At 46.7% G+C, this 57,671-nt stretch carries 36 protein-coding genes (2 of these 36 running past the window's edge); 24 read left to right on the forward strand and 12 right to left on the reverse strand.

All coding sequences use genetic code 11. The features are described from left to right. Positions 1–18,980, reverse strand: the 5' end (the start) of a protein-coding gene (locus K2Y22_04510; protein MBX9877699.1) for a hypothetical protein. 56,044 nt of this gene lie to the left of the window's left edge; only the first 18,980 of its 75,024 coding nucleotides appear in the window; its start codon is at positions 18,978–18,980; its stop codon lies off the left edge, out of view. A 463-nt stretch (positions 18,981–19,443) separates the two neighbouring features. Here K2Y22_04510 and K2Y22_04515 point away from each other — a divergent pair, with 463 nt between their 5' ends. From K2Y22_04515 to K2Y22_04525, 3 genes are all read left to right on the forward strand, one after another. Next, entirely contained in the window at positions 19,444–19,740 is a 297-nt protein-coding gene (locus tag K2Y22_04515) for a hypothetical protein (protein MBX9877700.1), read from the forward strand. 30 nt (positions 19,741–19,770) lie between these two features. Beyond that, a complete protein-coding gene (locus K2Y22_04520; protein ID MBX9877701.1) occupies positions 19,771–20,025 on the forward strand; it encodes a hypothetical protein in 255 nt (84 codons plus the stop codon). 95 nt (positions 20,026–20,120) lie between these two features. Further along, positions 20,121–20,546 (forward strand): OsmC family protein, encoded by a 426-nt coding sequence (locus K2Y22_04525; GenBank protein MBX9877702.1) that lies wholly within the window; start codon positions 20,121–20,123, stop codon positions 20,544–20,546. Positions 20,547–20,558: 12 nt separating this feature from the next. On the opposite strand, the gene K2Y22_04530 is transcribed toward K2Y22_04525, so the two are convergent. Then, positions 20,559–21,797: a tetratricopeptide repeat protein gene (locus K2Y22_04530; GenBank protein ID MBX9877703.1), complete on the reverse strand. Its 1,239-nt coding sequence runs from the start codon at positions 21,795–21,797 to the stop codon at positions 20,559–20,561. 71 nt (positions 21,798–21,868) lie between these two features. Here K2Y22_04530 and K2Y22_04535 point away from each other — a divergent pair, with 71 nt between their 5' ends. Then, complete coding sequence (locus tag K2Y22_04535) at positions 21,869–22,684, forward strand: biotin--[acetyl-CoA-carboxylase] ligase (GenBank protein ID MBX9877704.1); 816 nt, start codon at positions 21,869–21,871, stop codon at positions 22,682–22,684. A 20-nt stretch (positions 22,685–22,704) separates the two neighbouring features. Here the strand turns inward: K2Y22_04535 and K2Y22_04540 are convergent, their stop codons facing one another. Beyond that, positions 22,705–23,256: an adenine phosphoribosyltransferase gene (locus K2Y22_04540; GenBank protein ID MBX9877705.1), complete on the reverse strand. Its 552-nt coding sequence runs from the start codon at positions 23,254–23,256 to the stop codon at positions 22,705–22,707. Further along, positions 23,195–25,765 carry a single-stranded-DNA-specific exonuclease RecJ gene (recJ, locus tag K2Y22_04545; protein ID MBX9877706.1) on the reverse strand — a complete coding sequence of 857 codons (2,571 nt, stop codon included), beginning with the start codon at positions 25,763–25,765 and terminating at the stop codon, positions 23,195–23,197. The genes K2Y22_04540 and recJ overlap by 62 nt, the downstream gene beginning before the upstream one ends. Before the next feature lie 317 nt (positions 25,766–26,082). Between recJ and K2Y22_04550 the strand changes: the two genes are divergently transcribed. Next, on the forward strand, positions 26,083–27,522 hold the full coding sequence (locus tag K2Y22_04550; GenBank protein ID MBX9877707.1) for a M20/M25/M40 family metallo-hydrolase: 1,440 nt from the start codon (positions 26,083–26,085) through the stop codon (positions 27,520–27,522). 70 nt (positions 27,523–27,592) lie between these two features. Then, positions 27,593–28,678, forward strand: a complete 1,086-nt coding sequence (locus K2Y22_04555; protein ID MBX9877708.1) for a tetratricopeptide repeat protein — start codon at positions 27,593–27,595, stop codon at positions 28,676–28,678. Positions 28,679–28,680: 2 nt separating this feature from the next. Here K2Y22_04555 and K2Y22_04560 read toward each other — a convergent pair whose 3' ends face one another. From K2Y22_04560 to K2Y22_04570, 3 genes are all read right to left on the reverse strand, one after another. Then, entirely contained in the window at positions 28,681–29,088 is a 408-nt protein-coding gene (locus tag K2Y22_04560) for a hypothetical protein (GenBank protein ID MBX9877709.1), read from the reverse strand. 8 nt (positions 29,089–29,096) lie between these two features. Next, on the reverse strand, positions 29,097–29,384 hold the full coding sequence (locus tag K2Y22_04565; GenBank protein ID MBX9877710.1) for a type II toxin-antitoxin system HigB family toxin: 288 nt from the start codon (positions 29,382–29,384) through the stop codon (positions 29,097–29,099). Positions 29,385–29,708: 324 nt separating this feature from the next. Further along, positions 29,709–29,996 carry a hypothetical protein gene (locus K2Y22_04570; protein ID MBX9877711.1) on the reverse strand — a complete coding sequence of 96 codons (288 nt, stop codon included), beginning with the start codon at positions 29,994–29,996 and terminating at the stop codon, positions 29,709–29,711. Between the two features lie 64 nt (positions 29,997–30,060). On the opposite strand from K2Y22_04570, the gene K2Y22_04575 reads away from it, so the two are divergent. Beyond that, positions 30,061–30,837, forward strand: coding sequence for a hypothetical protein (locus K2Y22_04575; GenBank protein ID MBX9877712.1), 777 nt, complete (start codon positions 30,061–30,063; stop codon positions 30,835–30,837). 10 nt (positions 30,838–30,847) lie between these two features. Then, on the forward strand, positions 30,848–32,299 hold the full coding sequence (locus tag K2Y22_04580) for a DUF4127 family protein (GenBank protein MBX9877713.1): 1,452 nt from the start codon (positions 30,848–30,850) through the stop codon (positions 32,297–32,299). A gap of 78 nt (positions 32,300–32,377) precedes the next feature. On the opposite strand, the gene K2Y22_04585 is transcribed toward K2Y22_04580, so the two are convergent. Further along, positions 32,378–34,102, reverse strand: a complete 1,725-nt coding sequence (locus K2Y22_04585) for a YgdI/YgdR family lipoprotein (GenBank protein ID MBX9877714.1) — start codon at positions 34,100–34,102, stop codon at positions 32,378–32,380. A gap of 175 nt (positions 34,103–34,277) precedes the next feature. Between K2Y22_04585 and K2Y22_04590 the strand changes: the two genes are divergently transcribed. The 7 genes from K2Y22_04590 (at position 34,278) to K2Y22_04620 (ending at position 41,286) form a co-directional block, all read left to right on the forward strand. Continuing rightward, positions 34,278–36,167 (forward strand): ABC transporter substrate-binding protein, encoded by a 1,890-nt coding sequence (locus K2Y22_04590; protein MBX9877715.1) that lies wholly within the window; start codon positions 34,278–34,280, stop codon positions 36,165–36,167. Continuing rightward, positions 36,164–38,065, forward strand: coding sequence for an ABC transporter substrate-binding protein (locus K2Y22_04595; GenBank protein MBX9877716.1), 1,902 nt, complete (start codon positions 36,164–36,166; stop codon positions 38,063–38,065). The genes K2Y22_04590 and K2Y22_04595 overlap by 4 nt, the downstream gene beginning before the upstream one ends. A gap of 2 nt (positions 38,066–38,067) precedes the next feature. Beyond that, positions 38,068–39,036 carry an ABC transporter permease gene (locus K2Y22_04600; protein ID MBX9877717.1) on the forward strand — a complete coding sequence of 323 codons (969 nt, stop codon included), beginning with the start codon at positions 38,068–38,070 and terminating at the stop codon, positions 39,034–39,036. A 9-nt stretch (positions 39,037–39,045) separates the two neighbouring features. Beyond that, positions 39,046–40,164 carry an ABC transporter permease gene (locus K2Y22_04605; GenBank protein ID MBX9877718.1) on the forward strand — a complete coding sequence of 373 codons (1,119 nt, stop codon included), beginning with the start codon at positions 39,046–39,048 and terminating at the stop codon, positions 40,162–40,164. 54 nt (positions 40,165–40,218) lie between these two features. Next, positions 40,219–40,410: a hypothetical protein gene (locus K2Y22_04610; protein ID MBX9877719.1), complete on the forward strand. Its 192-nt coding sequence runs from the start codon at positions 40,219–40,221 to the stop codon at positions 40,408–40,410. Between the two features lie 332 nt (positions 40,411–40,742). Continuing rightward, a complete protein-coding gene (locus tag K2Y22_04615) occupies positions 40,743–40,967 on the forward strand; it encodes an AbrB/MazE/SpoVT family DNA-binding domain-containing protein (GenBank protein ID MBX9877720.1) in 225 nt (74 codons plus the stop codon). Next, complete coding sequence (locus tag K2Y22_04620) at positions 40,942–41,286, forward strand: type II toxin-antitoxin system PemK/MazF family toxin (protein MBX9877721.1); 345 nt, start codon at positions 40,942–40,944, stop codon at positions 41,284–41,286. The genes K2Y22_04615 and K2Y22_04620 overlap by 26 nt, the downstream gene beginning before the upstream one ends. Positions 41,287–41,312: 26 nt before the next feature. On the opposite strand, the gene K2Y22_04625 is transcribed toward K2Y22_04620, so the two are convergent. Beyond that, positions 41,313–44,921, reverse strand: a complete 3,609-nt coding sequence (locus tag K2Y22_04625) for a diguanylate cyclase (protein ID MBX9877722.1) — start codon at positions 44,919–44,921, stop codon at positions 41,313–41,315. 77 nt (positions 44,922–44,998) lie between these two features. On the opposite strand from K2Y22_04625, the gene K2Y22_04630 reads away from it, so the two are divergent. The 3 genes from K2Y22_04630 to K2Y22_04640 all read left to right on the forward strand — a co-directional run bounded on the left by K2Y22_04630 (position 44,999) and on the right by K2Y22_04640 (position 48,248). Further along, positions 44,999–45,679: a methyltransferase domain-containing protein gene (locus K2Y22_04630; protein ID MBX9877723.1), complete on the forward strand. Its 681-nt coding sequence runs from the start codon at positions 44,999–45,001 to the stop codon at positions 45,677–45,679. Between the two features lie 127 nt (positions 45,680–45,806). After that, positions 45,807–46,955 carry a hypothetical protein gene (locus K2Y22_04635; GenBank protein MBX9877724.1) on the forward strand — a complete coding sequence of 383 codons (1,149 nt, stop codon included), beginning with the start codon at positions 45,807–45,809 and terminating at the stop codon, positions 46,953–46,955. Positions 46,956–46,964: 9 nt separating this feature from the next. After that, entirely contained in the window at positions 46,965–48,248 is a 1,284-nt protein-coding gene (locus K2Y22_04640) for a hypothetical protein (GenBank protein ID MBX9877725.1), read from the forward strand. On the opposite strand, the gene K2Y22_04645 is transcribed toward K2Y22_04640, so the two are convergent. Genes K2Y22_04645 through K2Y22_04655 form a run of 3 tightly spaced genes read right to left on the reverse strand, consistent with a single transcriptional unit; the run spans position 48,249 to position 52,111 of the window. After that, complete coding sequence (locus K2Y22_04645; GenBank protein MBX9877726.1) at positions 48,249–49,331, reverse strand: spermidine/putrescine ABC transporter substrate-binding protein; 1,083 nt, start codon at positions 49,329–49,331, stop codon at positions 48,249–48,251. Beyond that, positions 49,332–50,471, reverse strand: coding sequence for an ABC transporter ATP-binding protein (locus K2Y22_04650; GenBank protein MBX9877727.1), 1,140 nt, complete (start codon positions 50,469–50,471; stop codon positions 49,332–49,334). After that, positions 50,468–52,111, reverse strand: a complete 1,644-nt coding sequence (locus K2Y22_04655; GenBank protein MBX9877728.1) for a helix-turn-helix domain-containing protein — start codon at positions 52,109–52,111, stop codon at positions 50,468–50,470. Before K2Y22_04655 ends, K2Y22_04650 begins: the two co-directional genes overlap by 4 nt. Positions 52,112–52,336: 225 nt before the next feature. Between K2Y22_04655 and K2Y22_04660 the strand changes: the two genes are divergently transcribed. From K2Y22_04660 to K2Y22_04685, 6 genes are all read left to right on the forward strand, one after another. Further along, positions 52,337–52,498, forward strand: a complete 162-nt coding sequence (locus K2Y22_04660; GenBank protein MBX9877729.1) for a hypothetical protein — start codon at positions 52,337–52,339, stop codon at positions 52,496–52,498. A gap of 177 nt (positions 52,499–52,675) precedes the next feature. Further along, on the forward strand, positions 52,676–52,936 hold the full coding sequence (locus K2Y22_04665; protein MBX9877730.1) for a hypothetical protein: 261 nt from the start codon (positions 52,676–52,678) through the stop codon (positions 52,934–52,936). A 40-nt stretch (positions 52,937–52,976) separates the two neighbouring features. Further along, the gene (locus tag K2Y22_04670; protein MBX9877731.1) at positions 52,977–53,519 is read left to right on the forward strand and encodes a hypothetical protein; all 543 of its coding nucleotides are present in this window, start codon (positions 52,977–52,979) and stop codon (positions 53,517–53,519) included. Positions 53,520–53,734: 215 nt separating this feature from the next. Then, the gene (locus K2Y22_04675) at positions 53,735–55,192 is read left to right on the forward strand and encodes a TolC family protein (protein MBX9877732.1); all 1,458 of its coding nucleotides are present in this window, start codon (positions 53,735–53,737) and stop codon (positions 55,190–55,192) included. After that, positions 55,189–57,183, forward strand: coding sequence for a TolC family protein (locus K2Y22_04680; GenBank protein ID MBX9877733.1), 1,995 nt, complete (start codon positions 55,189–55,191; stop codon positions 57,181–57,183). Before K2Y22_04675 ends, K2Y22_04680 begins: the two co-directional genes overlap by 4 nt. Before the next feature lie 19 nt (positions 57,184–57,202). Continuing rightward, a protein-coding gene (locus tag K2Y22_04685) for a hypothetical protein (protein MBX9877734.1) crosses the window boundary here: on the forward strand, positions 57,203–57,671 show its 5' portion. The gene runs 290 nt beyond the window's last position; the window shows 469 of its 759 coding nt (coding positions 1–469); it begins with the start codon at positions 57,203–57,205; the stop codon falls past the right edge of the window.

The raw sequence follows: 57,671 nt of genomic DNA on the forward strand, positions 1-57,671 counted from the left end.
ACCGTTGCCCAACCGCCCGAGCTTGAGATTGTTCCTGTGTTAGCAGTGCCTGCCGCATTCACATAGAGACTGCGTGTGCCGAGAGTCAATGTCTGACCACTGGCTGAATAATTACCGGTATTATTAAGGACTAAATTGTAGTATTGTCCAGCAGCAGCACCTGACACATTCAAACTGCCTAAAACTGTCAATCCACCTGCTTGGCTTGCGCTGCCGATAACCACCGTATCGGCACTAATTCTTGATAGTGCCGTGGACGACAATGTCAATGTGCCCGTTGCACCATTAACACCAATAGATTTTGCACCGTTAGGTTCAATGGTTACAGTGCCGCTACCAGCCATCACCGGACCATTGATGGTCAGGCTATTCACCGTCATTGTTATGGGCGCATTGAAAGCAGCCACCATTGATGCGCTGGTAGTTAAAACACCGGTACCGTTGGTAACTAACGAAACTCCATTAATACCAATAGCTGCTTGATTGAGAGTAAGGGCACCGTTGCCGACTGTTGTAGACAAGCCCACAATTCCACCGGCTACCATGGAGTTTGCTGTTAAAGCTCCAGCTGAAGTCACTTGCAGCACTCCGAGATCCGGACTTGCTACTGCATTCTGTAAAGTAGCGGCACCTGTAGTGTTTACATACACTGTGCCATTATTGAAGCTGGCTAAATTGAGAGACGATGCACTTGTCTGAATCTGATTGATAAATGTGCCGACATTTCCGGCTGAAAGTGCAGTCAGTGATGTTCCACTAATGGATCCTGCAGACTGACCGATACCGCCGCCGAATGTAACCAGTGAAATACTGCCTTGTGTGCCGCCGGATTGAGCAGCAGAAGTTACATTACCGGAGAGTGCAATTCCATTTGAACCGGCTGAAGTCAGATAAACGCCATAACCGTTCTTTTGATATTGCAGTGATCCGCCCACTGTATTGTCAGCGGTGAAGCCGGACAAGAACATATCGCCCAATGAAATTACAGGTACGATAGTACGGCTATCACCACCAAGATCAAGAGTTATAGTAACCGGCGTTCCGCTTGAACCGATGTCAGTTGTATAGACGCCGGGATAGATATTGACGCTTGTCGACTTGACGCTAAGAGTTGTGTTACTGCTAATTGAGGATGGACTACCATTGTAAAAAAGGAACGGATTAGGCGTTGTGCTCTGGCTGAAAGCGCTAGCTGTGGTGAAGTCGATATTGGCATTACCAAATGGCGAAGTGCCATTGGTTCCGGACACATTGGCGCCTAAATATGTTCTTCCTGCAGATCCGGCCGTAGACGATCCGGAACTTGTATCTAACGTTCCGACAATCACAGCTCCTACGCCATTGTATCCGGAGGACACAAAGATATTTCCTGCGGTGCTGCTGGAACTTGTGGTGCTAATTCCGTTACTTACATAAATAGCTCCGCTTGCAGCGAGAGCAACTGAACCTGCTGCATAGTGGAAACTGCCTGTATTGATAGAGCTGGTTATAGATGTCGAGCCAAGTACATTTGTATTTACGCCATTAACAGCAATATTGCCATTGGCTGAAACCACAACGACATTGCCACCTTGAGCATTGCTGGCGACATTAGTACTTACATTGGAACCGCTTGTATCTATATAGCCTACAGATGTATGAATATTTGAATAGATGCTGACGTTACCACCATTGCCAAATGTGCTTGCACTACTGTTTAGCATCAAGCTGGATGTATTTATGTAACCCAAGTTCGTATTGCTTCCGGAATAAACTGTAAGACCGCCACCACTCGAATTAAAGAAATTACTGGCATTTGATCCACGCAAGTCAACATAACCGCCGACCAGACTACCACCGCTTACAAGAGAAACGCTGCCGCCTGTCGCTGTCGTACCGTTGTAGCCTGTCGATCTAATATTACCGACAAAAGAGTCACCGCCGGAGTAGATGCTTACATTGCCGCCTGAAGAATTAGAGGAAAAATTGGAAATATTACGACCGGACGCATCGATATCGCCTACAAGTGAGAATGATCCGGAATAAATATTTATTCCGCCACCCATATTTGCAGTCGTAGAACCAGAGTTGACAGCAGTGGAACTTAGCGTACCAGCAATGGTGGAGCCAAGCGACATGATACTAATATTGCCACCGTTTTGAGTGGTACCACCATTGGAAAATGCTGCAGCATTGATATTGCCGGTCAGTGTATTTCCGCCTGAGACGATATTGACGGAACCGCCCGTTGTGCCCGTGGTACTTATACTGTTGATTACGGTATTACTACCGGCATACGTAGTAAAAGCTGTTCCCGACGTAGTGATGTCACCTGCGGACAAATTGCCCACGGACGTTATTCTCAAAGTTCCTGCTCCAGCATTTATATTACCCAGAAAAGCACTATCACCGGAGAATATATTGACCGTACTTGCCCAGGCAGAAGTATCCAATCCTTGCATAATTAGTTTATTGCCGGACTGGATTCCGAAAATGCCACCATTTGCCGGGCAGCAAGTTGTGCGCGGGCTCGTAATACTGCTCATCATAGTCAAATTTCGTCCAGCCAATATTGAGAAATTAGGCGTAACAGCATTGCCGTTTCCAAAAATCATGCTGGTGAACACAGACAAATTAACGTCGTTAGCAGCAATCGTTGCGCCATTTTGAGCATTCACGTTGAATACTCCCGGCGTTACCACCATGAAATAACGAGTGTTGCTATTTATTGAGAAGACGGTATTTGAATCTGTGTACTGGAATCCGCCGGCGCCGACAAAGACAATGTTATCCAGACCGTTTGAAGAACCTTGTACCAATCCGTCTTGCATCATAAGAGAAAGTGCATTTACACCGGAACCAAAGTTGAGAGGTGCAACTAATTGAGTATCGCCACCTGTATTGATGCTAAGGCTGCTGGAACTGTCATCAAATGTTTGGTAACCACCCGGTCGAATATTTATAGAAGCTGTTGGCGTCACATTTAGTGATGTGGGTAATGTAGCCGATGCTCCTGACAGACCATAAATGAGATTCGTGCCGGACGTACCGCCTGTTTGTGTGAAGTTGGAACTGGAGGCGGAAATATTGCTGGGATTGCTGCCGGACGAAGCAGTTTTGGACAAGAGAATTATGTTGCCAGCCTTATCTGCGGTGCCATTAATAGTAGCACTGGTATTAATCGTGCCAACAGAAACAGCCGCTGAATTTATAGAGCCGCTCGAGATAAAGACAGAGCCTCCGAGCGCTGAGGTGCTTGAACCATTAGCGTCAGCTCTTGCAGAAATTGCACCGGTTACAGAGATAGAACCAGTTGAAACCAGAGAAACAGGCCCGGCTATGCCATTCAATCCACTAGCATCCGTCGTCACTTGTCCCACGGTTAAACTCGAAGAGACAACATTTCCGCCGGAATTCACCAGCATTACCAGACCACCTGAAAGCGAGCCAGTTGTAACCACATTGCCGATAGACATGGTAGCGACATTAGTTGAATTACCTGTTGCTGCAACAAAGTAGCCGCCGGCTCCTGAACCGGTAGCGGCAAGGTTGATGTTACCTGTACTCATTCCATTTGCGGACAACAGAGTCACGTTGCCACCGGATGTACCTGTTGCCGAGACATTCAATGTCGAAATCGCACCAAGTGTTGCATGCAGAGTAATCGCACCCCCTTGCCCACTTGATCCATTGCTGAACAAATTATTGGTAAAGCTGATTGAAGGAGCCTGTACAAATAAGTTTGCTCCTGTTGTACTGTTACCACTCAAGGTGCCGGTTACATTAACTTGCGTAGCGCTACGCAAGCTGTAACTCGAAGTTATTTGATTAACACTAATGACGTTTAGTGGATTACTGGAAACACTTGTTATGTCGACTATATTGCCGGAAGTCGTCAAATTACTTGCAAGTACAGTCGCCTTTATTGTCGATGTGCCAATCAAATTGACTGTATTGGCCACAATTGGAGCTGTTGTCGTTAGAGTACCGCCATTGGCATTCAGCAAGTAAGTACCACCGGTAACCGCCGTTGATGTCGTCACACCAGCAAGGTAACTATTGCTTATATACGTATTGCCGTTTGGCGCAAATGAGGAAATACGAGCAACGGCAGAATCTAGAGTATTGGCTACTGTGCCTAAACTACCGCCGGCAGAAAACAGAGACAGAGAACTACCGGAAATGCAACCTGTGCAAAATGCGCTCTGACCAACTCCGGCAACTCCAAAGCCGATGAATGTCAGACTGCCGGCCGTAGCAGCACTACCAGTAGCAGCGTCCGCTCTAACAGGTCCGGAGAATGTTATTCCAGTTGAACCACTGGAACCAAGTATCGTTGTATAACCATTGCCTTGATATGGTTGGAATCCACCAACAAAATTAGTCGCCAAGAAACTGCTTAAGTACATATTGCCCGTTGTCAAAACTGGGACTATCGTTCTGCTGTCGCCGCCAAGCTCCAGCAAAATATCTACAGGTGTACCGCTTGATCCAATATCACTTGTGTAAATGCCAGGCGAAATATTTACATTGCCGTTGACCACGCTCAAGGTTGTGTTGCCTGTAATGGACGATGGGTTTGAGGATGGGTTGTTGTAGAAAAGATATGCAGACGGCGTCGTATTGGCATAAGCACTCTGCCTAGAGAAGGATATGAAGCTATTTCCTGAAGAAGCTGAGCCGTTTGTTCCTGAAGGATTATTGGCGGCACCAAGGAATATGTTGCCGGTATAGCCGCTGCCTGTTATTCCGGAGCTGGTATCGATTGTGCCTAGAGTAATAGCAGGCGTTAAAGCTGAACCTGAAGAAACGAAAATATTGCCGGCAACATCATTGATGCTTGATGTGGAAATACCGTTGACGTTAATAAGACCACTTGCAATAAGAGAAACAGATCCTGATTGCGAGCTGCGACCTGTTGTATTAATTGAACCGTTTACTAAAGTATTACCCGCATAAGAAACAATAACGGTATTACCGCCGCTGCCCCAATTGTTTGAACTTATCATTCCATTATCAACGGCATTATTGAAGCCGGACGTATTTACTGCTCCTAAAGATGTGGACGTGCCCGAATAAACATTCAAATTACCACCACTACCAAAAGTCGCGGTCATGAGACTGTTACCACAGCATGACGTGTAATTGTTACTACCGGAAGTATTGATAAAGGCTAGATCCGTTGATGTGCCGGCATAGACATTTACCGCACCACCGTTGCCGTATGAATATTGCCAACCGGCAGTCCGTCCGGATGTATTGATATAACTTCCTTGCACACTGGTTCCGGAATAAATATTCACACTTCCGCCGGAGCCGCTTGTAAAAGTCTGCGAGTTAGGATCGTAGCCGGAAGTGTTTATGTATCCAAAAGTAGAAGACGTGCCGGAATAAATATTGACATTGCCGCCGTTGCTTGATGTATTGCCGACAATTGAGTAACCATAACTATTGATATTACCCAAGTTAGAGAATGTCCCTGAAGAAACATTCACGCTGCCACCATTGTTTGATGTTCCTTGAGTGTTGAAAGCATACGAACGCAAGGAGCCGGTTATAGTAGAAGCACCAGAGTAAATGCTTATATTGCCTCCATTAGTATTGGAACCATTTTCTTGAAAGCCGCTGGTGTCAATGTTTCCGGTCAATGTGTAAGAACCTGAATAGATGCTTACATCACCACCAAAGGAATTACTGTCTGTCATCTTCACACTGCCTATAGAAGTGTAGGTACCTGAGTAAACAGAAAGAGCGCCACCTGAGGACGTTACGTTACCTATGGCCGAGTAAGACCCGGATTTTATTGTGGCGGCATTATCAAGTATGGTGATGTTTCCGATTGAACTGTAGCTATCGGCACTAGCATTGAACGCACCACTAAACCCTGTTGTATCAACAGAGCGCATAACAATCGAGCTACCGGCTTGCAAATTCAGGCTGCCACCATTTGCAGGACAGCAACTTACTCGACCCATGACTAGATTGCCGTCTATACGCATGCTATCGGAAGCGTTGAGAGTAAAGTTCGGTGTCTGAGCAGCAGCATTGGAGAAGGTCACGCCACCGAAAGCAGCCAAATCAATGTTCCGGGCACCTATCGCTGCATAGTAAGAAGATCTGCCTTCAAAGGTTGATGGCGTTACAACAATGAAGTGTGATGTTCCGCCTGAAGTCGTAAGAGGATCATTGCTGTCATTGTACTGAATAGCACCGGCTCCGATAAGGGCAATGCTATCTAAGCCGTTTGCCGAGCCTTGTCTTAATCCATTGTCTATAAACAATGAGTAAGTATTTACACCTGAACCGACGTTCAGTGGAGCGACAAGCTGGGTATCACCGTTAGTGTTAATCGTAATATCATCGAATGTTGTGTCAAGTGCCTGGTAGCCGCCCGGTCTTATGTTTATGGAAGCTGTCGGTGTTATGTTAACGGTTGTCGGTATTGTTGTTGATGCGCCACTTAAGCCATAAATAAGGAAGCTACCTGCGGTCCCTCCTGTTTGTGTGAAGTTGCCTGACGAAGCAGAGATATTAGATGGATTATTGCCGCTCGAGCCGGTTGCACTGAGGAGTATGATATTGCCGGCCTTGTTTCCAACGCCGTTATTTGTCGCTGACGTATTTATCGAACCAACAGATATAGAAGTGCTGTTCGATGAGCCGCTTGATATGAATACAGATCCGCCCAAAGCCGATGTGCTTGAGACGTTAGCAGTTGCCTGAGCTGAAATTGCACCACCAACTGTGATGGAAGCCGTTGCTACCAATGAAACTGGTCCGGCAATGCCATTCAGTCCGCTTGCGTCAGTTGTTATTGCACCAGTTGTGACGCTGGATCCGGCCATGCTACCGCCCGAACTTACAAGCATCACCAGTCCACCTGAGCGAGTACCGCTTGTGTTAACCGTACCAACAGAGACGCGTCCAAGCGTCAGAGTGTTACCGGCAGCAGCGACAACATAGCCACCGGCACCGGAACTTGCAGAAGTGTTCACATTCCCAAGAGTGATACTATCGGCAGCTACTGCATTAATGCTACCTCCGGATGCGCCCGTGGCAGTAATTCCGTTTGCGGTAATGCTGCCCATTGAAGCCAGCAAAGAAATGGCGCCTCCCAGTCCGGTGCCCATTCCATTGGATGTAAGAGCGTTGGTGAAGCTTAGAGTCGGTGCCGTCAGATAGATGTTACCGCCGCTTGTATTATTTACAGAGGCGTTGCCGGACAAAGTTCCCGTAACATTGACACTTGTGTTACTCGCCAGCGAGAAGCTGGTGACGCTGCCCGAGGTGCCGACAAGAGTCAATGGTCCCCCTGATGTATTGGTGATACTGACTTGATTGTTGGCGTTAGCAGTAAGGCTACTGGCGGCTATGGAGGCGTTTATGCTGCCGACATTGCTTTGCAGATTAACAGAATTGGCACTAACTACCGCTGAAAGACTGCGACTGCCATAGGGTGAAAGTATGCCCTGCCCATTATAGAAACCATAAGTGTTGATGGTGAATGATGTGTTAATGCTACCGTAGGACGACAATTGGAAAGTACCAGCGGCAAAAGCATCCTTAATGAGCACCGACGAATAGGAATTGGATAGATACGAACTTCCTTGAGGTGCGACTGCCGATATCATTGGCACACTTGTCGAAAGAGGATTAGACAACGATCCAATATTTCCACCAGCGACAAACACTGTCAGTGAGTTCCCGGAAATTGAACAAGTTGAACAAGAACCGACTTGACCCACCCCGGCTGCGCCTAGACCAAACATCGTAACACTACCTTGCGATAGTCCGCTGCCTTGCGTTGCACTTGCCGAAACCGGTCCCGATAAAGTAATCCCTGTTGAACCAGCCGAACCAGCGATTAATTGATAACCTGTTGATTGATAGTTTAAAGAACCACCAATGGTGTTATTTCCACTCAATGAGCTTAAGTACATATTTCCCTGAGTGACAAGTGGAACAATTGTGCGACTGTCACCGCCCAGATCAAATGTTATTGCAACCGGTGTGCCACTTGAACCGATATCGCCACTATAGATACCAGGCATTATATTGACGCTGCCGCTCTTAATAGATAGAGTGGTATTGCTTGTAATGCTTGCCGGATTCGAGGATGGATTGTTGTAGAAAAGGTAAGCTGAAGGAGTTGGATTTGTGGCGTTGCTGCTCTGTAGGCTGAAGGAAATGAAGCTATTGCCGGCAGCGGCAGTACCATTTGTTCCTGCTGGATTATTGGCGGCGCCAAGGAATAGATTTCCTGCATAGCCCGCTCCGGATACACCGGAACTGGTATCAAGAGCACCCAGACTTACTGCCGGTGTCAAGGCCGAACCGGAGGAGACAAAAATATTGCCGGCGACATTATTTGCGCTGCTGGTATTAACACCGAGCGCTGTTATTGTGCCGGCTGCAGTCAACGATACCGAACCGGATTGAGCATCTCGTCCAGCAGAAGCAATCGAGCCATTAACTAAAACATTGCCCGTCTGACCAAGAATAACAACATTGCCGCCGGCGCCAAAATTCGCAGTTGTGGCATTAGCATTGTTGTAACCCGTGGAATTAATCGCACCCATTGTCACCGACGAGCCCAGAATAGTGACATTTCCTCCATTGCCGTACGTGTTGGTCATGATGTTGAAGTTACAGCAAGACGTGTAGTTGTTCGCTCCGGAGGAGTTTATGTAAGCCATATCAACGGCCGCACCCGAATAAATACTCACATTACCGCCGTTACCGATGCCGTCAACCCAGGTCATGTTGAGGCCGCTTGTATTGATGTAGCCGGCTGACATCGCACCACCGGCGAAGATACTTACATTGCCGCCTTCTCCATGTGCCGCTGCCGTTGAGCGGATATTTCGGCCGTACGCACTGATATAACCAATTGACGCAGCCGTGCCTGAGTAGAGATTGACATTTCCTCCTCTGACAGTATCGGCGCCATAGGTACTGTAACCGTAGGACGTTATGTTGCCGGCCGTTGTGCTTGTGCCTGAATAGACATTCACATTGCCACCAAGTGAGTTAGTGCCGTTTGTGTTGTAACCGTAAGTAGAAAGATTTCCAACCAAGGTTGAAGTACCGGAGAAAATATTTATATTGCCACCATTACTGTTGGTCGAGTTTTCTCCGTAGCCGCTAGTATCAATGTTACCGGCGACAGTATAACTACCGGAATAAATACTGGCGTCAGCGCCAGAGCCACCATTATCAGTGGGTTTCAGATTTCCAAGGCTGGAATAAGTGCCTGAGTGAATGGTGAATGGCAGAGTTCCGTTGCCATTTAAATTACCCAAGGCACTGTAGCCTCCCGATTTGACAGTAATGCCGCCGTCACCGACAGTGAAGTTACCGGCGTTGGTGTCACCACCGGCATAGATGTTGACGGAGCCGGAAAAACCAGTGGTGTCAATTGAGCGCATGCGTACATTGTTTCCAGCCTGGAGGAAAACACCGCCGCCGTTGGCAGGACAACATGAACCACGCTGCATGAAGAGATTCGATTCAATATTCAGGTCGCGTCCGGCATTGAAGTTAAAGCTCGGCGTTGACGCAGCATTGTTCAAAAGATATGTGCCGCCAAAGGCTGCGATATCAATATTAGTTGCGGACACAGCAGTATAGTACGATGATCTAGCCGTAAATGTAGATGGTGTGACGACCATAAAATGCGATGTGCCGCCGCTTGTCTTAAGCGGAGTACTGGTGTCGTAGTAAATCGCACCGGCTCCAAGAATGGCTATATTATCCAATCCGTTAGCCGAGCCTTGAGTAAGTCCGGACAGCTGCACAGAATTTTCATTGACACCACTTCCAAAGTTAATCGGAGCAACTAGTTGAGTGTCACCATTTGTATTAATTGTCGTGCTGTAAGTAGTGTTTTGCACATACGTTTGATAGCCGCCTGGTCGAATATTGATGGATGCCGTTGGGGTGACATTTAAGGTCGAAGGCAGAGTGGTTGATGCTCCAGCTAAACCGTAGATAAGGAAGCTACCGGCTGTTCCACCAGTCTGAGTAAAGTTCGACGAGGATGCGGAGATATTCGCAGGATTATTGCCCGATGCTGCCGCTGTAGATAGAAGAATTATATTGCCGGCTTTGTCTCCTGTACCGTTATTGGTGACTGACGTGTTTATCGTTCCAACAGAGATTGCTGTTGAGTTGGACGAACCGCTGGATATAAATACCGATCCGCCAAGCGCCTGAGTGCTTGCCGCATTGCCCACCGCCTTCGCGGAAATTGCTCCACTTGCGGTGATACTGCCTGTTGCCACCAATGAAACAGGTCCGGCAACACTGTTCAAGCCGCTTGCATCGGTTGTTATGGCTCCCACACTAAGGCTTGACCCGGCTTTGCTGCCTCCGCTATTCACAAGCATGGTTAAACCACCAGCCTGCACGCCGCTTGTATTCACGGTTCCTACAGAAAGTCTGGCAGCATTCATTGAGTTACCGGTGAATCCAACAATATAACCACCTGCTCCAGAATTAGCAGATGTATCGACATTGCCAGTAGTCACGCCGTTGATGGAAACTAGATTGATATTCCCTCCGGAAGCACCAGTGGCAGACAAATCGCTTGTGACAATTGCTCCTCGCGTGGCATTCAGAGAAATGGATCCGCCACTACCCGTCCCGTTACCATTAGCCGTCAGTGCACCAGTCACTGTCACTGATGGAGCAGAAACATATAAATGCCCGGCATCGCTATTGGGCGCAACAGCATTACCGGTAAGAGTTCCTGTTACATTGACGTTCGATGTACTGGTAAGTGAAAACGATGTTGTACTGCCCGATGTGCCGATTACATTAAGAGTTGCGCCACCAGCATTAGTGACATTAACCTGATTCGCAGCATATGCTCTTAAATTTGTAGCAGCGGTGCTGGCTGTTATGCTGCCATTGCTGCTTTCCAAATCAACTGTGTTGGCAACGATAGAGGAAGAGGTGACAATGCTGCCAAATGCATTCAATCCGTAAGTGCCACCGAAACTAACAGCGGAATTGATGTTTGCCATGCTCGCAGTGCTACGCAGATAAGTATTGCCACCACTTGAATAACTTGTAATTGAACTGCTGGAAGTTTTCAACGGATCAGCTAATGTGCCCAGGCTTCCGGTTGCGGACATAAGCAACAAAGAAGTTCCAGCAATTGAGCATGTTGCGCATCCTACCGACTGACTAACTCCTGCTGCGCCAAAGCCGAGCATGGTGACATTGCCTATGGAAGCACCGCTACCTTGATAAGCAAGGTTAGTTACAGGACCGGAAAGTCTAATTCCCGTTGCACCACCAGCTGCCAACATTTGCGCATAGCCGGCTGTCTGATAGCCGAGGCTACCGCCATAGGTATTGTTGCCGGAGAAGTTATTCAAATAAATGTTGCCGGTAGAAGCAATTGGCACAAGGGTCCGGCTATCACCGCCGAAATCCAATGTAATACCAACAGGTGTGCCGCTCGAGCCTATATCACTTGTGTAAACACCTGGATAAATGTTAACAGAACCTGGTTTGACCGAAATTGTGGTGTTGCTGCTTATTGACGAAGGATTAGATGCGGGATTGTTGTAGAACAAATACGCCGAAGGCGTTGGACTATTGGCGTATGCACTTTGCAAGGAGAAGGAGATGAAACCGTTACCAGAGGCAGCAGAGCCATTTGTTCCCGTTGGATTATTTGCAGCGCCCAAGAAAATGTTACCGGCATATCCGGCAGTTGCAACACCCGAGCTTGTATCAAGCGTACCCAACGTAACAGCCGGCGTTGACGCCGAGCCTGATGAAACGAAAATATTGCCGGCAATATTATTAGTATTGCTTGTTGATATTCCAGATGCAGTTATTTGACCCTGAGCAACAAGCGATACCGAACCGGAGGGCGAAGTGCGACCGCTTGCATTGACGGCGCCAGTCAAATTGATATTGCCCGCCATGCTCAAGATCTTCACGTTGCCGCCACTACCATAATTGGTTTGTACATCGGTATTGTTATAACCGGAAGAATTCACGGCACCCAGTACTACACTATTTCCCGAGAAGATACTGACATTGCCACCACTGCCGTTGGTGTTATTCATGAAATTGATGTTGCAACAATAGGTGTAATCAAGACGACTAGACGAATTTATATACCCTAAATCTGTTGTGGTGCCCGAATAAACTGTTACGCTTCCACCGGTTCCCACACTACTGTCCCAGGATCTTACCTGTCCTGATGTATCGATATAACCACCACTAGTTGAAGATCCCGATGAAACGGACACATTTCCGCCATGCCCTGAGACAGCAACTGCATTTAAATTGGCAAGACCATAGGCATCTATATTGCCAAATGTGGAAGATGTGCCTGAGGCAATGCTGATGTTGCCGCCATTGGCTGCTGATCCGGACCAAGAGCGACCATAACTCTCTATATTGCCAACATTTGTAAATGTGCCTGATGAAATAGTAACAGTGCCACCGTTGGCAGTCGAACTACTCATGTTTCTTCCGTAAGCTGCGATAGCACCCGTGATAGTGGACGTACCAGACAAGATCGTGACATTTCCTCCATTAGCCGTGCCGCCGTCCCTGAATCCACGCGAATCGAGATTGCCGGCGACAGTATAGGTTCCAGAATAAATGCTGATATCAGCTCCGGAATCTATTGCATCGGTAGAAGCGAGATTACCAATTGAAGAATAGGTTCCTGATTGAACAGATAAGGCGAAGCCGAAATTATTCAAGTTGCCTATTGCCGATGAGCCGCCTGAAATTATATTGGCCGCGCCGCCGCTAAAGTTGCCTATAGACGTATTGCCTCCGGCGGTAGAACCCAACGTACTCCACCAGGTGAGAGCTTCGATATCACGAGTTACGATATTGCCACCAGCAGTTAAATAAATACCACCGCCGGTTCCCGGACAGCATGCAGTCTGCAACTGTGATATATTGCCCAGAACAGTCAAACTGTTGCCCGCGCTGAAGTTATATACCGGTGTAAGCCCTATATTGTTCCGCAACGACACGCCACCAAAGGCTGCCAGATCGATATTCTCTGCACCCATAGCAAGATAATTGCTTGAGCGCAGTACCAAATAGCTTGGTGTCTGGAAAATGACGTGACGCGTGCCACCATTTGTAGTAAATGGCGTGCTACTCTCATAATAGACACCGCCATTAGTCAGAAAAGCAATATTGTCGGCAGCGTTGCTCGATGCCTGGGTCAAACCATTCAATAAAATAGCGTGTGGTCCAACGCCTATATTTATTGGTGCCACCAATTGCGTATCATTGTTGGTGTTTATAGACAGACTGACAAAGCTATTGCTGGCTGCCTGGTAACCGCCCGGTCTTATGTTTATTGACGTAGTCGGTGTGACATTCAAAGAAGTCGGTACTGTAGTTGCCGCACCTGCCAATCCATAAATGAAATTCGTGCCAGCCGTTCCGCCAGTTTGTGTAAAGTTACCGGCAGATGCAGATATGTTGGCTGGATTAGTTGCCGACACCGCAGCAGCAGACAGCAGTATGATATTGCCCGCTTTGTCACCCAATCCATTGTTGGTAGCGCTTGTATTTATTGTGCCAACCGAAATGGCTGTACTGTTGGTCGAGCCACTGGATATGAATACTGAGCCACCCAAAGCGCTCGTGCTGGCTCCATTTGCAATTGCCTTGGCTGAGATTGCACTGGTTGCACTTATCGAACCGGAAGCCACTAACGACACGGGTCCGGCAATGCCGTTTAGTCCGCCGGCATCAGTTGTTATTGTGCCTGAAACCGTTATGCCGGCATTTGTTGTGTTACCGCCGGAATTGCCCAAAAGCACAAGTCCACCAGCAGTTGATCCCGATGTGTTCAAAGAACTAATAGTAATTGCATTTGACGTTGTGAGATTACCTGTGGAGGCGACAAAGTAACCACCGGCACCCGTTGTGGCCGAGGTATTTACATTACCCACCGTCATGCCGTCAATTGAAACGATATTGATATTGCCACCTGTTGATCCTGTGGCCGAAATATCGGCAGTAGTGACAGACCCATGAGAACCAAAAACACTAATTGAGCCACCTCGCCCCGTACCTAGACCGTTCGCACTTAGCGTGTTTGCAACAGTTATAGTCGGAGCACTTAAGTAAATATGTCCAGCGTCGCTATTGTTAACTGCAGTTGAACCGCTTAACGTGCCAGTCACCGTAACTGCTGAACTAGACGTCAGACTAAAAGAAGTTGTGCTACCGGAAGTGCCAATAAGAGCGAGTGGAGCTCCGCCTTGATTAGTAATATTTACTTGGTTATTGGCATACGCCATAAGATTGCTTGTCGACACACTGGCATTTACATATCCGTTTGTGCTTTGAAGACTGATGGAATTCGCCCGCAGTGTTGTCGCACTGTTGATATTGGCAAAAGCACTCAACTGATAAGTTCCAGCAGTGAAAGCACTGAGCATTGAGGTGGTTGCTGACGTTGCCAGATAAGTGCTGCCGCCGGCACTAAAAGTATTAAGCGAGCCGATACTTGTTTGCAATGGATTAGCCAGAGAGCCAAGACTGCCGGCAGCCGACAAAAGCGTTAGAGAACTTCCTGATATCAAACAGGAGCCACACGATCCTGCTTGGCTTACTCCGGCATTACCAAACCCAAACAACGTGACACTTCCTTTGGCACTGGCACTTCCCAGCATTGCATTAGCCGACACCGGTCCGGAAAGAGTAATTCCTGTGCCGCCCGATGAGCCCAACAAAACAGAATATCCTGGAGACTGATAAGCCAGGCTGCCACCGACATTGTTGTTGCCGCTGAAGCTGCTTAAATACATATTGCCCGTTGTAAGCACAGGCACAATTGTCCGGCTGTCTCCACCAAGATCAAGAGTAAGACTTACAGGACTTCCACTTGAACCAATGTCGCTTCCGTAGAGTCCCGGCAAAATATTTACGCTTCCTGATTTTACTGATAGCGTTGTGTTGGAACTAATGCCCGATGGGTTACTCGCCGGATTGTTGTAGAAAAGATAAGCTGCTGGAGTGGCTGTGCCGGTTTGACTGCTTGCTTGAGAAAACGATATGAAACTATTGCCTGTTGTAGCAGTGCCGTTGGTACCTGTCGGGTTATTGGCGGCACCCAAGAATATCTGACCGGCATAAGAAGCACCAGCCACCCCTGAGCTAGTATCAAGAGATCCCAGGGTAACTGCAGGCGTTGTTGCCGAACCGGAAGAAACAAAGATGTTGCCGGCATAACTGTTGGCGTTAAATGTGGAAATTCCGTTAGCTGTAATTGTTCCTGATGATAAGAGCGAAACTGAGCCTGAACCGGTAAAGCGACCTCCTGTATTAATAAGTCCAGTGACTGCAAGATTGCCACCGGCGCCCACAAGAACAACATTGCCCCCATTGCCATAATTAGTAGTATTTGTTCCGTTATTAAATCCTGTGGCAGTTATGGCGCCCACTGTGACTGATGTGCCGGACAAGACGGAGACATTACCGCCATTGCCGAAAGTGTTGCCCATAAGACCGCCGTTGCAACAGGCTGTGTAGTTGTTACTGCCGGCTGTGTTTATGGTATCGATAACGGTCGATGTACCGGAGTAGATGCTCACGTTACCGCCGCTGCCGTTGCTGCTGTCGTAACTCTTTGTAGAACCGGAAGTATTTATAGTGTTACCAGTTGTCGAAGTACCTGAGTAAATACTTACAGTGCCTCCCATACCATTGACGTTGATTGCATTGGCCTGATTAAAGCCGGAAGTATTGATTGTGCCAAACGTAGATGATGTCGCCGAATAAATACTGACATTGCCACCGCTTGCCGAGAGGAATGAGTTCGTGCCATTGGTAGTAAATCCGGAAGCATTTATATTACCCAAGAGTGAAAAGGTGCCGGATTGCACATTAATATTGCCACCGTCTGACTGCGCACCTTGGTTGTTTGTCGCATAAGAACTCAAGTTGCCTGTCGTCGTAGACGTACCGGAAATGACATTGATGTTGCCGCCTAGAGCAGTACCGTTGACGTTGGTTCCCGAAGCATCAATATTGCCTGCTGTTGTGTATGTGCCGGAATAGATGTTTATGTCACCGCCTGTCGTGCTGGCGGTGCTTATATTGCCTAAATATGAGTAGGTTCCGGAACTGATTGTCACGGCAGTGCCTGTCGTTGTTATATTGCCAACATTGGAATGCGCAACTGAACTAATTGAAACGGCACCGGCATTGGCGGTAATTTTACCCAGCGAAACCGAACCACCGGAATAAATATCCATTGGGGAGTTGAAGGTAACTGCGTCGATGTTTTTGGTGATAATCGAATTACCGGCGTTCATATACAAATAGCCGGTTGACGGACAGCAAGAATTTCTTGAAATGGACATGTTGCCCAAAACAGTCAAGTTGTCCGCGGCATTTAGGACCAACGCCGCGTCAAGATTGAGAGTGTTGGAATACGTAAAGCCGCCAAAAGAGGCGATGTCTATATTTCGTGCCCCGATATAGCTATAGAAGTACGAGTTGTCCGTAAAAGTCGATGGAGTAGCTGCTACAAAGTATTGCGTGCCACCGTTAACCACTAGAGGCGTATTGCTGGAATAGGAAATGGCACCAGCCGTAATAAGTGCAATGTTGTCCAGCTTGTTGGAAGAACCCTGGTTCAATGCTGTGAGTGTTAGTGAGGTACCACCGGCACCTGCACCAATGTTAATAGGCACAACCAATTGCGTATCGTTGTTTGTGTTGACGGTTATCGATCCACTAGTCGTTGCTTGATAGCCGCCCGGTCTTATGTTAATCGATGCCGTCGGAGTGACATTGAGATTTGTCGGCACTGTCGTTGAAGCACCGGCTAATCCATAGATGAGGAAGCTGCCGGCAGTGCCTCCTGTTTGCGTGAAGTTAGAACTGGATGCGGAAATATTGCTTGGATTGTTGCCTGACGAGCCCGTAGCAGACAAAAGAATGATATTGCCTGCGACATCGCCTGAACCGTTATTAGTTGCACTCGTGTCAATTGTGCCGGCCGTAATTGCCGTTGAGCCAGTGCCGCCGCTGGAAATAAAGACAGAACCGCCACGCGCCGAGGTGCTTGAACCGTTAGCCGTGGCTTTTGCTGAAATTGAAGAAGCGATATTGACCGCCCCCGAACCGACAATTGAAACAGGTCCCGCTCGTCCGTTAAATCCTGTTGCGTCAGTCGTAATTGCACCGGTTACAGAGACATTTGTACCGGAAGTGGTGGCAGCAGAATTAGCGAGAAGAACTAATCCACCATCACTGCCTGATGTGTTTATCGAGCCGACTGTCAGAGTGGCCGAATTAGTTGTGTTGCCTGTGGCCGCAACTAAATAACCTCCTTTGCCAGTAGTGCCCGACAAATTGATATTGCCTAAGCTAAGTCCATTTGTCGAGACAGCATTGACATTGCCACCTGTAACACCAGTAGCAGTGATACCAGTTGTTGTTATAGAACCATTGGTAGCAAGTAATGCAATTGAGCCGCCTTGTCCTGTGGCACCTCCGGTTGAACTAAGAGCGCCTAGAGAGACAGCGCCTCCTGTGGCACGGACATCGATGACTGCACTAGCAGCAGAAGAATTGGCACCACTTACTGTGATATCTGCCAAGGTGACGTTTCCAAATGATCCCGAGCCATTGGCAGTCACTGAAACTTGATTGTTGTTTGTCAGAAGGCTGACGGTAGACATGTTCACATTACCACCCGAGCCGCTCGTGCCTGTGATGTTGTAGTTGGCAGCACAATTCGTACAAGCTATTGGACTGGTACCGCCTGTTGTTGTAAAAGTTGCACCGGCTGCTAAGACAATTTTGCCGCCGGCAGCACTGCCACTGGAAGCATCAATCACAGCATTGCCCGGAGCCGTGCCGGCAGTAATACTGCCCGTGGCCAATCCGACAAAGTCGCCACCGGATGTGGAAAATGTCGAGCCGCCGGAAAATAATCCGCTCAAATCAAGATCGCCACCTTGAGCATAGTAAACAGGATCGCCTGTAAGATTCATCGAGGCAATAGATAAGTTGCCGACTTGCGAGCCAACGATGGCTGTTCCACCAGAAACGTTTACCGGTCCATCCAATTGACCGGCATGCACATTTACATGTCCATCCGGACTTACGAAGTGAAGAGAACTTCCTGAAACAACTCCACCGTCAAAAGAAATACTTGCCTTGGATAAATAACTGCCATCAGGATTTTTGATTGAGGCTAATGTTTCAAAGCTTACTTGATCATGAGCTCTTATTTGACCAAGGATATTACTAATTGCCAGATTAGTACCCATCATGTTTTTTACACTTAAGCTTCCTTGCATTGCTTGCAACAAACCGGAATTCATCAAGTTGCTCGTGGCTAATGAGATTGAGCCAAGTTGCGCGCTTATCTGTGCAGTATTGGCTAGAGTCGCTGCTGTTAAATTAACGTTATTCAAAGCAGACAAAATGCCTGTATTAGTTATGGAGCTAGCTTGCATGGACAGATTGCCGGCACTGGCAATTGTTCCGGCGTTAACGATGCTGTTTAATGCGTTGAAGTTGAGACTGAAGTTACTGACCAGCGAGCTCATGTCCAAATTCAATCCGGCAATACCGCCTTGCGGCAAGATTGATGTAATTAATGCGCCGGCATTGTTCAAAATGTTATTGGCGTTGAAGTTGCCGACGGTAATGTTTGGATTTGTCGAGTAGGCGTAGATATTGCCACTGTTGGTTAAGTCGCCTGCAAGATTTAAGTGCCCGCCCAGGTTGGCAAAGTCAATCACCAAAGTTTGGTTAGGATTGACGACAATGCTTGAAGCAGCAGCGGCACCTGCTGCATTTAATACAACCGGACTTGCCTGACTGGCGGCAGCGGCCGCAGTTGTTGCAGCGGCTTGGTCATTGGCAATCTGTACTTCGGGATTTGGAACGGCTTCCTGCGCCCAAAGTTGAACTGGGAAGACCAATTGAATTCCCAGAAGAAGACTTAGGATGCTGCCGCAATTAACCCTAATCATTTAGCTGATTTACCTGAAATCGGTTCCAAAATCAGAGGACCTTTGGTAGCTAGAACGTAAGCCAGTTACAAGACAAAGAAAGACGGGGCAACTTGCCCCCTCTACATGGCTTACCTTCGCTTCCGACTCAGGTAACGGCCGTCTCTAGCTCCAAACTTTTTATGCCCGTCAGAGGGAGAAATTAAACTTCAAGTGAAGAACAGGTTTTATTTATCTATTTATGCGGCTCAAAGATTTTTGCCGTCCTAAAACCCCACCCCTGTTTGCATTTCAAGTCTTTTCGCCAAGACAATTCATGTCGAGCAAGCCCAAGCTCAAAAAACAGCCGAAAAATTCAACTAGATGTTGAGAGACTCCTTATATATATCCCTCTGCCCATCGGCGTCTTAGCATTTTCAAGCAGTTAGAATTGAGCCACTGCCAAAGGCAATTTTTGGCGGTATTTCACGAGGAATTCAGAACGATGACCTGGATTAAGACCATCCCCATGACTGAGGCAACGCCTGAGCTGGGACAAGCAATTGAAGGACAGATGAAAATGTATCCTCCGGAATACATGACCCCTGTCGAAAGCTTGATGACTCACGAACAACAAGATGCGGGACCGGCAATTATCATGGCGCACAGCCTCTTGCCGAATACTCTGTATCACACGTTTGCTACATTCGGTACTCTCTTATCGCCGGATTTGCCACTTAGCCGTAAGCAACACGAGATGATTGCATCAACGGTTTCATCTCTTAATGCCTGTCATTATTGAATAGAGTCGCACGTAGAATTTCTACGTCGAGTGACTCTGGATGAGTCGCTATCAAACGCAATCAAGAAAGACTACAAAACCGCTGATCTCTCCAAAGAAGATCGCGCCATGCTCGAGTACGTCGAAAAGATTACCTTGAGCCCGGCCAAAATTCAGCGCGAGGATGTCGAGAAGCTGAGAAACTTTGGCTTTGATGACACAGCTATATTACAAATCAACCTCATTGCTTCCTGGTTTAACTACATAAACAGGGTTGCCGATGGGCTTGGTGTTGGTCGTCCTTAAGCTTTTCTTGACAAAACTACTATTGGCTAAAAGACCGGTTAAGATTGCCTTGATCGGTCCCAGAACTGGCACGCTCGTGCCTGGAGGAAACGTAAATGGCTGAAGTTGTAGTCACAAGCAAAGCGCAAAAATACCAACAAGAAATCAAAGTTGGCAAACATACATTCCAATCAGACATCACCGTTGAATCCGGCGGGCAAGATACGGCTCCTGGTCCGCATGAATTGCTTTTAGGCGCACTAGGTTCATGCACTTCCGTCACTGTGCAAATGTTTGCAGAGCGCCGCGGCTGGGATCTCAAATCCGTCTCGGTCAAACTGACAGAAGAGAAGATTGACGATCCAAATAATCCGGGAGTCAAAATCCCAAAAATCGTCCGCAATATTGAAGTGTCCGGCAACCTCACGGGCGAACAGCTGGACAGCTTGAAAGCAATTGCCGACAAGTGTCAGATTCACAAACTTCTGACTGGACCAAAAGAAATAATTACCGACTTGAAGAGCACTCAACCGGTTAGCTAATTTCTTCCGTTTTCAGCCACCTAGCTGTTTCAAACGCAACCTCAATTCATGTTCTTCCTGCAGGCGTTTCTTGCTTTGAGCGATTTCTGCCAGCAATTTCACACCGTCACGTGAATTGTAATTTTGCAAAACAGCTGTCGCAGCTTTTGCTTGGGCGTCATCTATCCGTCCGGCTTTAAAATCAATTTGCGCCTGAGACAGCAATGCTTCATTGTCTACTTTTGCCGGTTCTGTTTTTGTTACCAGAGCCAAAGTGTCTTCGTCGACAACACTAGATACAGTCCGCTCGATCGAACCCTTTTTACCGCACCAGACTCTGTGCAAGGCAATAATGAACTGTCCGTTGCTGTTTTCATCAGCAAAGCCTGCCAGATCAACGCTTATGTCATAGAACCTATCAAGCAATGCTTCAGCATCGGCATATTTACCTTTGTCGACTAGCACATTGACTAAATTAGCAACTTTGGCCGCGTCCGAATCGGGTTTAAATCCAAGGACATATTTGTCGTCTGGTCCAACCTTGGCGGAACGATCAACCAAAATCTTGAAAATGTGATCAGCTCTTGCTTCTAACGCATCAGACTGTGTTTGTTTGTTTTGCCGCGCCAAAAACGAGGAGTAGTCCCACATCAAATTAGCCTGATCAAAAAGCACTAGATCCGTTCTTTTGTCTTCAGGAATACTCTGCTGACCGGCATCAGCATCAATTGCCAATTGATAGAAGAGTTGCGCTTGTTCTTTATTGTTGAGTGATTCATACGCGCGAGCCAATTTGCGCAGACAATTAATGGTTGTGTCAGGCGACATGCTCTGTTGCATGACAGCAGCGCGCAATAGATAATCAATTGCTTCTTTGTATTTCTTTTGATCGATATAGCAATCGGCAATTTCAATTAGAACGTGCGCTAATTTCAAATGACGCTTCTTATCAATTGTTTCTTTGATTTCCAATAAAGTAGTTAGAGGGAAAATCGCCTTGTCCGCCTTGCCGTCATAGCGATATAGCTTCCCTAAAGCTGACAAACACCGGCTTTCCAGATACTGCTCATGTGATCCTGAGGAGGAATTTTCAATTCGCTTCAACTCTTCTTCAAGAAGACCCTCGGCTTTTTCTACATGACCTCCATCAAGCGACTGGCAAAGCCGCGCCTGGCATTCAAGCCATTGGCGCTCTTGAGAATCGTTAAATGTACAACTGGTGACGCTTGCAGTGACAAGCGCTATCATAACTGCTGAAGTCAGGTATTTCATTTTTACTCGTCTTTGTTCACTTGGCTTTTCTGCGACGCCTTGTATTCTACAAGCATTTTGGAAACAACCAATTGTCAACTATCAAGCTTGATCTAAGCAAAATAGAGTCTTACCTTACGACAAGCATTGTCGGACGGTCCAAAGCTAATGAACTTTGGCCGGAAATCGACTCAACCAATACTCGCGCTACACAGCTGGCGAAAGACAATGCGCCTTCAGGCACTATTGTGCTTGCCCGCAAACAAACGGCCGGTCGCGGGCGGCAAGGAAAAATCTGGCAATCGCCGCAAGATGCAGGCATTTACGCTAGTTTTCTACTTAGACCAACGTGCGCCAAAGAGGATATTCCGCTCTACACGTTAGCCCTGGGAGTAGCCGCCAGTCGCGCAATTTTGAGTGTTACCGGAGTGGAAGTCGGACTTAAATGGGTTAATGATTTGGTTGTCGGACAAAAAAAGCTCGGCGGCATATTGGCTGAACTTATAAGTTCCGATTCGCCGGCTCTAATTTTAGGCATTGGCGTCAATCTTGAATTGCAAAAAAAGGACATTCCTGAAGAACTTATAAATCACATAGAGTGGCTGACTAACATTACCGGATCACCTGTTGATCCAAATCACTTAATTGCGGAATTGGCGCAAAATTTAGAGGAAGTCTCCAACATTATTTCGGACGGAAACAAGTCACAAATCTTGGATGCTTGGCGGACGCACTCGGTGACGCTGGGCAAAGAGGTGCAAGTCATTTCTGCCGCCGGTAATAAAACAGGCACCGCTCTCGATATAGACGAAAGCGGCGCCTTAATTGTTCAAACTGTAAGCGGCGAGCGTTTAACTCTTCATGCCGGCGAGATAAGCATTCGCAATCTCGACGGCTCCTACTCGTAGGGGCGCATTGCATGCGCCCGTTAGTAGTGAATTATCGAGAATATCTCGACACCTTTTGGCAAATTATTTCTACCGCTGAGGAAATCCAATTCAACTAAGAAGCTCATGCCTGCTACTTTTGCGCCAATCTTTTCGACTAGCTGGCAAGCTGCATGCGCAGTGCCGCCGGTTGCGAGCAAGTCATCAATGATGAGCACCCGCTTGTCTTTTTCAGCAGCGTCAACATGTATTTCCAATGTGTTGGAGCCATACTCCAAATCATAGGAAATCTTCTCAACGGTGTGCGGAAGTTTGCCTGGTTTACGAATTGGAATAAAACCAATGCCCAATTTGTGTGCTACAGCCGGAGCCAGAATAAAGCCACGGGCCTCGATTCCGGCGATATAATCCGGCTTTAAGCCACGTGCATTTTCCGTCAACGCTTCAACGACAAAATTGAAAGCCTCGTGATCATTGAGCAGTGTCGTCAGATCCTTGAAGATAATTCCCTTTTTGGGGAAATCCGGAATGTCACGAATTTTGCTCTTGAGCCAATCTACTTTGTTCTGGTTGATCATAGTGCCCGAAGTCATCGGTCCTCCTCGCATTTTCTTTGTGTAGTTCTACTTTGTTTAGCGCAAGCGCTTGTTGAATCTCTTTAAATTCGCTGTCCTTCAGCCAGTTTCTAAATTCGTAGACTTCCTTTAGAGAACTAGCTAAATGGCGAAACTCCGCAATATTTTCCGGCTTTTCTTCCGGCTCACCGGTGATATCCAGATAGATAACGCCATCTTCGGCAAACCATTCAAGGACGCCCATCTTATTGAGCATCGTCAATCCCAAGGCAACGCACATTTTGGTTGTGCCTAAGGCGACAGCCAGCTTTTCACCCGGCACTTTGCCTTCCATTTTGTTTACAGCAAAGCGCACGAAGCCCAAAAGCTTCTTGAGAAAAGCTTTGGTGTCTTCAGACTCAATAGGTACGCCACCAACGATATAAACTTCACGAACAGATGAACCAATTAAATCGCGAAATACTTTTAGACTGGGCGGATATTGCCAGAGAAGTAAATTCTTTGCCGAACCAATTGCCGTTCTATCAGCAAAGTCGATGCCCGGAATTTTCAAGCAAGATTCGCCAAAGATTGCCACTGTCGAACCCAATTTGCGCGCGGCGGATTCGACCAATCCTGTCGGTGAATTATGATCACGTAAATCTTTGAAGTTCAATTTCACAGACCGCACTGAAGGCACTGCAGCCGAATCAGCTTGAGCATTGACGCTATCTGTAGTTTTCGCTTCAACAGGTTGTGCAACGGCGGCAACTTGTGATCTCTTAGCAGCATCAACTACGGTTGATACCGGCAAAAGTGTTGAACTGTCATCATCGTCGACGCTATCAGCTTCGCCGACTGGGCGCCAATCGACTAAAACCAGTTGCAAACGCTTGGTGCCGTTGTACTCGTTTATCTCCGGGATGAAAGCAACATCAATTTGCTGGCCGTCGGCAGGAATTCTGCCGCGACTATTCCACATTACAGCTTCAAATGGCAATGACTCTTTTGTATCGCGCAACATCAAGCGGCTATGCTTGCCTTCTTTACCCAGCGCGCGCACTCCAACGCATGTAAGTTCACGCATTACTAAAACAGGCTTTTTATTGGCCATGCCAAATGGAGCGATTTTCGCAACAAGGTTAGCCAAATCCATGGTTACATCTTTAGCCGCAACTTGTGCGTCAATATCGAGAGTGGCTGCGCGCAGTTTGCCATTGAGCATGCGATTGCAAGCTTCGGTAATTCCTGAGCGAAGCGCTTCAGCTTTACCTACTTCTACGGCGAAGCCTGCGGCCATCTTGTGCCCACCCCACTTCTGAAGCAGGTGCTCGTTTTCTTTCAGCACAGCGTAAAGATCGACTCCGTCGACACTGCGTGCCGACCCTTTCACCATACCGTCTTCTTTGTGCAATTCACCAATGAAAACAGGGCAGTTGTACTTTTCGACTAAACGCGAAGCAACAATACCAACAACACCGTGGTGCCAGCCTTCGTCGTAGATGACTATGGCTCTATCATTTGCCAAATTAACTGTTGAGGCAACCATTTGGTCAGCGGCGTAATTGATCTTTTCGCAAAGTTCCTGGCGACGCTCATTTTCACGTTCAAGTTGCTTGGCTAACTCTTCGGCTTTAGCTTCGTCGGCAGTCGTCATCAATTCCACAGCCAAATTGGCGTCAGCTAAACGACCTACTGCGTTAATGCGCGGGGCAATACCAAAGCCGACAATGTCCGTGCCGCTGCCCTTTGACTGAGACAAAAGCGCTTTTATGCCGGGACGTTTGGAAGCAACCAATTTAGGCAAGCCTATTTGCACCAGATAACGATTCTCGTCAATCAATGGCACCAAATCCGCAATCATGCCCAAGGTTACATAATCAAGCAGTTCATCAGCTTTTTCCGGCATGCCTTTTTTAATGAGCAGTGCTTCGCATAATTTGTAAGCCGCGCCCACACCGGGAAGGTTGTACAACGGGTGCTCTTCGCGCAGAAGTTTCGGATGAATTGTTGCTGAAGCCGGAGGCAAAAGCTCAGGCATTGTATGGTGATCAACAACAACTGTGTCCACACCTAGTGATTTGGCAAAGTTTATTTCGGCAAAGTTCGATACGCCACAGTCACAAGTGATAATGAGCTTAGTGCGATTCTTACTGGCAAGAATGCTGACTGCTTTTAGATTGAGTCCATAGCCTTCATTGGTGCGATGCGGGATATAGAAATCAACTTGCGCGCCGAGATCTTTCAAGACTGTTAGAAGCACTGATGTAGCAGTGACGCCATCTACATCATAGTCGCCATAGACGGTTATCTTTTCTTGTCCGTCGATAGCTTTTTCTATGCGCTCCAAGGCACGTTCAATGTTAGGCAATTCAAATGGACTGGTTGCCGTGTATTTTGCGGCATCAAGAAATGTTTTCGCTGTCTCTGCGGTTTTAAGCCCACGCCTTACCAAGAGCTTTGCTAAAAGCTCCGAGCCAAAAGCCGCCTCAATCAAAGATGCATCAACAGATATATCAGGTGGAAACTTCCAGGATTTCTTACTCACGACAAAACATCCTCACCTGACGATACAAAGGGGAAGAATTCAAGTGCGGATATTACAAGGACAATTGAGGAATATCCGGCACTTGCCAACAGACACCTTTTTAGGCATCATCCAAGAGAAAATTCCCACACCTCTTGCGACGCAACTAGCATACAAGAAAGGCATTATCGCAAGGCATTAAATCTAGACTGCACTGGCATCGACAGCGCTCCCACAATAATTAAAGATACTCAACTTTGTTTCGCATTGAGCTAGCTGATACTCTACTTGGACTTATCTATTTATACACTTGGCAGCAGCCATGCGGAGGCAACGTCATGAATTGGAAAAAACTAGGGCTCAGCTCTTTGGTTATTGCCGTTGCCGGAAGCACCACATTTAGTGTCGCTGCTAATGCTGTTGCTAAAGGCGTATCGAAGCCCCTTTCTTTTGAACAAGCAGGCACGGAAGCTACGCGATATTTAGTCGACTATTTGAGAATCGACACGAGCAATGGACCAGGCATTGCCGCCAATGAAAAAGCCGGTGCTGATTATCTTGCTTCGATTTTAAAGGCTAACGGTTTTGAACCACAAGTATTCGAATCAGCTCCTGGTCGGGCTTGTATTTATGCTCGGCTTAAAGGCAACGGCAAAAAGAAAGCAATAATTCTTTTGAGCCACATCGATGTTGTGCCGGCTAAAGCAGAAAACTGGCAACATGGCCCTTTTTCAGGAGAGATTCACGATAACGAACTCTGGGGACGCGGCTCTCTCGATATGAAAGGCATGGGCATTGCCGAATTGGAAACAATGCTTTTGCTCAAGCGCTCGGGACGCATACTCGACCGTGATGTAATTTTCCTCGGCACGGCCGATGAAGAACAAGGCGGAGCAATGGGTGCAAAGTGGTTTGTCGATCACCATCCAGAACTAATTAAAGATGCAGAATACCTTTTGACGGAAGGCTTCTACATTGATTCAACAGAAGACGGCAAAGCTCGTTATTGGGGCATTGACGTTGCCGAAAAGAATTTGCTGTGGCTAAAGCTAACTGCAAAAGGCGCTGCCGGACACGCTTCCATGCCTATTGCCAATTCAGCACCAAATAAATTAGCGCGTGCTTTGCAGAAGCTTGTTGATTCGCCAATGAAACCAATTGTTTTGCCTGAAGTGCGCGAATACTTCAAATCAATTAGCGTTGCTGAAAAAGGACAATTGAAAACAGCATTTGCCGACATCGATGCTGCAGTGAAAAACCCGGAGACACTAAAGACATTGCAGAAAGACAGCATGAAAGCTGCCATGCTGCAAAATACATTTTCATTGACCATAATTAAAGCCGGCTACAAGACAAATGTAATTCCATCGGAAGCAACTGCAGAATTAGATTGCCGCTTATTGCCTTCAATAAATCCGGATAACTTTGTGACCGAGATAAAATCAATCATCAATGATCCTCAAGTCGAAGTAACCAAACTTGATTGGATTAAGGCTGAGCCGTCCCCATTCAACACGGAATGCATTGAGACAATTAAGGCAGTAGCTGCCAAAGAAGCGCCTGGAGTGCCTGTTGTACCGGTAATTATCCCCTGGTTTACTGACAGTCATTGGTTTAGAGATTTAGGAATCACGTCATACGGCTTTTTGCCATTTCAAATAAATGAAAAGCAAATTGGTACCGTTCATGGCATAAACGAAAGGATACCGCTTGCCGAATTCAGCAATGGTATTCGTCGTATGTATCTAATGGTAGAAAAACTTTGTTCATCGAAATGAAACCATTTACATAATTTCGTAGGGGCGCATTGCATGCGCCCGAATCACCTTCCACAAATAAGGACATCTCATGAAATCACCAGTTGTAATAGCCTTAGCTTTCACCCTAGCCCTGTCTGTCCAGCCAATGCTTGCTGCACCAACCTGGCAAAGCGTTTTTAAAGATGCTCAAACTCAATACAGCATGGGCGATTTTAGAAGTGCCGAAAAGAGCTTTAGAGATGCAATAGGCAGAGCCCAATCAGCAGGAATTGGCGACAACACACAATTACAGATGATCCACGGCTTGGCTGACACATTAATGGCCGAAGGCAAATTGGCCGACGCTGAAGCTCAATACATACACTGCCTTCAGATGACCGAAAAAGCCCATGGAGCTGCCAACCCATCAATTGCTGAAATTTGCGAACGCATCTCCGGTATTTATTTTCTCAACTCACGCTACGCTGATGCCGATGGCTATTACATCCGTGCCGTAGATATTCGCCGCAAAGGCAAACCAGTAGACAACGTAGCAGTTGCCGCCGACTTGAATAACTTAGCTGCTTCGGCTATTTATCAAAACAAATATCCCGATGCAGAAAAATACATTACAGAAGCAACGACAGCGATGTCCACGGAAAGGAAAATAGGCGACCAGGGCGTCAATGTGCACATTCTGCGCACTAAAGCCATGCTTTTGGAAAAGCAAGGCAAAATGAAAGAAGCCGAAGAAGCCCTAAAAAAATCACTCTCAATTGCCGAGACCTGCACATTTGAAAATGATTCTTTGCTGGCTGCCAGCTTCAATGAACTCGGTCGCTTTTACATCAAGCAAAAGAACTACGCAGAAGCGCAATCGGCTCTAGAAAGCGCCGTGCAAATTGCTGATCAATTGAAGTTCGGCGCAGAACACCCAATTCTTGAAACAAGCCTTGCCAATTTGGCTGCCGCTTACATCGATGACAACAAATACGAGAAGGCTGAATCACCTCTTTTACGTGCCATTGCCATCAATGAAAAATTCGGTGACATGGGCAAGGATGCATTGAAGGGTAACCTCACCGACTACGCCAAAATTTTAGAAGCCACGCACCGCACAAAACAAGCAGGTGAAGTAATTGAGCGCTTAAACAAACTAACCGCTTCTCCAGCCAACGAACCAACAAAAATGTAGACTTAGACTATCAATCTGTTGATATCTATTCTAAAACGTTTCGCTAATCGCTTCGCCTGCTCTAGACTAAGACGTCTTTCGCCCGCCAAAAATTCACAGACGCGGCTAGGAGCACCAAACTCGCTTACTAAGTCCTTTTGTGATAAATCATTTTGATTCATGAGATATTCAATAAGGTTTCGAGGAGACATTTTTGGGAGGTCACTATCCCATTTCGATTCATACTTCAGTATTAAATCGCTAAGCACTTCCAAATAATCAAGCTCCGACTGACTTAGCTCGCCCATGCGATCGGTCAGGCTATCACAAATCTCCGCCGCAAGGTCATTTTGCTCGTCATTACGAATCGGGCGCAAAGGAAAGCGCTTGATCAACTTTTCGTATGTCTTGTCGTGTGCAGTTGCGGGCATTACCTTACTTACCTTTTCCAGTTACCTTTATCGTACTCCTCATGTGTCAGCACGTGCCGGATATAGAGTTTTCCATTTTCAAATTGAGCTATGGCGATCAGTCTAAAGTCATTTCCTTTGATATCAAATACGATTTTTCCTTCTACCCAATCGGCTGTTGTAAAACTCTTTCGTACATCTGCAAAGTTCTTCCACTCCAAGGACTGAACGGCTGTTTTCCATGATTTAAGCGGCGCTTCGGCTGCTCTGTGCTTTCGAAAGAATTGCCGGGCACGCCCCCAATGGATGACTTTCATTCCCACCTCTTGGCTCCCTATATATTCCCAAAATGGGAAGTTTTGTCAACATTATTTTCCCAATCCGGGAAGAATTAATGTGTTTTGGAGCAATTATTATTGAGAATCTAGACGGCGCGTCAAAACGTATCCAATTGGAGAAATAATCACACCGCCGCGAAAATCGCCCCCTGGTACATAATGTGCGACAGTGTAGAGGTAGACTAAACCGCTGTAAATACGGTTAGCACAATCGCGTACAAATAGCTGCAAGGACAGGGATGACCAACGTTTCCCCGATCGTCGTTTATTTCAATAAAAACTATATGATTCTGAATGCCAATCTCATTTATTCAGCTCTGGCGGTCTGACGTGAATGACTTTGCCGGGCTTGCCGTCTTTCATCCATTGCTGCAAATCGATTTCGATTATGGTTACGTCGACTGGTGACTTTGGCCAGGGAAGCATCCAACCGGATGCCCAAATTACTGGAAAGAATAAGACATGCAAAGAGGCGGCAACCCAAAAGGCTTCTATTAAAGGTATTTGATCGACTACCCATGAGCGGGCCAAGCCGCCAAGCCAATGCAGCCGGTTTATCTTCTTAGGCATGAAATCGGCGGTCTGGCTCACGTTACTCCCCGGCGGCATTGGTCTATAAGTGCTACTATTTGCCTAAGTCCAAGCATACACGATTATGACAAGCCCCCGAATCGCTACAAAATTTAGCTTAGCTTGTTTGATTGCAAGCCTTCTTGCCAGCGGAGCAAGCGCGCAAGATGTCACCAGTGACGATATCCTGCGCAAAACGGCAACACCATTCGGTCCACCCGTTGCGCACAGTAATGATGCCACGCATTTAGACGAAGTTCAGTTAGCAATGCCTGAAGGTTCTATGAGGTTGCCTATGGCAGGGGCAATTGGAGAGACTGAAAAGCCGGAACTAAAACCGATTGCAATAAGCAAATTAAGTTCACGACTTTCAGTATCAAGCTTGAGTGATCGACTGGTATCAGCCAAAGTTTACTTGCCCGATCATATGGTGTTGGGCAAAAATGCCGAATTTACCGTACGCGCTAAACCCGGACAGCAAGTAGCACTGGCAATGGCCGACAAAGATACAGGAGCATCGCCAATTTACGGTCACAAATTGCGTCTTGGTGCTGACCGCAAAGTGGTAGCAATTGGCACAATCGACAATGATGGATCGGCAAAGCTCGTTGTAACTACACCCATTCAAGGTGATTTGGTCGGACAGTATCTTTATTTTGAAGCGGCAGTTTGGACTAAGCCTGACTTTAGCGATGTTCTGCTGGCAGCACCAGTTGCGCTTTCAGAGAATCAGGAAGTAGTTAACGGCGTGCTTGTGCAAGCAGAGACCGGACAGAAGAAGCGCCTGCAATTTATGACTGCGCCGGCAGTGCCGATGGGACAGACTTCTGATCCAAGCAATTTGAATTCAGGACAGCCCTAGAAAGACGAATATGAAATTAGCTCTCATTCCCATAGATAATCGCCCGGTTACGTATCATTACCCGCAATTGGTAGCTCAGGTTGCCGGAATTGAACCGCTTGTGCCGCCGCGCGAGCTTCTTGGATCGCTCAATGAACCGGCCAAAATTGATGAGATTTATTCATGGCTTGATACGACAATCAAGAACGAAAAACCGGAAGCATTGATTATTTGCCTCGACACGCTTTTGCACGGCGGCTTAATTACTTCGCGGCGTAGCGAAGAAACACTTGATCAAATACTTGCCCGCCTGAACAAACTTATCGAATTGGGCAATGGCACTAAGTTGTCTATCCTTGCTCAATCCAGCATCATGCGCATATCAGACAATTACGACAACACGGAAGAAAAAACCTACTGGAAAGAATTTGGTCGGGAGCTTTTTGCCTGGTCTTCGGAATTGCACAAAGCAGAGCTTGAGAAAGAAGCGTCAAAAAATGTGGCTCTTCTAGAGAGCAAAATTCCCAATGACATAAGACAAGATTATCTAGCAACGCGCAAACGCAATCACGCCATTAATTTGCAATTAGTGGAGCAGACGGAGAAAGGACTGTTCTCCAGTCTTATATTTAGCCAAGACGATTCGGGCGAATTCGGATTAAACGTTTCAGAAAAACAACAGTTGCAAACACTTAGCCAGGAAAAAAACTTAGCAAATTCCATCTTTGCTTACGCTGGAGCTGACGAAGTTATTTGCACTCTCATTTCAAGATTTCTTGCAAGCAAATTGCCGACTCCGCCAAAAGCGCTTGTCCGCTTCAGTACAAGTGGCGTCGTCAATTGCAAGAGCCGTTACGAAGGTCAGACAATAGGCGAAAGTGTGACTAATCAATTAAATGCAGCCGGAATAAGCCGTGTCAGTGGCGCTGCCGACTTCTTTGTTATTGTGCACGGCAATGAAGATGAGCAAGGCGATCACATAACCCTTCCTAACCTTGCAGACAAGTCGCACTTAAATACAGCTCGCTCTGTCAAACAGACTCTCGATTACATCGCCACATCACAATATCCTTGCGTCATCTGCGACGTGGCTTATGCCAATGGCGCCGACCCGATGCTTATAGCGGAACTTTTAGAGCGACCGGATTTATTGAAAAAACTTTGGGCATACGGAGCATGGAACACATCCGGCAACACAATTGGCTCCGTATTAGCTACGGCTGCCGCACGTCATTATGCAAAAGCCTCAGAGGCTCAAACGGAGGAATTTGCCCAAAAAGCTTTGTTTGTAAGACTTATGGATGATTGGGCTTATCAAACACAAGTTCGTCCGCAACTTAAAGGACAAGCGTCAGCAGATAAGCTGGAAAAGCTAATGCGTCCTTACGCAAAACAACTTGCCAAAGCATTGGAATACGAACCTGGCGAACTCAAGTTCACATTTCCCTGGCAACGCACCTTTGAAGTCGAAGTATCTTCGTAAGTGCAACGCACTTTCAATCCGATGTATTTGTAGGGGCGCCTTAGCCTAACAACTAATCTGCGCCCTTTTACTGGCGCGTTATTTTAAGCAACTATTACAACGCGACGCCACATGTCTTGAAGCGCCCGATTCATCATCAGGATGTCCCATCTGGAATAGTCCGCCCTTGGATCTGACAAGGGACAAACTCGCTGCTGTCTTTTCCATTTGTGCGGACAATTTCTTTTCCTGTGGAGTATTTGCGTATGCACGGAAAGCAGTAACTAACGGCTCATGCACAACTATATCGCCGACGGAGACATCGCTTACAGTAACATGACCCAAAGCATCAACCTTTCTTATGCTGATACCGCGATGACCAACTTTGTGCACATCATAGACATCAACAACATCAGGCATTTTCTCCGTAATCATTAGTTCCTGCCCCGGAGCAATTCTCATTGTGTTTTTACCGGCAGTGACTCTTACTGATCTTCGGTGCATGTCGCCCAAGCTAATAATCTTCAGCCTGTTGTCATCGTTTTTGAAAAGAACCATTGCTCCGCCTTCAACAGTAGTGACTACGTTGTCAGCTTTAACTTTCAGAGGCTTTTTGGCGTAGACGAGCAATTTACCATTATAGAGTTCATAGGACGGCATACCTACTTTTGGCTTGTCTTGATTAAGTAGGCTTTGCCCATCGGTAATTACATAGTGCAACTTATCGAATGACATTACCTTGAAGGCTTGGTTGTCACCGATTTTGCTGGCAACCTTTTCAAACTTCATTGCTTGTTTGGTCTTGTTTGCAGTTGTCTTTACAGGAACACTGTGCGGGCCTCGCGCGAGCTGTGCAAACTCTGCCTGCTTAGCGGAGTAATCAAGTATATTGCCGTAAGTATATTTGAGCAGAGTCGTTGGATAATCACTGCCTTGGCTAATCTTCCGGCAACCAAGAGACAAATCGTAGTCAGCCATTTGCGCCAAGGAGAATTCCCACATGCGCATTTCCGGAGCTAGTTTTCCGTTGGCATCACTTACCAAGGGGCGTCTGGCTATACCATCGCTTGCTTCAAGTAGAGCAACCGATGCACCATTTGCAGCGACACCAACCTCTTGTCCAGGCTGGACATTAACAGCGTCAGCGCCACCAACCATAGACACAGTCATACCGGCGGCTTTAGCTGTTTTGTCAGCTGATAGACAATAAGCTCTGGTGATACCATCACCAGCTGTTTCTACAATTGCAGATGCGCCAGAGGCGACGAGAACCTTGGCACCACCGGCATTAACTTGAACAGGCACCCGGCTGGAGATTACAAGCATTCTTCCTTTATGTAAGGTCAAATGCGTATAAGTCTCAACGGAATAAAGACTTCCTCTTAGAGCAAATATGACAAAGCGTTTTTGACTGTCGGTTAAACCATAACAACTGCTGGTGCAAAGCGAAAAGGTTCCCGGACTTACCCGAATATAGCCGCCCGGACTTTCATAATCGTCGTTTGGTTTGTTGACGCGAGTGACATCTGTTGAAACGGGAATCTGCGGACCGGTTACACCTGGAGCCGAAAATGGCTCCCAGTCCGGCTGCAGAAACATGTTGTAGGCCCGCTCGTTGGCATCACCTGCCCAATTTACCGGCTTACGCGGTGGTGGTGGCAGTTGCGGAAAGAAGTATCTGCTTTTTGTCTGGTAGATCTGATTGAGCTGCATAAACGGAAGTGCCGCACTGGGATTTGCGTCATTTTGCTGGGCAAAAACCTGTGTTGACGAACTCAACATTGCACCTGTTGAAATTAATGCCACCAGTATGTGACGCTTCATCGTCGTTCCTCTTCCCGATTATTAGACATTGCGAGTTTACAAACCCGCCACCAGCGCCAGTTTATTCTTGCCAGATCAAAATGTCTACTTAAATTGTCCTGCCAAGATATCGATAATTGAGAGTAAGCTCTATAGAATTGAACGAATACGGATAACTTACCGCTATGGAGGGCGCATGAGCAAATCACGCAACACTTTGTTGATCTCACTGGTATCGCTTTTGGTGACAACCGGATGCGCGCAACAAAAAAGTGATCATGCATCAAGTTCTGTACAGCCATCTGGACAAGGTCAAAGCAACAGCGCCTTACCGCTTGTCAATCCACAATCTCCCGGACCGTACAAAACTGTGATGTTTGAAGATGCGGAAATTCGCGAAGGTCGTTTTCCCGTAGGTAAATTTGGTGGCTCCCTAATAAGACCACTTGTCGGACACGATCCCAAAACCTTTAACCCATGGGTAGCATCTGATGTCGATTCGTCGCAATTAGCCGGTTTAATGTTTTCATCGATGCTTGATATGGATGGCTACTCAGGAGCAGTCGTTCCAGGATTGGCCGCCGAGGTCAAGATGGAACCGGATGGTCTCACTTACACAACAAAACTACGCAAGGGACTTAAATGGTCGGATGGCAAACCGATTACATCCGAAGACGTTGCCTTTACTTGGAACACCATTATTGCTCAAGGGTACGGCAACAGCTCTTTGCGCGACATAACATCCATCGACGGAAAATCGCCGGTTGTTACCGTTGTTGACGAATTGACCAACAAGTACGTAACACCAAAACCTTTTGCTCCTTTTGAACGATTGCTGGGTATGGCAATCGCGCCAAAACATATTTTTGAACCAATTATCAAGGGAAAAGATGGTAGAGCCGCTTTTCAAAGATTCTGGTCGACCAATGTCGATCCAAAAACATTGGTCACCAACGGTCCATATGTTTTATCTCGCTACGTACCATCTCAGCGTGTAGAATTTGTCCCCACAAAAAATTACCCAATGGTCAGGGATGGCAAAAGACTTCCATATATTTCCAAACTAACGTATCTAATTATCCCTGATCCCAACACGACACTACTTAAGTTTCGTGCCAAGGAGCTTGATCTAACACATATCCGTCCGCGCGACGTTGTCGATCTCATTCCCAAGCAGAACGAGGAGAATTTCAAGCTCTACAACCTTGGTCCGGATCTGGCAACATCGTTCATTATGTTCAACATGAATCGCCGGAATAACCCCAAGACAAACAAGCCTTATGTTCCTACCTACAAGTCTGCCTGGTTCAACGATACAAATTTCCGCCAGGCAGTTAACCATGCACTCAATCGTCAAAACATGGTGGCTAATTACTTGAAGGGTGTCGGTTTTCCTTTATATACATCTGAATCGTCGGCAAGTTTGTTTTTTAACAACAACTTAAAAGGCTTTCCAGTCGACTTGGATTATTCCAAATCATTGCTTGAAAAATCCGGATTCAAAAAACATGATGATGGTTTTCTCTATGATTCCACCGGTCACAAAGTTGAATTTACCCTGATTGCCGGTTCCGGCAGCAGTTACAACGAAGCAGTTGGCGCGATGATCGCAGACGACCTCAAAAAATTAGGCATGAAGGTTAACCTGCAACTGATCAACTTCCATACGCTTGGCGATCGCGTTGAAAGCTCGCTTGACTGGGATGCCTGCATGCTAGGCTTCGGCGGTGGCGATCCTCTTGAGCCAAACAATGGCGGCAATGTCTGGAAATCGGACGGTCGTTTACATTTATTTGATTTGCGTAAAGCAGACGAGAAAGGCAAAGTGACCGTAACCGATGCCCGCCCATGGGAGAAACGCATTGACGAGCTTTATAGCTTGGGCGCCACCACCATGGACAAGGCAAAACGCAAAGAGTATTACCAGGAAGCACAAAAGGTCGTTTACGAAGAAGCGCCGTTTATTTATTTGGTTAGCCCGATGAATATAATGGCCGCCCGCAATACTCTAGGCAACTACGATCCAACACCACTTACGCAGACAAGCGATGGTTTGCACAACCTTGAGGAAATCTATAAGAAGTGAGAAATATCCTCGCTTTAAGTTGCGCCTCAGCGATGCTTCTAACTGCTTGCTCAACCGCAGGCAAAAAGGAAGTTTCATCGTCGTCCAGTTCCAAATCTCTGGCATTGGAATCAAAATATCCGGACCCAGGTCCGTTTAAATTGGTCACAAATTCAGATGGCGAAGAGCTATGGCAGTCGCGTGGCGAAACGGGAAAACGCGGCGGTACTTTTACAGTATCTACATTCGGTTCCGGACCCAAGACCTTTAATCCTTGGGCTGCAGCCGATGTAGAAAGTGACGGAATAGGCTATCTCATGTTTGAGCATTTGGTTGACACCGATGCCTGGACAGGAAAGCCTTACGGTCGACTAGCAAAATCAATCGAGATAAGTCCTGATAAAAAAGACTATGTGATTACCTTACGCAAAGGACTTACTTGGTCCGACGGCAAACCAATAACCGCCGATGATGTTGTCTTTACGATGAATACACTAATCGGCAAAGGCTTTGGTAACAGCAGCAGACGAGATGTCCTGTCTGTTTACGGAAAGTTTCCCACAACTACCAAAGTAGATGACCTGACAGTCAAGATCCACACCGATGTTCCATTCGTGCCGTTCTTAAATAGCTTGTCCGGTGTACCAATTGGTCCCAAGCACATTGTCGAGCCAATCACCAAGAAAAACATGAAAGAGTTTCAGTCCTTCTGGGATGTTAACTGTGATCCCAAAACACTAGTTACTAGTGGACGTTTCAAACTACTGCGTTATGTGCCTGGTCAAAGGGCAGAATTCTTACGCAACGAAAAATATGGCATGGTCGACAAAGAAGGGACAAGACTCCCCTATCTGGATAAATTCGTCTATGCGATTGTACCTGATCAAAATACGCAAATATTGAAATTCTACGCAGGCGAACTAGATTTGCTGGATATTCGCTCCGTCAAAGGTCCAGATGCAGCATTGATGAAACAGCGTGAGAAAACCGGCAATTTTACAATGCATGGTTTAGGTCCTGATGACGGCACGATGTTCATCATGTTCAATATGAACAGAAGAAAAGATCCGGAATCAGGAAAATACTATGTCGATCCTATAAAACAAAAATGGTTCAACAATCTCAATTTCCGTCAAGCAGTCAGTCATGCATTGAACCGCCAGCGCATAGTTAACAACGTACTGCGCGGAGTAGGACTCCCTCTATATACTGCCGAATCTGAAGCATCACCATTTCTCAATAAAGATCTCAAACAATACCCACAAGACTTAGATTTAGCAGCTAATTTGCTCAAACAAGGCGGTTTTGTCAAAAAAGCAGACGGACTTTATGACGCCGATGGACACAAGGTCGAGTTTTCACTTCTAACGAATTCAGGCAACATTATTCGCGATGCAGTCTGCATCATAATCATGGACGAATTGAAGAAGCTCGGCATCAAGGTCAACTATCAACCAATTGATTTCAATATCCTCATAAGTAAAGCCGACCACTCATTAGACTGGGAAGCCATCGTAATGGGGCTAACAGGTCCACGCATCGAGCCCTACGATGGAGCCAACGTCTGGAAATCTGATGGTCGCCTACACATGTTTGACCAACGCAAGCCAGACAGCACTGGAAAAGTTATCGTCCCTGATAGAAGAGACTGGGAGGCAAAAATAGATGAGCTTTTCGATAAGATGGCCACAACATTTGATGAAACCAAAAGACATGAATATTGCAACGAATACCAAGCAATTGTTTACGAACAGCAGCCATTCATATATTTGTATACGCCACTACTTTTAACTTCAATCAAAAACTCTGTCGGCAACTACAAGCCACTACCACTGGGAATTAACTACACGCCTCTGGGTTCCATGCACAACCTGGAAGAAATATATTTCTATAGCAATCAGCCAAAGGGAGCCAACTAACGATGTCCGTTCCCGTATATATTCTCAAAAGAATTCTGCAAGCGCTACCACTTCTTTTCATTATCTCGGTAATGAGTTTCACGATGTTGAAACTAGCTCCAATTGATCCGCTGGCGACACTTCGCGCCAATCCGGCAATTTCGGCAGCTGCCATTAAAGCTGAAGAAGAAAGACTGGGATTGAACAAGCCTCCAGTTATTCAATATGGAATTTGGTTGAGTAATCTACTGAGAGGCGATCTGGGAGTTTCCACGTCTGGAAGTTCGGTTTTTGTTCTTCTCATGCAAAGAGCAGGCAACACACTTTTACTTGGCGTGCTAACAATTTTCTTCACCTGGCTGATTGCCGTTCCACTTGGAGTATGGGCAGCAGTTCACCGAGGGCGATGGCAGGATAAGTTGTGCAGCATGATAAGCACTACAGGCATGTCCATGCCTACATTTCTTATGGCTCTTTTACTCCTCATGTTTGCGTTAGCAACACGAGTGCTGCCTATTGGTGGCTTAACCAGTCCTGACTTCTTTGAGCGCGACGCGCTAGGACAGGCACTGGATATGGCACAGCATTTGATAATCCCTGTGACTGTTTTGACTTTTGTCGGACTAGCCGGCATTCAAAGACAAATGCGCGCTAATTTGCTCGATGTGCTGCGCGCAGAATATGTGCGCACAGCTCGCGCCAAGGGACTACCGGAAAATTCCGTTATCTATCATCATGCTGTGCGCAATGCCATAAATCCACTTATTACTTTGCTCGGTTTTGAATTTGCCGCACTGTTAAGCGGAGCAGCGCTAACAGAAACCGTGCTTGCCTACCCAGGACTCGGGCGACTGACGCTTGAGGCTGTGCTAACCAAAGACATGAATCTCGTTATGGCATCAATAATGCTTGGTGGAGTCATGCTCATTATGGGTAATCTTATCGCCGACATCTTGCTTAAGGTTGTCGATCCCCGCATAACACTTCAGTAGGTGCACACAATGGAATCGACCTTACTAACAGCAGAAGCACCAACAGCATTGCCGCCAATTCGCAAGACGCCCTGGCAGCGACTCTGGAAAGACAAAGTTGCTCGGGCAGGACTTATTGTCTTGTGCGTATTGTACTTCTGCGCAGCTTTTGCTGACCCCTTAACACCATATAGCATGTATTTCAGTGACGCAGACCTGGCAAATGCGCCACCCACGCCGGTGCACTTTGAAGATTCAAACAACGAACTTACTTGGCCGTACGTTTACCAGGTGGAAAGAACATTTGATCCGGCAACTTTTCGCCAGACTTATCAAGAAAAAACAGACAAGAAGTTTCCACTGAAACTATTTGTTAAAGGTGAGTCTTACAAAATCTTCGGCATCATGCCAGGCGATATTCATTTGTTTGGCGTTGAAAGCCCAGCCCAGATTTTTCTTTTGGGTAGCGATATTAATGGTAGAGACAATTTCTCCCGATTATTTTTCGGCGCGCAAAAAAGTCTGACAATTGGATTTCTTGGTTTACTTGTAGCTTTTCCTCTCGGTATTCTTTACGGAGGCATTGCTGGCTTTGCCGGTGGCGTCGTCGACAATGTGATGATGCGCGTTGCCGAAGCGATTATGTCTATTCCTAGTTTTTACTTGTTGATAGGACTGGCGGCAATTCTGCCACCAGGTATGTCGAGCTCTGAAAGATTTGCCCTTATCACTGTCATTCTTTCCATGATTGGATGGGCAGGACTGGCAAGAATAATTCGCGGCATGGTTTTGTCTATTCGCGAAGAGGAATTTGTGCAAGCCGCCTTAGCAAGCGGCATGCCAGAATTTACAACAGTTGTGAAACACGTTTTGCCACAGACTGCAAGTTTTGTAATTGTCGCTGCCACTCAGGGTGTACCTGGATTTATTCTTTCCGAATCAGGTCTTAGTTTCATCGGACTGGGTATTCAGCAACCCGATGCAAGCTGGGGCAATATGCTCAAAGCAGCTTTGGATAACGTCAATGATTTGGTCAATCAACCATGGCTTATAGCGCCCGGCATTTTCATATTCATTACTATTCTCTGTTTCAACACAGTTGGCGATGTACTGCGTGACGTTTTGGATCCAAAGACTCAAGGGACTTAAGTTTTTGGCTTCGCATGATCAAGTACAATATGCCATTCTATATAAGGTAAGTGCATGTCGTTAATAATGCTCGCCATTATTGCAATAGCCGCGCTGGTGGTTACTTTCGTAGCCGTCAAGCAGTATCGCGGTGAGCGCTATCTTTGTGACGATTGTCAATTCAACAGCCCGGAAAAATGCCATAAGAAGGAACGTCCGCAAGCTGTTGAATGTTATGCCTATTTGCCAGAAGAAAAAGCTTCGTAGGGGCGCATTGCATGCGCCCGTTTAAAGTATCAACAAAAAACCAGGTCCCCTTGCCGGTTCACTCACCGGTCACAAAGGGACCTGCTCCTATATCCTTTTTTCGCCTTCCATTAAACGATCGTTGCCGCCTTAAACGCTTATCGTTGTGAGACTCAGTCGGGGTCCAACACTTGGTGTGCCCGCTCGTTACGAAGCCATCGTCGGTCGATCCTATTATCTACATACCCGGCTGCCAAGCACCTAAACCTATCGGACTCTTCTTTGGCAAATTGTAAAGAGATTGTGGTAATATAGTAATACAGTATTACCATATTACGGAAAACACCCAAGCCATGTACGCTTCCAGACTTACGGAAAAATATCAGGCAACGATTCCAGCGGAAATTCGCAAACGCCTCGGTCTAAAACGCGGAGATTTAATCGGCTTTTCAGAAGTAAAAGGACAAGTCATCTTGGTCAAAGCGACTCCGTTAGATTTGACCTACGCCAAAGCTGTTGAGACAACACTAGCTGAGTGGAATTCAGCAGCTGATGAAAAAGCCTATGGCAACTTATAAGCAAGCAGACGTAGTGGTGGTGCCTTTTCCCTTTGCCGACCGCAAAGCGCAAAAGCGCCGTCCGGCGCTCGTAGTATCAAAACCCGCATTCCAGGACAGCCACGGCCACATTATTCTGGCGATGGTGACAAGTGCAGAAAATAGCCCGTGGCCATCAGACATAACCATCACTGATTTAAAAACATCGGGATTGTCGGCACCTTCGGTTGTGCGCTTGAAACTATTTACTCTTGATGAACGACTAATCCTATCCAAGTTAGGCATTCTCGGACCTCACGATCAAAAACGTGTTTGGCAAAAACTAACCGAAGTTATCTAGCGCGTTTTAAAAGCCTTTTCCCAATCTTAACCGCTGTCACTCTTTTGAGTTGCTTTCGTCGATTTTGCTTCCTTATTTACCATGCTCAAAAATAGTTTGACCAATCTTGGGTCCCATTTCTTGCCGGCGCCTTCTTCTATAGCCTTAACTGCTTCTTCGTGGCTCATAGCTTTGCGCCATGGACGATCGGAGGTCATCGCCACATAAGCATCAACAAGCGATATGACGCGCGATTCTAATGGGATGGATTCGCGGGCAACACCATTGGGATATCCTGTACCGTCCCAGTTTTCGTGATACGACTCAATAACGGAGGCTACTCTGTGCAAATGTTTAGCGGGCTCCAAAATCTTGGCCCCAATGACTGGACTTTGTTGCACGATTTTTCTTTCTTCATCAGTAAGTGGCCCCTGCTTCTGCAAAATCTCTTCGGGCAGAGCAATTTTTCCTACATTGTGAAGAATTGCCGCCAAAGATATAACAGTCGTTTGATCTTTTGACAGATGCAATGCTTGCGCCATCTTGCCGGCAAATTCCGCCGCACGCGGAGAGCGTTCATTAGTGTAAGCGTCACGCGCTTCAATTATTTTGATAATTGCGCCCAAAATTCCCAATATGCCGTGCTCAGCAATGAGATTTAAATCAATAGAAGCCATTTCTTGCGCTTTGTGCTTAATTGCTTCCTTTTGAATTTCCAGCGCTTCTTCACCACGTTCCTTTAAGCTGGGCATCAAGTCATCTGAAACGGAACAGACTCTATTACGTCCTCTGTGTTTGGCTAGATAAAGCGCTTGGTCGGCTAATTCCGTTAGCTGATCTCTGTCTTGCGCATCATCAGGAAAAGTTGCTACTCCCACGGAAGCTGTAACAATTCCAACGCCTTCTACTTCCTTAGCTCGAATGGCTGCGCATAATCTTTCAGCGGCAATTCTGGCAGCATATGTGTCGGTTGCCGGCAATAGAATTACAAATTCTTCTCCACCATAGCGTGCGGCAGTATCGACATCTCTCACATTGCGTTTCAAAACATTGGCAATATGCTTAATTGCTGCGTCACCGAACTGGTGACCCAATGTGTCATTTATCTTCTTCAAATAATCAAGGTCGATGATGATGTAAGAAAACGGTGTTGGTTGTCGTCCGAAACGATCCATTTCTTTGGAAAACTGCTCTTGAAAATGGCGCCTGTTAAATAAGCCCGTCATAGGATCGGTAATTGCCTGCAATTCAACTTGTTCAACAAGTTCTTTGTGGGTAATGGCTCCGGCAACCATGTAAGCCAGATCTCCTACCATCTTCATATCTTTGTCCGAATAAGGCACTTGCCTGAAACTGGATAACATACACAAAGCAGCCTTAAGTGAGCCGCCGTGCACCAAAGGAACAACAGTTGCGGACTTAACTCTTTCAGGAATCAGCGCGCCTTTTGCGGCAAGCAGTTCTTCAATTTCTTTTGCGCCCAAGAATACAATCTCATCTTTTTTGAGTCTGTCGATGAGACCCATCATCAATAATTCGCCTACATTTGGCGCTGTCTCGGCTGAAACAGAACCTTCAGGCGGTGCTAATTCACCGGCAAATTTAGATTTGGTGTAGTCTTGCGATTGACCATCAACCAGTGACACTGCGGAAAGCGACAAACTAAAGTATTCCTGCAGCGCCGCCACCAAGGTCTCAAGAATCTTGTCGACGTCCTTCCAATTCTGTCTTGTTTCCGTAGCCACCCTGTTGATTAGTGACTCGCGGGCTCTGTCGGCGCGAATTTGCGCAATGGCATTGTCTGCACGAATGAAACTGACTAACTGTGTCGCAATTGTCAAAGCCAGTGCGGCATCTTGCTCGGCTAATTGTCTCGGGTTAGGCAGTCTTGTCCAAAGACCAAGGACGCCTATAATTTCGCCTTCTGCTAAAAGTGGTATCACAAGAGCAGAGTCATGTCCAAAATACGGATCAGGCTTGGGATTCACTTCAGCATTGATTATCTTCGGACGCCCCGACTCGTAGACAATTACGAATGGATTATCCTTAACGGCAAGATTTACAGGCGAATGCTTCACATCAAGCATTTGCGGCTCAAGGAGACCTTCTTCCGGGTTGTAGAGATAAAGCTGAGCATTCACAAAGCCCATGTGATCGGCAACCAGTTTTACCGATTGGGCTAGTGTGTCTTTTTCCTTCTCTTTCTGTCCACCGGATGCTCTAAACAGAGTGGCAATTTCATTAATCAGTCTCTTCTCTTGAGCGTCAGCGGCAATTTTTGATTGGTCGGATGCTTCTTTCACTACAACCGACAACATTTCCGCCACACTTTGCATAATGGTTGCATCTTCTTGCGACCAGTAACGCGGCTTGCCACATTGCTGCAATTCAAGGAAGCCCAAGACCACGCTTTGACTGCGCAACTGGGCAACCAATCTTGCTCTCACTTCACCAAGCTCCAACAGCGACCAGAGAGTTTGCGATAATTTGTGCAACTTTGTATCGGTGCGAATGTCTGTGATGCTTATTACACCAAAACCTGTTTCATCCGGAAAGCGTGAAATGAATTCACTGGCAATTGCTGATGACTCTTGTGGGTTCAAGTGCGTTCCCACAAAAGGTGTGTTCTCATTTTGTGCGTATTCATTAGTAACAGCAAGCTCATCGCCGACAATTTGCCAAATCAATCCTCTATCTGCAAGACCAACATGGACCAACTTTTCAATTGCCGCCTGCAGAATTTCTGTTAAGTCACTTGATTGACGCAACTTGCCAATTATGTCTTTGATGATTTCTTGAGCCGCCAAAGGAACAAGAGACGGTCCTTCCGGTTCGGCAGACACTACATCCGCCATTGATGGTGATGGCGGCAGAGGCTGTTCGTCTTCGGGCTTCATCAAATTTGCTAATACGCTTTGATCCGGTTCGTGAACTTCAGATGTTCCTAAGTCTGATAGCTCCACCGGTTTATTTGCAACCGGCATGTCGCTTTTGATGATAGGTATTACCACCTTAGACTTCGGTGCCGTAGGTCGCACAAACGCCGGATTAACGGCACCAGTTACAGGGTCAACCGGCCCAGATGGTTTTAAAATTTGTCCATCAGCCGCAGGTGCAGTTTTTATCACCGGCCATTCGTTGCGGCAAATTTGTGCATTATCCGGTGTAGTTGTGCAAGTACCTAAATTTGTCAAAGCATCCTGAACAGCATTACTCTCAGCAAAATCTTTCTGTTGCCAAATGGGCAACATTCTGTCAAAAGCTTGACGGACAAGATCCGGATCCACCGTACCGACACATTGAAAGCGTCCCGGTTCATCCGTCTCTTGTGCATACACTATCGTACAGAGAAGCTGGCTCATAACTAAGAAGCACCACTCATCCGTAGCATCTTGCAGGTCTTCTGAAAAGAGCGATAAGTGAAAAGCTTCGCGCATCAGTTCGCGATATTTTTGCTCAGATGGCAAAAGCCGATTAGCATCACGACTGGACCAGTAGACAATTACAGGCGTCAACTTCTCATCCAGAGTTAGTTGCTCGATTTTCTGCAGGAATTCTTTAGCTTCAGCAAGCGTCGGATTGCTCAACGAAAGCAAGCCGGGACCGGCCTGCTTTAAGAGCATCATCTGCAGTTGTGTTCGGCTTACTCCGACCATCAGCCACCTTAATTTTCCTTGCTTTCTCCATACCACTCATTGAAGAGTATTAATCGTAGCCTTAGACTATTAGCATCATGCCAAGCGAAAATTCCAAATTGCCGTCCGAATTGACAAAGGATACGGACATTTACCGTGAAAACGTGGACTTCTGGGAAAAAGCCTGGAGTCCGGTCAAGACTGCTTATACGCAGATGCCCGATCTGCCCTATCTGGAAAGCATTCCAGCAGCTCTGAAAACACACGGCTGTCAAACAGTTCTGGATTTGGGCTGTGGCTCAGGATGGTTATCAATCTACTTAGCACGGCTAGGATTCTCAGTCACTGGGATTGATATCGCTCATCAAGCGATTCATCTAGCTCGCTCTTGGGCAAAGGACGAACACCTCAAGATAACTTTTGAAACTGGTGATATCACCGATATGAGTTACGTCGAGGACACCTTCGATGCAGTTGTCGCCAACTCTATCTTCGAGCATCTCACCTATCACCTAGCCGAGCAAACTATCAAAGAGCTCTATTCGTTCATTAAACCAGGTGGTGTATTTTTTGGTTGTTTTGACCTCGTCGGCACTGGGCCCGGTGAATTTTTCGAGCTGGCTGATAAGACTCATGTCTACACGGATAAAGGTCGCAAAGGCATGCTCTTGCGCTGCTTCAGCGATGAGGAATTGCAAGCTCTTTTTACCAATTGGGAAATTATCTCGCTCAAGACAATAGAAACCGGCAGCAGGCTGCTTTGGGCTAAGCGAATCTAGATTAAATCAGGGCTCAAAGAGTCCATTTTTGGGTATATTTCGAGCATCCAGGCGTCATTTAATCCGGATATGCTCGAAGGTTTTGTTATGCCATTACCAAAATCCTGCAAAGAATAGGAGATACACAATGGTCGAGAAGCACAGTCAACCAGAAAAAAGTGATGATCAACATGTGCAGGGTGAAGCAAGCAAAGCACACGCAAAACTGCTTGGTGAAGCTAGTCTCGGCAAACCAAAACCACCTGAAAAGGCTGATTCTAAAATATCCACGATTGAATGGCCGGGTGGTGGCAAACGTGCTATTCATCGCGAAAATGACGGACAGGTTGCAAAAGTTTTAGAAAATGACGGCACTCGTTACGAGCGAGAGACGCCAGGAGTTAATATTTTCAATCATATGAAAGGTGACACCGTCATTTCAAGCGGCTCAATTTCCGTAAACGAAAAAACTAAAGAAGTGCAATATACAAATACGGACAACTGGACAATTACGACATTGAAGAGCGACGGCTCATCCCTTGTGCAAAAACACATTGCCGGACAAGCTAATGACAAATGTCCTGTCCTTGAAATTCACAATCCGCCGAAAGCCGATGGCACCACTGGCGACATTCGGAAATTCACCTATGACAATGACGGGCACCTAACGGGCTATCAAGTTGTAAGCTCCAACAAGAATCTTTGCTCCAGCTGGAAAACAAATGATGGAGTTCACTGGCGCAAGGTCGATGAAAAAGGGAACTTCATCAAGGACGCAGACAAAGTAAAAGACGAAAAGAATGTCTTGGTCGGACGTATGTATATAAGTCCAGACGGCGTCTTTGCTTTTGACAATCAACGCAAAGCTCCTGATGAGACTCCTCATTGGACAGTCGTCTCAAAAGACGGTCATAGACACGAACGAATAACCAACTTGGATAAGCCGAAACTTGCTTCGGCTAAACCAGCCGAAACTGCGTCCATCAAAGAGACGCTTAAGGCAACAGACGAAGTGCGAGATCTTCAAGCAAATGTAGTGAAAGCGCACTTCGATGAAATTAAGCCCAACAATCCAGTCGGCTGGATGGGCTATATCGGCAAGGACGATTTGGATCTTGTTCTTAAGGACTCAAATAGATCTGCTGAGCAAAAACTAGCGGCGGCCATTTTGAAAAAATGCATGGACATTCACGGGATAGGACTCATACATTCAAATGAACTCAATGGCAAAGTCTTCCAAGAGACTCTCGCAAAAATGACCTTGGATGATATCGCTTATGACCAACACAAGAGTTAGATATTTAATATGACCGAAAACGATACTGAAAAGAAGCTGGACGCAACAGTTTCAAATACACCGGCCAAACCGGACAATCTTTCAACTAGCGGATTGCAGGAAATGCAGACGTTGTCTCAACAGGGGCAATTAAATACTGTCCTTGATGGGAAGACATCTCTCACTCCAGATACCCTTGTTACGGAAGACAGCTTGGTGATACCACACCTCGAGACGGCCAATGACGTCCAGACAAGCCTAAGCGATAAGCCGACTGCCGCCATTGAACAGCCAACTGAAAAGCAAAACAAACCGGAACCACATGAGGGAAAACCTCATACAGAAAAATATGGCAACGGCACTACTGCTGAGCTGGACAAGCATGGGCATCTGACAAAACTCACTTATTCAAACGATCAAGGTTACAACTACGAGTGGGTACAAGGCCAACTTGTTTCGATTGATTCATTCGATAAAGCTGGAAATGTCAAACCCTGGCTGGAAAAGAACAATGATGGTACGTGGACACAATTTGATGAAAAACAAGATCAAATTTGGAATTCGGAACTTACCGTCAATCCTCGAGGAGACCTCACTTGGACGCACAAGACAGGCGATGTCGAAATTCATCGCACGGACGGTTCACATACAACCATAAGCAAAGCTGATCACTCTTGGACAACAAAGTATCCCGATGGTGAAGAGCGCAAAGTTGTATACGATGAGAAGACAAACAACCCTTGCGAGTACTGGGCACCTAAGCCGCATAGTTCCCATTGGAAATCATCGGATGGCCTTACCTGGCATCAAATAGGCAAAGACGGCAAGCCACTCAGCAAACCACCGATGATTGGAAAGTTTATTACAGACAATGAATCTGGTGGATTTAGCTTTGTCAATCTTGGTGAGAAAAACAACCCGCACATAACAGCCTATGACAGCACCGGTTCCTCGGTAAAACAGAGCGAGCACGATACGGCAGCAAATATGGTTGCCGGCATGGTCGAAAGATACGCCGTCAAACATAGTACCGGCGGCAAGGTAATTCCCAAAGAGCAATTCGAGAAAGACAGCAAAGATGAATCTCTTAGCGTCGACGATCGAATAGCTGCACGAGTACTGCAAAAACTAGTTGAGGATTATAGAGCCAGCAATATAAAAGACAATGTCGCCAGTGCCGGTGACATTGTCTCTGCCTTCATTAATTTAGCCAACCAGGCCGAATCGGGAAATACAACCGTCAACGAACACATCTATCAAGCGATGCGCCATGAAGACGAAGAAGAGGCGAAAGAGAAAAAGGACATCAGCTAATTACGAACACTTCAATTCAGTCCACAAGCGATCGTAGAGAAAGAGCAGTTGTCCTACATCACCTATTTGATCGCAACGATCCAAAACCATGTCATCAGGGTATAAGTTCTTATCCCCTAAAAGTTCGGCTTCAATCATCGGCAAAGCTTTTTCATTGGGCGTTGAATAGCGAGTGTAATTGGAATTTGCGGCGGCAATTTCCGGCTCAAGCATGAAATTTATCCACAGATAGGCATTGTCCACATGCGGAGCCGCTTCAGGGATACTCAAATTATCCGTCCACAAGGACGTTCCTTTTGCCGGAATTACGTAGCGGATATCCTTGTTATCTCTTGCCGCCTGATAGGCATCACCGCTGTAGACAAGTGATAACAAACTGTCACCACTGGCTAACTGTACGATGACTTGATCGGATGTATAACTCATTGTTAGCGGCTTCTGAATTTTCAGATCGTCATAGGACTCACGAATTTCCTGCTCGTAAGTAGTGTTGTAGGAATCCCCTCTGCGTTTCAAAGCCATGCCAATTGTTTCGCGAGCATCATCCAACAAAGTCATGCGCCCTTTTAATTTCTTGTCCCAGAAGATGTCCGTACTATCAGGTAACTTCCCTCGATCAAAGGCTTTTTGATTGAACCCAATGCCCGTTGTACCCCATGTATATGGCACAGTGTGCTGACACTGCGGATCAAAAGGCGGATTGATAAACCTCTTGCTGATATTCTTGAAATTCGGCAAGCGTCCGTGATCCAGACTCTTGATCAAATTCATACGACTTAGGTGATGAATCACATAACTGGTCGGCACGATTACGTCATAATCGGAAGCGCCGGTTTGCAATTTGGCCAAAAGCGATTCGTTGGAAGCAAAAGTGTCATAGACGACTTTAATTCCGTATCGCTTTTCAAACTGAGGAATTACTTCCGGATTGATGTAATCGGCCCAGCTATAAATATTTACCTGCTTCTCACCATGCTTTTCAGCGCCGCCAATTTCTTTGGCGGCAGGCATACATCCTGTGAGCAATCCCGATGCTGCAGCTGCAGCACCAATCAAAAACTCTCGTCTGCCGATATTGCGCATTTATACAACAGCTAATTCTTTGGGCCGTGGATGAGCCGCACCATCAGCCAGGACATATGCCGAATCGGCTTCAATTACAACAGCGACCTCATCATCGAGTTGAAAATTGGATTCGGCCGATGTATTTACGGAAGTTCTCAAAGTGATTCCGCAATCAAGCTTTAGCCAATAGTCTGTGACATGACCTTGATAGCTCTTTTGATCAATTGTTGCCGTCAGACAGTTTGTATTGGCATCAGCAGCAGGCGCTTTTGCCAATGGCACAACTTTAGGCACTTGTGTTCGCAAGACTACATAGACAGGATCGCCTATTTTGCTCGGACCACCTTCAAGCAGGTCCCTAACCCAGAGAAAAACATTGTCGGCAATTTTTACTCGAATATGACTTGTTTGTCTTTCTACAACTTGCCCATCAAGTAAATTTGTCTGCCCTATGAAACTTGCCACAAAAGCGGTTTTAGGTTGTTCGTAAATTTCTTCAGGAGTGCCCACTTGCTCCAAATTGCCCTGGTAAAACACAGCAACTCTTGTAGATAAAGCAAGAGCTTCTCCCTGGTCATGAGTGACCATGATAAAAGTGATACCAAGTTCTCTTTGTAAACGGCTCAACTCTTCCTGCATCTGATGGCGAATCTTCAAGTCGAGTGCGGACAGTGGTTCATCGAGCAAAAGTACTTGCGGACGTTTTACTACAGCTCTGGCAAGAGCGACACGTTGTTGTTGTCCACCGGACAATTGCGATGGATAACGCTCACCATAATCGCCTAAATGCACCAATTGCAAGGCTTCCTTGACCTTGCCGGCAATATTGCCTGCCGCTTCTCCTGCTGCTTTTAATCCAAAGGCAACGTTTTCAGCAATAGTCAAATGAGGGAAAAGCGCATAGCTTTGAAAAACCATATTCACCGGCCGTTTATGCGGCGGCACTTTGGTCATGTCCTGATCTGAAACCAAAACACATCCTGTTGTCGGAGTTTCAAATCCGGCAATCATGCGCAAGAGAGTTGTCTTGCCGCATCCAGATGGTCCCAAGAGCGAGAAGAATTCTCCTGAGCCGATGGAAAGGTCTAATGGTTTTACTACTTGGAGGTTTCCGAAGCTCTTGCTTATATTGACAGCTTCGACTGCAGGTCGATTCAACTCTGTGATATCCCCTTCATGTCTTTAATCATGAGCGCGATCTGCAAGTTTAGCAAAACATCCTGTGAATCGATATCCACCTTAAGAATCTCAGCAATTTGCTCAAGGCGGTAACGCAGCGTGTGGCGGTGGATAAAGAGCGCTCTGGCAGCAGAGTTTAAATTCGCTCCATGTTTCAAATAAACGGAAATTGTCGGTACCAGCTCCGTTTCCCATTCGGCATCATACTCTTCCAGCGGCTGCAGAATTTCCTCACAAAACCTGTCGAACTCAGCGTGATCGATCATCAAATAGAGAAGACGTCTGACGCCAAGGTCACCGTATCCCATGAGGAATTCGTTATCGCCTTTGGTCATCGAGCCGATGATTAGAGCTTGTCTTGCTTCTCTGTAGGCATCAGCCAACTCGAGAGCATTTTCCACGACGCGACCTGCTCCAAACTGAATCGTCAGCTCGTCATTATCTTTGCGCAAATATTGCTTCAAGGCTTCGGCTTCTTGCTGCCAGGTCTTACTGGACTTCTTGCTTACTGGTATGACAAAAACACGAGTGCCTTCCACATCAACGGTGACGTAACGCTGTCCGACAAGTGCCTCAAGTTTTTCTCCAGGCAATTCGCCTGTTAGTACTTGCACTGCCAAGACAAGCAAGCCGTCGCAAATATCAAAGCCATAATGACGCTCCAGTCTATCCAAATCGGTCGAAGAAAGAGTTCGTCCAGACAAGAGATCTTTCAAAAGGTTTTGATAGGTAACAGCAAAAGCAGACACTTCCTTGCTGCGATGACTGAAATCAACCATAGCCGCCAATGCAACAGGAGAGAGAAATTCGAACATGGCTTCGACATCGTCATTTGGTCTGAGCATGGCTGAAAGATAACCGACAACAAATCCCTTATTCAAAATAGGAATTGCCAATCTTCTACCAACACGAACAGGCTGTCGAAATACAAGAGGCTCGTCTTTGGATTCTTCGTCGCTCAATTGCTTAGCTAAAAGTTGATTGACTTGATCAGTCAATGCACGTTGCTGATTAGCTGGTGTCGGTCCCATATTTTGCGCAGCTAAAACTCGAAAATCCGCAGTCTCAATTACCAAAGGGCGCGACAAATGCTCGGCCATTTCATCGACCAGTCCGGATAATCCTTTGTCGAGAACCAGAGCTAAAAGATGCGCGTGTTGGCGAGAGCTGGTACGCTTTATCTCGGATAAAAAAGCTTGCCTTATGTCTTCCGCCATCTGTGCGGCATCACCAAATCCCGGCATGAGCACCAGAGGAATTTCCACTTCCTCAGCTGCCTTAATAAGCTTTTTCAGCTCGGAGTCAACAGCAGCTAATGAGCCGGCCGCCGGAGCACGCGTGCCACCCATTCCGGAAGCTGCCGGCAAATCAGGAGAAACAACAAAGGGTTTAATGACGATGACACCGGCCAAACCGTCAAAGGCGGATAAGTCTTCCTTCGATAACGACCCGGCACGCACTACAAGCAGGCTGTTATCCCGCGGCGTCGGATTGAGGCTGGTGACTACCTGGCTTATCTCCCGGTCCAAGAAATCGTCACCAACCAGCACCTGCGCCTCTGAAAGGGCGTCGGATGCCAAAAGATGGCGGAGTGATGGTTGGGCTAAAGGATTCAACATGTGTTTTCAGCTCATGGACTTCCCTAATTATCTCAAGCCCAGCAAGCCAAGTGGTTGGTCATTAAATATTGGGTTGATCTCAAAAAATAATCACTTAGGGCCTTGAGGTTAAGAATAGTTTGAGACAGAATTAATTCACTCAAAAAACCAAATAACCCGTTACTAAAAACCCGCTAAAAACGTGGCTAGGGCTCGTTTTAGCTTATTTGCCTAAGGAGGCGCTTTATGAGAGAACTTATTGAAGCCTTTGACGAAAGACTCCGTGGTTTGTTCGAATCTAAAGCCGCCGAACTCATACGGTACGGCGAAGTTGAGCCAACCAAGGCGGGTGTGACCAATTACCTTGCTGACATTTATCGTGAGCTAGCCGAAGCAATCAGCCACTAACAGCATCTCTTTACCTGTCCACTCCTAACGAATCCAACCACACCTTCTGAGGGGCTGGTCTAATGACCGGCCCCTTAGATTTTGGTTTGGTTCGTGAAACCACCATGCCGGAAGTCAACAAGCAGTGGTATCCTACTTGCTGTTATAAGAACTTGACTTCCGGGCGGTGCAACTTTCATGGACGAGATAACCAATACGATCGGGTTGGTAATTGCACTAGCCACACTTATAGGTATTGCCTATCCGACAATCTTGTTGCCAAGACTTAGACCGCGCACGATTAAAGTCGGCTCGGCCTATTGGGGTGTATACAAGGGTCAGAGCACAAAGCAGCCGGAGCATTTGAAAACAGTCGAAGTCAACGTTGCCGATGAGGCAACTCACAAAGTCGTTGCCGGCAGCGCCATGTATGCATCCGGTAGAGCTGTTGGAGGCTAAAGCGTTAGAATTACCCTAGTAATAACGCGGGGACGCTTTAATGCCTGATGAACAAAACCGCGAGGAGCTGATAATTACTATCAACTCCTTGAATAAACTGATGCAAGAGTCGGTTGGACAACTGGCCGGGCGCATGGAGCGCCTTGAACAACAGATTCAAGAAAACACGATTGCGCCTGGATCAACTGTAAGTGCCGGTCAACCAGCAGATAGCGGCGACCTCTTAAAAGAATTGCAAAACCAGGTTCTCTATTTGGAAAGCCAAATTAACCGTACAACTAACGACATCAAGAGCAAACAAGACGAAAAACACAATCAAATTCGTGATCGACTAGATGCGCAAGTTAAGGTCTTGGAAAAATTGTTCGATGAGAACAAGAAAGAACTTAACAAGCACGCCTTCAATTTCGCATTGTTGGTACTTATCATTATCGTGATTGGTTCGTTCATTATGAAAAGCGGCCTGGATCACCTGACGAATTACGTAACCGTCCAGCTGGATCATATTCACATACAGATGGACAAGATTATGGAAACAGTGCAACCTCCCTCAGAAGCACCCGGATCAGAGCATTATAGATAATGACATCGCCGGCTAACTAACCAGAATCCCCTGCATGAATTCATTCACATTAAGGGCAAAGTCGCAACGGATCTCATCAGAGCTATAATTTTTCTGCTGAGACGCGAGTAGAAATATTGATTCGTTCCCGGACATGTTGGGAGACCATCCCCAAACGCGATTGCAAGTTCGCGCTGTCTTTACTTACGCTTTTGAGCCTTAGCTGTAATCCGGCAATGGCTGAATTAGATGTAATTGGGACGGAATCAGCCAAGACACATGAAAAGAATAAGACTCTGCCCATGAGCGCATTGCGACTGCACTCGTCTGTTTCACTCTATTCTTTTAAGTCCGTAAGACAAGAAGTCGGCTACGACGAGCCTATCACTCTTGAGCAGGCGCTCGATTACTCGCTGGACAACAATTTGGGAATCAAGATTTCCAAAGAAAGCGTCAACTATCAAAAATACGTTTTGCTCGGCAACCTGGCATCAGCCTTACCAAGCTTTTCCATGGCCTACAACGTCACTCGCACGGATATTCTTAATGAGAAAATCCGATCAATGGCGCGTGTCAATCTAGTTCGTATCAACTATCCTGTTTTCCAAGGCGGCAGCATCATGTATGGCGCACTTGGACAAGCCTTCAGAACAAAAGGCTGGTCTCATGCCTATCAAGCGACATTGAATGACACTATGTTGCAGGTTTACCAGAGCTACAATAATTTGCTTCTGGCAAGAATACTTCTGCAAATTCGTGCTAAAGCAGTAGAAGTTGACGAAGAGCAATTGCGTGTCAACCAGCAATTAGAAGCTCACGGCACCGGCACACGCTTTGCTGTAATGCAATCAGATGCGCAATTAGCAGCAGATAGACAAGCCTTAATTCAACAACAAGTCGGCGTAAGAATTGCCGCTCTTGGACTGAACTTTGTTTTGAACTATCCAATGCTGGCCAATTTAATTCCTGCTGAAGAAACAATCACAGAGCAGTCTCTCTGGCAGACTGACGCGAAGATAGGCGATATAGTAAATATAGCCATAAAGCGTCGTCCTGAACTTAGAGAATATGAAATGTTCAAATTTGGAGCGGCAAGAAACCTGCAAGTTGCAGCCGCTCCGCTCTACCCATCGCTGTCCTTTTTTACAGTTGCCTCGACAACCAATACAACAAGTCAATTCACGGATGCTGCAGCTGCTGCCGAAAGCACAGCAGCTGCAGGCGGCGAGACAGCCGGCGCAGGTGTGTTTAGTGGACTTTTCCGCACAGTGCAAAACGGCATGGGCCTTACCTGGAACCTGAACGGCATGGGCTTGGTAAACGCAGCCAATATTATGGGCGCGCAGTCACTTAATCGCCAAGCAGGAATTCAAGCCAACCAAGAATTGCAAACCGTATTTCAACAAGTACGCTCGGACTATCTCAATTGGCGAGCTGCCAGAGAACAAATTGACAATGCAGCTTATGGCTCTGCGGTGTCGGAAGAAGAATTAAGACTAGCTCTCATTCGTTTGCGCCAGGGCGTGGGCACCAACCTAGAAGTCATACAAGCGCAACGGGACTATATCAATGCGTTGACGACGCAAGCTCAAGCAATTGTCGGCTCCAACAATGCTCAAGCGCAACTGCTTCACGATACTGGACTAATAAGCAAAGAAACCCTACTTCATGGGTTTAAGGGAAGTTTGGATTGAAGATTGGCTCGCTAATTCTTATCCTTGCGTTTTTGGTTGCACAACCTGCTTTCTCCTATGAAGAATTATCAAAACACGAACTGGATGACTTAGCAGGCAAATTAGTTGCCAGCGAAGACACGGGTGACAAAAATTCCGACGACAAAAAACCTGATGACAGTGAAGTGCCTCCTGGACCTCCTGCCAGTACGACCACATCAATTGAAACCAAACCCGAATTTGAACAGACTAAATTAATTGAACCAATAACTCTAGCTGAAGAAACTCCGGCTAATCATGAAGCCAATAAGACTCTTGATCTCAATCCGCTTTATTTAACTACAGCTATCCAGATGAACTCATTTCGAGACTTACGATCAGAATCCAGTTACGATCAGTCAATCAGATTGCGTGACGCCATCAATTACGTGCTTGATCAAGGCATGCAAGTGAAACTCTCGCGCGAGGCTCTCATCTATCAACACTGGGCAACAATGTCTCTCATGGGTTCGATTCTGCCCAGTTTTGTAATGCAGTACAACTTGCGATCTGCCAATGTCTACAATCTGGATACAACATCCATTTCCAGGCAATTTTTTACCGGCGTTTTTATGCCGGTATTTGCCGGTGGCAGCGTTGCCTCCAATATACTTTCGCAGTACTACCGTGAAAAGGCTTGGCGCAGTGCTTACCGCGGAACCTTTCAAGACGTATTTCTGACTGTCTATCAAAAATACACAGACCTTTTATTGCAAAGAGTTCTATTGCAGATTTGGGCAAAGTCGGTAGAAGCCGATCAAGAACTAGTAAGAGTGGCCAACCTCCAGCTGCAAAACGGCACAGGGACCAAATTCGCCGTATTACAAGGAGAAGCGCAATTAGCAAGGGACAGACAACAATTTCTTAATCAACAAGTAAAAATGCGCCAGTCAGCGCTCACTCTTAACGCCACCTTGAATTATCCGATGGACGTCAATCTAATTCCCGTAGAAGAAACGCTCACGGAAGCAAATATGTTTTCTGATTCGGTCGGCGTCAAAACGCTCTTGCACGACGCCATGAATCACCACCCCGGACTTCGACAATATGAATACTTTAGACTGGTTGCTCGTCGTTACATGCAAGTGGTGGCATCAACCGTCTATCCTGCCGTGAATTTCTTTGTAGGCTATACGGCAAGCAACACGACCGTCGACCCGCCGACAAACGGCTTTGCCTTAGGCGGCGTAGCAACGACTTCAATCACTTCCTTTCTCAACTCAACATTTGCCGGACGAGTAAGCAATAACGCGCTTGGTCAGCAACAAGGCTTCAGCCCAACAGCCGGTACCACCGCATCACAGGGTGCCAACACCGCACCAATTGCCTTGCCGGCATCTTCAGGCGGCATTCCTTTATATGCTCTGCAATCAGGCTCTGCAGTTTCTTCCGGTGCTGTTGCTCCTTCTACTTTCGGCGGCGGCGCAGGCATATTCTCATCAGGACCCAACCAAAACGGTAGCTTCCAGGCACCAGCCGGAATTTTCCCTGGGGTATTTAGACAAGTTCAATTGGGCTTCCAACTCAACTGGTCCTTGCCCAACGGCGGAGCATCAACGGCCGCGCAAGTTCTACAAGCTAAGAGCCTTGCGCGACAGGCAATGATGCAATGCAATCAAGAACTTTCGCTTGTCGAACAAAACGTCCGCACAGATTTTCACAACATCAAGTCAGCCAAACAAGTAATTGATAAAGCAGCAGCTGCCGTTACCGCTTCACGGGAAGCTTTACGCCTGGCGCGCATTCGCTTGAGCGCCGGAGTAGGCACTAGCCTTGATGTGATTAATGCCCAAAAGGATTATGTGAGCAACTTATCCACCAAAGCGCAAGCAATTGTCGCATCGAATGTGGCACAAGCACAACTATTACACGACATCGGTATGATCAACGCCACAACACTTACACAGGGTTATAAGCCGGGAGTTTATATCGAACCTACTCCCAGCAAGAAAGTAAATTGGGTATTCCCGTAGCACGGCCCAGGAGGAACAAATGGGATTTCGTCCACAAATTGCAAATGCGCTGGCAGCACTAATTTCACTAAGTGCTTTCATTCAGCCGGCTTCCGGGCAGACGTTAAAGGGTCCAATTACAGAAACAAAAGGCACCACCGACATACCCGGCAGCAATCCGGATTCAATGGCCGGACTAGGAGCGCCAGGTGCTGATGCCGTCATGACGCAAGATATGCTCATGGTCAATCCAACGGATAAAAGCAAACCATCTTTGCCTGTAACAGGCTACATCGGTATGACACTCAAAATGGATGTCGATCGCCAAATAATCAAATTCAAAGATTTAAAAGGTCTTTCAGTGACCGTTTCCAACCAAACAAACAGACCGCTAGTTATAAGCGCCGATGAAGCGGTGGCAAAGCTTGGAGAGAAAGCTTATAAGTGCTCTACTCTCGTTGACGTGCAAATGACTGTCCGCCCGCCGACGACACTTAAGAAAGCAGCTG

The sequence above is a fragment of the Candidatus Obscuribacterales bacterium genome (assembly GCA_019744775.1).
In the GTDB taxonomy this organism is placed as follows: domain Bacteria; phylum Cyanobacteriota; class Vampirovibrionia; order Obscuribacterales; family Obscuribacteraceae; genus SBAT01.

Bases quoted from the DNA above. Each gene is read 5' to 3' on its own strand.
- K2Y22_04660 (MBX9877729.1), top strand. From the start codon at position 52,337: ATGAGAGAACTTATTGAAGCCTTTGACGAAAGACTCCGTGGTTTGTTC.
- K2Y22_04610 (MBX9877719.1), top strand. From the start codon at position 40,219: ATGTCGTTAATAATGCTCGCCATTATTGCAATAGCCGCGCTGGTGGTT.
- K2Y22_04590 (MBX9877715.1), top strand. From the start codon at position 34,278: ATGAGCAAATCACGCAACACTTTGTTGATCTCACTGGTATCGCTTTTG.
- K2Y22_04565 (MBX9877710.1), bottom strand. From the start codon at position 29,384: ATGAAAGTCATCCATTGGGGGCGTGCCCGGCAATTCTTTCGAAAGCAC.
- K2Y22_04555 (MBX9877708.1), top strand. From the start codon at position 27,593: ATGAAATCACCAGTTGTAATAGCCTTAGCTTTCACCCTAGCCCTGTCT.
- K2Y22_04525 (MBX9877702.1), top strand. From the start codon at position 20,121: ATGGCTGAAGTTGTAGTCACAAGCAAAGCGCAAAAATACCAACAAGAA.
- K2Y22_04645 (MBX9877726.1), bottom strand. From the start codon at position 49,331: ATGCGCAATATCGGCAGACGAGAGTTTTTGATTGGTGCTGCAGCTGCA.
- K2Y22_04665 (MBX9877730.1), top strand. From the start codon at position 52,676: ATGGACGAGATAACCAATACGATCGGGTTGGTAATTGCACTAGCCACA.
- K2Y22_04605 (MBX9877718.1), top strand. From the start codon at position 39,046: ATGGAATCGACCTTACTAACAGCAGAAGCACCAACAGCATTGCCGCCA.
- K2Y22_04560 (MBX9877709.1), bottom strand. From the start codon at position 29,088: ATGCCCGCAACTGCACACGACAAGACATACGAAAAGTTGATCAAGCGC.
- K2Y22_04550 (MBX9877707.1), top strand. From the start codon at position 26,083: ATGAATTGGAAAAAACTAGGGCTCAGCTCTTTGGTTATTGCCGTTGCC.
- K2Y22_04620 (MBX9877721.1), top strand. From the start codon at position 40,942: ATGAAAAAGCCTATGGCAACTTATAAGCAAGCAGACGTAGTGGTGGTG.
- K2Y22_04625 (MBX9877722.1), bottom strand. From the start codon at position 44,921: ATGGTCGGAGTAAGCCGAACACAACTGCAGATGATGCTCTTAAAGCAG.
- K2Y22_04575 (MBX9877712.1), top strand. From the start codon at position 30,061: ATGACAAGCCCCCGAATCGCTACAAAATTTAGCTTAGCTTGTTTGATT.
- K2Y22_04670 (MBX9877731.1), top strand. From the start codon at position 52,977: ATGCCTGATGAACAAAACCGCGAGGAGCTGATAATTACTATCAACTCC.
- K2Y22_04655 (MBX9877728.1), bottom strand. From the start codon at position 52,111: ATGTTGAATCCTTTAGCCCAACCATCACTCCGCCATCTTTTGGCATCC.
- K2Y22_04530 (MBX9877703.1), bottom strand. From the start codon at position 21,797: ATGAAATACCTGACTTCAGCAGTTATGATAGCGCTTGTCACTGCAAGC.
- K2Y22_04640 (MBX9877725.1), top strand. From the start codon at position 46,965: ATGACCGAAAACGATACTGAAAAGAAGCTGGACGCAACAGTTTCAAAT.
- K2Y22_04675 (MBX9877732.1), top strand. From the start codon at position 53,735: ATGGCTGAATTAGATGTAATTGGGACGGAATCAGCCAAGACACATGAA.
- K2Y22_04540 (MBX9877705.1), bottom strand. From the start codon at position 23,256: ATGACTTCGGGCACTATGATCAACCAGAACAAAGTAGATTGGCTCAAG.
- K2Y22_04615 (MBX9877720.1), top strand. From the start codon at position 40,743: ATGTACGCTTCCAGACTTACGGAAAAATATCAGGCAACGATTCCAGCG.
- K2Y22_04515 (MBX9877700.1), top strand. From the start codon at position 19,444: ATGACCTGGATTAAGACCATCCCCATGACTGAGGCAACGCCTGAGCTG.
- K2Y22_04635 (MBX9877724.1), top strand. From the start codon at position 45,807: ATGGTCGAGAAGCACAGTCAACCAGAAAAAAGTGATGATCAACATGTG.
- K2Y22_04580 (MBX9877713.1), top strand. From the start codon at position 30,848: ATGAAATTAGCTCTCATTCCCATAGATAATCGCCCGGTTACGTATCAT.
- K2Y22_04585 (MBX9877714.1), bottom strand. From the start codon at position 34,102: ATGAAGCGTCACATACTGGTGGCATTAATTTCAACAGGTGCAATGTTG.
- K2Y22_04630 (MBX9877723.1), top strand. From the start codon at position 44,999: ATGCCAAGCGAAAATTCCAAATTGCCGTCCGAATTGACAAAGGATACG.
- K2Y22_04600 (MBX9877717.1), top strand. From the start codon at position 38,068: ATGTCCGTTCCCGTATATATTCTCAAAAGAATTCTGCAAGCGCTACCA.